Source organism: Pseudomonas sp. KH_024_B2 (assembly GCF_057839965.1).
In genome coordinates this window covers 877,242-933,371 of record NZ_CM174502.1, presented here as the reverse complement: position 1 = coordinate 933,371, position 56,130 = coordinate 877,242, and the positions used below count along the sequence as shown (strand labels likewise).

Below are 56,130 nucleotides of genomic sequence, written 5' to 3'. Positions count from 1 at the left end.
GCCAGTACATCGTCAGCCTTGGCGAAAGCCGACAGAAGGCTCGCGTCTTTACCCAGGATGGTCAGCAGTTTCTCGTTGGGAATGGTGATCAACGAGTCGACGCTTTCAGACAGCAGGCGGATGCCTTCGTCTGCGATCTGCATGCGCTTGCGACCTTCGAACGGGAACGGACGAGTCACCACCGCAACGGTGAGGATGCCCATTTCCTTGGCCACTTCGGCGATGATCGGCGCAGCACCGGTACCTGTACCGCCGCCCATGCCCGTGGTGATGAACACCATGTTGGTGCCCTGCAGCACTTCGGCAATGCGCTCACGGTCTTCCAGAGCGGCCTGACGACCCACTTCCGGATTCGCGCCGGCACCCAGGCCCTTGGTCACGCCAGTGCCCAATTGCAGGATGGTCCGTGCGCCGATGCTTTTCAGCGCTTGCGCGTCGGTGTTGGCGCAGATGAATTCCACGCCTTCGATGTTGCTTTTAACCATATGGTTGACAGCGTTGCCGCCGCCACCGCCGACACCGATAACTTTAATTACCGGGCTTTGCGGGATGTTGTCTACGAGTTCGAACATTTTCCCTCTCCTTACGTTCTCTAGTTTTTTCGCCTACTGCTGCTGCTTTGAAACTGTCTTGCTGTAAATCTTTAGAAGTTGCCCTGAACCCAGCTTCTGAGACGATCGAACAGAGGCGTCTTGGCCTCGTCGCTGCTGTAGCTGTCTCGGTTGCTGCTGATCCCGGAGAAGGACACGCCGTCGGACTGCTTTTGCAGCCCGTACATCAGCAAGCCCACACCGGTGGAATAAATCGGGTTGCGCACGACATCGTCGAGGCCTTTGACGCCATGGGGCACGCCAAGGCGGACCGGCATGTGGAAAATCTCTTCGGCCAGTTCAACCGCGCCTTCCATCTTCGACGTACCGCCAGTCAGCACGATGCCGGCCGGAATCAGGTCTTCGTAGCCGCTGCGACGCAGCTCGGCCTGGATCAGCGTGAACAGTTCGTCGTAACGCGGCTCGACCACTTCGGCCAGGGCCTGACGGGACAGCTCGCGTGGCGGACGATCGCCGACACTCGGGACCTTGATGGTTTCACCGGCACCGGCCAGTTTGGCCAGGGCGCAGGCATAGCGAATCTTGATTTCTTCGGCGTACTGGGTCGGAGTGCGCAGCGCCATGGCGATGTCGTTGGTCACTTGATCACCGGCAATCGGGATCACCGCGGTGTGACGAATCGCGCCTTCGGTGAAGATCGCGATGTCAGTGGTGCCGCCACCGATGTCCACCAGGCACACGCCCAGTTCTTTCTCGTCATCGGTCAGGACCGAATAAGCGGAGGCCAGTTGCTCGAGGATGATGTCGTCGATTTCCAGACCGCAGCGGCGCACGCATTTTTCAATGTTCTGTGCGGCATTCACGGCGCAGGTCACCACATGCACCTTGGCTTCCAGACGCACGCCGGACATGCCCAGCGGCTCACGCACGCCTTCCTGGTTATCGATCACGTAATCCTGCGGCAGGGTGTGCAAGACACGCTGGTCCGCCGGAATCGCCACGGCCTGGGCCGCGTCGAGAACCCGCTCCAGATCCGCAGAGCTGACTTCGCGATCACGAATCGCCACGATGCCGTGGGAATTCAGGCTGCGAATGTGATTGCCCGCCACGCCGACGAACGCCGAGTGAATGCGGCAACCGGCCATCAGTTGCGCTTCTTCGATAGCGCGCTGGATCGACTGCACGGTGGATTCGATATTCACCACCACGCCCTTTTTCAGGCCGCGGGACGGATGGGTGCCGATACCGACGATTTCCAGCGTGCCATCGGCCGCGACCTCGCCCACCAGCGCCACCACCTTGGAGGTGCCGATATCCAGACCGACGATCATTTTGCCGCTTTGCACGTTTGCCATGGTCCTGCCTCTTCTCAATTCTTCGCGACGGCGGGTTGGGCCGCCTCGGGCGCTACAGGTTCCCGCCAGCCGACGGCGAGGCCGTTGGCATAGCGCAGATCGATGCGCGCAATGTTCGTAATCTGTTCTTTCAGCGTCTTGTCATAGATGGCAATGAAGCGGCGCATCTTTTCCACCAGGTAACCGCGTCCCAGCAACAGCTCGATCCCCGGGCCGGCGCTGCCTGCACCCGTAGTCAGAAACCAGCTCCCACGTTCACGCAACTCCAGCCGCGCAATCGAAAAACCCATGGGCCTGAGCATCTGACTCAACACCTGATACTGCTGCATCACTCGTTGCTGGGCCCGCTGTGGGCCGAACAACTGAGGCAAATGTTCGTAGTTCGCCAGCTCTCGCGGGGTGAACGCTTCACCCTGGTTGTTCAACAGTGCTTCGTCGCCCCAGCGGGCCACGGGCAGTTGCTCTTCCAGGCGAATCACCACTTGATCAGGCCAGACGCGACGCACTTCGGCATGGGCGATCCATGGCATCGTTTCAAGCTCGGTACGCATGCTTGCCAGGTCGACGGTGAAGAAGCTCGAGGCCACGTAAGGGGCGATTCGCTGCTGCACCGCTTGCTGGCTGATGTAACTCAAATCGCCCTGCACGTTGACGTTGCTGATCGGCCGGTCTGCATAAGGCAGCAAACGCTGCGCGCCTTCGTAGGTGCCGAAGCCCAATGCGACCAGCAGAACCGGCCAGAACACGGCCTTGAGGAAACCAAAATTGGCTTTCGGCAGGCGCGCCGACATCGGCTCTTTAGCCACCATACGACTGGCACCACGCGGCACCGGCTTGCGGCCGGGAGCGGGTTGCGGATGGCGTAGCTGGGCGCCTTGCATGGTCTTAACCTCGCGGCTCTTTGTTACCGGCAGCATTACTGGCAACACTTGCAGCCAGAATCGCCAACACCAACTGCTGGAAATCCAGGCCGGCAGCACGGGCTGCCATTGGGACCAGACTGTGATCGGTCATACCCGGTGTGGTGTTGACTTCCAGAAACCAGAACTGCCCGTCGGCGTCCTGCATCACGTCAGCCCGTCCCCAACCGGCAATACCCAGCGCCTCACAGGCTTTTGCCGTGAGGTCCATGAGCTCTTGTTCTTTGGTGCTATCGAGGCCACACGGGATCCGGTACTGGGTATCGGAAGCCAGATACTTGGCGTCGTAGTCGTAGAAAGTGTGTGGAGTGCCCAGCGCGATCGGTGGCAACACCTGGTCACGCAGGGTGGCGATGGTGAACTCCGGACCTTGAATCCATTGCTCGACCAACACTTGCGAATCGTAGGTACTGGCCGCTTTCCATGCCTCGATCAACTCAGGAGCGGAAGTCACTTTGGCCATACCGATACTTGAACCTTCATGGGCCGGTTTGACGATCAAAGGCATGCCCAGTTCCATCGCCGCAGAAATACAATCGGCTTCGCTGCTCAGCACGGCATGACGCGGCGTTGGAATCCCCAGACTGTGCCAGACCTGTTTGGTCCGCAGCTTGTCCATGGCCAGCGCCGAGGCGAGGATGCCGCTGCCGGTGTAAGGAATGCCCATGCATTCGAGCAGGCCCTGCATGCTGCCGTCTTCACCGCCACGACCGTGGAGAATGATGAAGGCGCGATCGATCTTTTCGTTCAGCAGACGCTGCAGGAAGTCATCGCCGACATCAATGCCGAAGGCGTTCACACCGGCGCTTTGCAGGGCTTCAAGTACGGCGTTGCCGGATTTCAGCGAAACCTCACGCTCGGCGCTTTTGCCACCGAACAGCACGGCGACGCGGCCGAAGTCTTTCGGATCGATAGTCGAGAACAGGTTGGCGTAGGCAGCAGTCATTTCGATTTCTCCTGACCGGCAGCAACGGCACCAGCGAACAACGGACTATTCAATAGTTTTGGCGCAAGACCGCCGATATCACCGGCGCCCTGACACAGCAGGATGTCGCCGGCACGCAGCAGTGGTTTGACCAGCGGCGCCAGTTCAACGCCACGCTCGATGTAGATCGGGTCGAGCTGGCCGCGCTGACGGATGCTGTGGCACAGCTGACGGCTGTCCGCGCCCGGGATCGGCTCTTCGCCGGCCGGGTAGACTTCCATCAACAGCAATACGTTGGCGTCGGCCAGCACCTGGACGAAATCGTCGTACAGGTCACGGGTGCGACTGAAACGGTGCGGCTGGTAGACCATCACCAGACGGCGATCCGGCCAGCCACCGCGCACGGCTTTGATAACGGCTGCAACTTCGGTCGGATGGTGACCGTAGTCATCGACCAGCATCACGCTGCCACCGTCGACCGGCAATTCGCCGTAGACCTGGAAACGTCGACCCACGCCCTCGAAACCCGACAGCCCCTGAACGATGGCTTCATCGCTGACGCCCTCGTCGGTGGCGATGGCGATGGTCGCCAGCGAGTTCAGTACGTTGTGGTTGCCCGGCATGTTTACCGAGACATCCAGCGGTTCGCGGTCACGACGCAGCACGGTGAAGAACGTCTGCATGCCCTGCTGGCGAACGTTGATCGCGCGTACGTCGGCTTCTTCGCCGAAGCCGTAGGTGACCGTCGGGCGTTTCACCTGCGGGAGGATTTCACGCACCACCGGATCGTCCAGGCAGACCACCGCCAAACCGTAGAACGGCAGGTTGTGCAGGAACTCGACGAAGGTTTTCTTCAGTTTGTTGAAGTCACCGTCGTAGGTCGCCATGTGGTCGGCGTCGATGTTGGTGACGACCGCTACCAGCGGCTGCAAGTGCAGGAAGCTGGCATCGCTTTCGTCAGCTTCGGCGATCAGGTAACGACTGGTGCCCAGCTGTGCGTTGGTGCCCGCTGCATTCAGCCGGCCACCGATGACGAAGGTAGGATCCAGGCCACCGGCCGCGAACACCGAGGCGATCAGGCTGGTGGTGGTGGTCTTGCCGTGGGTACCGGCCACGGCGATACCGTGGCGATAGCGCATCAGCTCGGCGAGCATTTCGGCACGCGGCACCACCGGAATCCGGCGCTCCAGCGCGGTGGCGACTTCCGGGTTGGAGGTGTTCACGGCGCTGGAAACCACCAGCACATCGGCAGTCATCGCGTTCTCGGCGCGGTGGCCGATAAAGATCTGTGCGCCAAAGGACTCGAGACGCTCGGTCACCGGCGACGCTTTCAGGTCGGAACCGGAGACGTCATAGCCCAGGTTCAACAACACTTCGGCAATCCCGCACATTCCAACACCGCCGATGCCGACGAAATGGATACGACGGATGCGGCGCATTTCCGGTTGCGGCATGGCTTTCTTATTCTCAACCATGAGCCACCTCCAGGCAGATATCGACCACGTTACGCGTGGCATCGGGTTTGGCCAGGCGGCGAGCCGCAGTGGCCATGTCGTTCAGTCGTTCCGGTTGCATCAAGACCTCTGTCAGGCGTGCAGCGAGATCCGCTGCGCCAGTCGTTCTTTGCGGCATCAGGAAAGCAGCGCCTTCACGAGCCAAATAATCGGCATTGCGGGTCTGGTGATCGTCGATTGCATGGGGCAAAGGCACCAGCAACGAGGGCAGACCGGCAGCAGCCAGTTCACTGACGGTCAGCGCGCCTGCGCGACAAACCACCAGGTCGGCCCAGCCATAGGCCTGGGCCATGTCTTTGATGAAGGGTTGCACCTGCGCCTCGACGCCAACGGCGCGATAGCGCTCGGCAGTCACTTCATCGTGTTTTTTGCCAGCCTGATGGAACACTTCCGGACGCAGTTCGACAGGAACCTGCGACAGGGCTTCAGGCAGCAATTTGTTCAACGGTTCTGCGCCCAGGCTTCCGCCGAGGATCAGCAAACGAGCTTTGCGTCCGGCCAGGGCCTGACGCGGTGTTTCGAGGAACAGCTCGGTACGCACCGGGTTACCGGTGGTCCGGCGGCTGTTCGATGCCCCGAAGGTATCCGGGAAAGCTTCGCAGACTCGGGCGGCCAACGGCACCAGCAGCCGATTGGCGGTACCGGCCACGGCGTTCTGTTCGTGAACGATCACCGGCACGCCGGCCAGTCTGGCCGCAACACCACCGGGACCGGTCACATAACCGCCAAAGCCCAGGGCGCAGACCGGTTGCAGCTGACGAATGATCTTGCGCGCCTGCCAGATAGCCTTGAGCAGCACGAACGGCGCCTTGAGCAGAGACAATTTGCTCTTGCCGCGCAGCCCGCTGACCTGGATCAGATGCAGTGGCAGGCCGGCATTCGGCACCAGTTCATTCTCGATTCCGCGTGGCGTCCCCAGCCAATGCACGGTATAGCCGCGCGCCTGGAACTCACGGGCACAGGCCAGCGCCGGGAACACGTGCCCGCCGGTACCGCCAGCCATGATCAGCACGTTAGCGCCCATGGGTCGGCTCCTCGGCGAAGTCGCTCTCTTTGAACTCCATCTCCTCACTGCCCAAGTGGGTTCGACTCTCCCATTCGATACGCAGCAACAAGCCGAGACAGGCGCAGCAGATGACCAGGGAACTGCCGCCATAACTGAGGAACGGCAAGGTCAGACCTTTGGTCGGCAGCAGCCCGACGTTCACGCCGATATTGATCAGGAACTGGCCGATCCACAGGAACGCCAACCCATAAGCCACATAGGCGGCAAAGAATTGCTTGGCCTTCTCGGCCCACAAACCGATGTACATCGCCCGCACGCAAACGAAGGCGAACAGCCCGAGGGTGAGCAATGAACCGAGCATGCCGAGCTCTTCAGCCAATACCGAGAACACGAAGTCAGTGTGGGCTTCCGGCAGGTAGAACTGCTTCTGCACACTGTTGCCCAAGCCAACGCCCAGCCACTCGCCGCGCCCGAAGGCGATCAGTGCCTGGGTCAACTGGTAACCAGAGCCGAACTGGTCGGCCCATGGGTCGGTAAAGGTAATCAGACGCGCCATACGGTAGGGCTGGGCCTGAACCAGAACGGTCACCGCGCCAACCGCCAGCGCCACCATCAAGGTGAAGCGGAACAGCCCGACACCGCCGAGGAACAGCATCGCCGCGGCGGCGCCCATCATCACGACAGTGGCCCCGAAGTCCGGCTCCATCAGCAACAGACCGGCCATCGGCAGCAACACGATGAACGGCTTGAAGAAGCCCATCCAGCTTTCGCGGACTTCCTTCTGACGGCGCACCAGATACCCGGCGAGGTAGATCACCACGAATACCTTGGCAATCTCGGAAGGCTGGACGTTGAAGAAGCTGAAACCAATCCAGCGCATCGAGCCGTTAACTTCACGACCGATCCCCGGCAGCAACACCATCACCAGCAAACCGAAGGCGCCGATCAGCATCAGCCAGCCCAGACGCTGCCAGGTGGCGATCGGGATCATCATGGTGACGATGCAGGCAGCGAGGCCGATGAGCAGGTAAATAAGGTGCCGAATCATGTGGTAGAGCGTGTTGCCGGACTGCACTGCAGCGACTTCCGACGACGCCGAGGTAATCATGACCAGGCCAAGACCGAGCAAGGCCAGGCAACCGGCAAGCATCGGGAAGTCGAGGTCGATACCGCGACCGGTGATGAGCGGTGATGGATACGGCTTGATGATATTTTCGAAGATCATTTCAAGCCCTCCACGGCCTGGGCGAACAACTGCCCACGCTCTTCGTAGTTCTTGAACATGTCGAAACTGGCACAGGCCGGCGACAGCAGCACCGCATCGCCTGCCTCGGCGAGTGCCTGGCTGCGCTCGACGGCCTCAATCAACGAATTGACGCGAATCAGTGGCACCGCATCGCCGATCGCCTCGGCAATCAACTGCGCATCACGCCCCATCAGCACCACGGCACGGCAGTTGGCCGCGACCGGGCCACGCAGGTCCTTGAAGTCCGCACCTTTGCCGTCGCCACCGGCGATCAGCACCAGCTTGCCGGCGATGTCTGCGCCCAGACCTTCAATGGCGGCCAGAGCGGCGCCGACGTTGGTGGCTTTGGAGTCGTTGTAGTAGCTCACGCCATTCAGCTCGCGGACCCATTGGCAGCGATGTTCGAGTCCGGCGAAAGTGCGCAGGGTGGACAGCATGGCGTCGAATGGCAGACCGACAGCATGACCGAGGGCCAGGGCCGCCAGCGCATTGGACTGATTGTGGGCACCGCGAATTTTCAGCTCGCGAACCGGCATCAGGTTCTGGAATTCAAAGGCCAGATACTTCTCGCCATTCTCTTCACGCAGACCGAAAGCCTTGAAGTCGGGCTTGCTCAAACCGAAGGTCCAGCACGGCAGGCCTTCGCCTATCAGTGGACGGCTCAAGGCATCCTGGCGATTGACGACTACCTGCCGGGCGCCACGGAAGACCCGGTGCTTGGCCAGGTGATACGCCGGCAGACCGCTGTAGCGGTCCATGTGGTCTTCGCTGACGTTCAATACGGTGGCGACTTCAGCACCGAGGTGATCGGTGGTTTCCAGCTGGAAACTCGACAGTTCCATCACGTACAGCTCGACATCGTCGCTGAGCAGGTCCAGCGCCGGTGTACCGAGGTTACCGCCGACCGCCACGCGTTTGCCGGCAGCTTCGGCCATTTCGCCGACCAGCGTGGTGACGGTGCTTTTCGCGTTGGAACCAGTGATGGCGACAATCGGTGCCTTGGCGTTACGCGCGAACAGTTCGATATCCCCGGACAATTTCACGCCACGGGCCGCTGCGGCTTGCAGTGCCGGTGTCGCCAGCGCCAGACCGGGGCTCACATAGAGCTCGTCGGCACGGCACAGGAACTCGACATCCAGCTCGCCACAACGCACTTCCACGTGCGGATAGTCACGCTTGAGCGTGGCCAGTTCCGGTGGATTTTCCCGCGTATCGGCCACGGCAAACGACACGCCGCGGTTCGCCAGGAAGCGAACCAGGGACATGCCGCTCTTGCCGAGGCCGACAACGATGCGGAAGTGGTCAGAAGCGATCAGAGACACTCGTTCTACCTCAGCTTCAGGGTGGCAAGGCCGACCAGCACCAGAATCACGGTGATGATCCAGAAACGGACGATCACGCGTGGCTCGGGCCAGCCCTTGAGTTCAAAGTGGTGGTGAATCGGTGCCATGCGGAATACGCGGCGACCGGTCAGCTTGAAAGACGCAACCTGGATGACGACCGACAGGGTTTCCATCACGAACACACCGCCCATGATGAACAGGACGATTTCCTGACGGACGATGACTGCAATGGTACCCAGCGCCGCGCCCAGCGCCAGCGCGCCGACGTCGCCCATGAAGACTTGCGCCGGGTAGGTGTTGAACCAGAGAAAGCCCAGGCCGGCACCAATCAACGCGCCGCAGAACACAATCAGTTCACCCGCGCCCGGTACATAAGGGATCAGCAGGTATTCGGCAAACTTCACGTTACCGGACAGGTAGCAGAAGATCCCCAATGCGCCGCCGACCATGACGGTGGGCATGATCGCCAGACCATCGAGGCCATCGGTCAGGTTGACCGCGTTGCTCGAACCGACAATCACGAAATAGGTCAGGACGATGAAACCCGCGCCCAGCGCAATGCTGTAGTCCTTGAGCATCGGCAGGATCAGGGTGGTTTCCACCGCGCTTGGCGCAGTCATATAAAGGAAGATCGCCGCGCCCAGGCCAAACACCGATTGCCAGAAATACTTCCAGCGGCTTGGCAGGCCACGGGAATTCTTCTCGATCACCTTGCGGTAGTCATCGACCCAGCCGATCGCGCCGAACAGCAGGGTTACCAGCAAGACGACCCAGACGTAGCGGTTGGTCAGATCTGCCCACAGCAGCGTGCTGATGCCGATGGCCGACAGAATCAGCGCGCCGCCCATGGTCGGTGTACCGGATTTGGACAAATGCGATTGCGGCCCGTCGTTACGTACCGACTGACCGATCTGCCGGTGCTGCAAGGTGCGGATCATCCACGGCCCCAGGCACAGCGACAACGACAGCGCGGTCAGTACACCAAGGATCCCGCGCAGGGTCAGGTACTGGAAGACCGCGAAGCCTTTGTAGAACTGTTGCAGATACTCCGCTAGCAGCAGCAGCATTAATGTTTCTCCCCGCTGGAACCGCACAAAGCCGCGACGATGTTTTCCATCGCAGCGCTTCGCGATCCCTTGATCAAAATAGTGGTGTTTGTGTCTTGTTCAGCGCCAAGCGCCGCGATCAGATCAGCCTGAGTCGCGAAGTGACGTGCGTGTTCGCCGAAGGCCGCGACGGCATGCGCCATCATCGGACCGACCGCATAGAGCGCGCAAACCTTGCCGGCAGCATAAGCACCCACATCACGGTGCCCCTGCTCCGCCCACTCGCCCAACTCGCCGATATCCCCGAGCACCAGAACGGTGCGTCCGGAAAAGCCGGCGAGTATATCAACCGCGGCGCACATAGAGGTGGGGTTTGCGTTGTACGTATCATCAATCACGCGCATGCCGTTTTTCGCCAGTTGCGCGACGGTACGACCCTTGACCGGCTGCACCGCATTGAGCCCGGAGACGATATGGGACAACGACACGCCCAAGGCATGAGCGGCAGCTGCGGCAGCTAGCGCATTCGTAACATTGTGACCGCCGAGCAGGTTCAACTGAATCCGCGCAATGCCTTGCGGCGTATGCAGTTCAAATGCCGGGCATCCGCGAGCATCGGTAACGATGAAGCTGGCATAAAAATCTGCGCCGGCATCCAGTTGAGAGAAGCTCAACACCTGACGACCGGCGGCGCGGGTTTTCCAGATGGTGAATGCCTTGTCGTCGAGATTGAGCACGGCGATGCCGTCGGCATCCAGCCCTTCAAGAATCTCGCCCTTGGCTTCGACAATTTTCTCGGGCCCGCCGAACTCACCGACATGGGCGGTCCCGGCGTTGTTGATCAGCGCCACATGGGGTTTGGTCATGCCAACGGTGTAGGCAATCTCGCCGATCCGCGAAGCACCGAGTTCGATCACCGCCGCCGTGTGTTCCGGGGCCAGTTCGAGCAAGGTCAGCGGGACGCCGAGATCGTTATTCAGGTTGCCGCGGGTCGCCAGAACCGGCCCGCGCGTGCGCAGAATGCTCGCGAGCATTTCCTTGACGGTGGTTTTGCCGCTGGAACCGGTGATGGCCGCGACCGGGTAGGTGTAGGCCGCACGATTCAGTGCGCCCAGTTCACCCAACGCGTGACGGGTGTCTTTGACCAGCAGTTGCGGCAGCGCGGTGTTTGGCACTTCGCGCTCGACCAGTGCGCCGACTGCGCCTTTGGCGGCCACGTCATTCAAATAGTCATGACCATCGAAACGCGGACCGGCCAAGGCGACAAAGAGTTGCCCCGGCTTGATCGCACGACTGTCGATGCTGACGCCATCGAAGCTGCAATCGCCAGCCACCAGGCGACCGTTCAAAGCGCTGGCCAACTCGCTCAGTTTAAGGGTTTCAAGCATGAGCCACCTCCCATGCGGTCAAAGCCCTGTCGGCCTCGACCAGATCGGAGAAGTCGTGGCGCTCGCCGTTGATTTCCTGATAGTCCTCATGACCTTTGCCGGCCAGAACGATCACATCGTCAGCGCAAGCACTGGCAATCAGCTGGGCAATCGCCTGGCCGCGACCGGCCACGAAGCTGACCTTATCCGCAGCGCTGAAACCGGCGCGGACATCCTCGAAAATCTGCGAAGGCGCTTCGGTACGAGGGTTGTCGTCGGTGACCAATACACCGTCCGCCAGACGCTCGACCACTTCAGCCATCAGCGGACGCTTGCCGCGATCGCGATCGCCACCACAACCGAACAGGCACAACAGCCGGCCCTTGGCGTGGGGACGCAGCGCCGTCAGCACTTTTTCCAGCGCATCCGGGGTGTGTGCGTAATCGACCACAATCAATGGCTGAGTACCGCCGCCCAGGCGCTGCATACGACCGGCAGGGCCTTCGAGCTTGGGCAGTACTTGCAGGATTTCGTCCAGCGCATAGTCCAGACCGAGCAAGGCGCCGATAGCCGCCAGCACGTTGCTCAGGTTGAAACGGCCAAGCAAGGTGCTGCGCACATGGTGTTCGCCCTGAGGCGTGACCAGTGTGGCGCGCACGCCCTCGTCATCGAATTGCGCTTCACGGCAATACAGGTACGCGCTGGAATCTTCCAGGCTGTAACTGATCAGGCGTGATTCATGCTTTTCGGCGGCCAGTTGCCGACCAAAGTCGTCGTCGAGGTTGATCACCCGGCAGCTCAGATCAGCCCAGCCGAATAGCCTGGCCTTGGCGTCGGCGTAAGCCTGCATGGTCCCGTGATAATCCAGATGATCCCGGGACAGGTTGGTCATTACCGCCACATCGAAGGCCAGCGCAGTGACGCGACCTTGATCCAGGCCATGGGAAGAAACTTCCATTGCGACGGCTTTCGCACCGGCCTTTTTCAGGTCAGCCAGGGTCGCTTGCACGGCAATCGGATTGGGCGTGGTGTGCAGGCCGCTTTGCAGCGCGCCGTAGAAACCGGTGCCCAGCGTGCCGACGATGCCGCAATGCTGACCGAGCAAGTCCAATGCCTGCGCAACCAATTGGGTCACGCTGGTTTTACCGTTGGTACCGGTCACACCTATCAGATTCAGGTTACGGCTCGGCTCGCCATAGAAGCGCCCGGCGATATCCGACAGCTGCGCCGCCAGGCCCTTGACCGGAATCAACGGGACATCGGTGATGGGCAAAATGGTAGCGCCTTCGACTTCGTAGGCCACCGCCGCCGCGCCGCGCTGCAAAGCATCGGCAATGTGAGTACGGCCATCCACCTTGCCGCCAGGGACCGCGAGAAACAGGTCGCCCGCACGGACATTGCGGCTGTCCAGGGTCAGCTCGCGAATCAACAGATCACGACCGGCGTGGGCAAAAATCTTGTTCAGGCTAAGAGACATCAGCCGCGCCCTCCATTAGCTTTGACTACATTGCCGGGTGTGGCATTCGCTTGTTGCACAGGTGGCAGGTTATCCGGCGAGATATTCATCAGGCGCAGGGTGCCGGACATCACTTTGCTGAACACCGGTGCCGAGACCAGGCCACCGTAGTAACCCGCCTTGCTTGGCTCGTCGATGACCACCACGATCGCGTAACGCGGATCGCTCATCGGACCGAAACCGGCGAACAGCGAACGGTATGAGTTCTCGGCATACCCCTTGGTGCCCACCGACGTCTTGCGTGCGGTACCACTCTTGCCAGCCACGTGATAAGCCGGCACTTGTGCGCGGAACACGCCACGTGGCGCTTCGATCACTTGCTGCAACATGACTTGCATGGTTTTGGCGACGCTCTCGGTAACCACCTGAGTGGTCTCTGGCGCCTTGTCGGTCTTGATCAGGGTCAGCGGCGCGATACGGCCGTTGTTGGCCAGCGCCGAGAAGGCGTGGACCAATTGAATCGCGGTCACGGAGAGGCCGTAGCCGTAGGACAGCGTGGCCGTCTCGGCCTTGCGCCATTCACGATAATTCGGCAGGTTGCCGACACGTTCGCCGGGGAAACCCAGACCGGTGTCCTGGCCGAGGCCGACTCTCTGCATAAGGTGATAAATGTTCTCGCCGCCGACATCGAAGGCGATCTTGCTCATACCGACGTTACTGGAGTTGATCAGAATGCCGGTCAGATCGAGTACCGGCCCTTCGCTCTTGGAAACGTCGCGAATGGTGTATTTGCCAATCTGCAACGTGCCAGGGTAGACCTCGACCGTATCGCTGGGTTTCCAGCGCCCGGTTTCCAGGGCGGCGCTCATGGAGATCGCCTTCATGGTCGAACCCGGCTCGAACACGTCGATCATGGCGCGGTTACGCATCATCGCCGGCTGCAGGTTGCGACGGTTGTTCGGGTTGTAGGTCGGCTGGTTGACCATGGCGAGGATCTCGCCGGTCTTCACGTCCATGATCACCAGACTGCCAGCCTTGGCACCGTTCTCGACGATAGCATTGCGCAATTCGCGGTTGGCCAGGTATTGCAGGCGCAGGTCAATAGACAACGCCAAGGGCTTTCCGGCCTTGGCGTTTTTGGTGACCTGGACATCCTTGATCAGTCTGCCGCGCCGATCCTTGATGACCTGGCGCTTGCCCGCGACCCCTGCCAGCCATTCGTCATAGGCCAGTTCGACACCTTCGCGGCCGTGATCATCGATGTCGGTAAAGCCGACCATGTGCGCGGTGACTTCACCGGCCGGGTAGAAACGCCGAAACTCTTCGATGCCGTAGACGCCGGGCACTTTCAGATCAAGTACGGCCTGCCCCTGCTCGGGGGTCAAACCCCGCACCAGATAGATGAATTCTTTATTGGCCTGCGCCTCGAGGCGTTCGGCCAGCGCTTTGGGATCTTGTCCCAGCGCAGCCGCCAATGTTGGCCACTTGTCTTTGGCCAGCTGCATTTCCTTGGCATTGCCCCACAAGGTCGTCACTGGCGTACTGACGGCCAACGGCTCGCCGTTGCGGTCGGTAATCAAGCCGCGGTGCGCAGGGATAGGGATATGACGAACACTGCGAGCATCACCCTGGCCTTTGAGAAAGGCACGATCGACAACCTGCAGGTCGATGATGCGCCAGGCGATGGCGCCCACCATCAGTGCCAGCAAACCCAGCACCAGGCGAAAACGCCACGGATAAAGGGCGCCTTCGAGTTTCATCATGGCGCCACCATCTGCACTTCTGCCGCGCCAGGAATTCGCATCTTCAGCTGTTCGGTAGCCAGCACTTCGATCCGGCTGTGGGCGGTCCAGGTGCTCTGCTCAAGGATCAACCGGCCCCACTCGGCTTGCGCCTTGTCGCGTACGCTCAATTCGCCGTAGAGAGTGTTGAGCAGCTGACGGTTCCAGTGGGCGCTGTAAGACACCGCAATCGCGGAAACCAGCACACCTATAAACAGCAGCAGCATGAAAAAGCTTCCGCCTGGAAGTGGCTTGGCGAAAAGCTTGCTCACCGCAACTTCTCCGCGACACGCATGACAGCGCTACGGGCACGTGGGTTGGCCTTGAGTTCGGCTTCGGAAGCGAACTGCGCTTTGCCATGGACTTTGATTTTCGGCACGAAGGCTTCGAAACGCACCGGCAGGTTGCGCGGCAGGTTATCGGTTTCGCCCTTCACCAGACGACGCATGAACAGTTTGACGATGCGGTCTTCCAGCGAGTGGAAGCTGATGACGACCAGGCGACCGCCCACCTCAAGGGCCTCCAGCGCGGCTTCGAGGCCGGTTTCGAGATCGCCCAATTCGTTGTTGACGTGAATGCGCAAACCCTGGAAAGCCCGGGTAGCCGGGTGCTTGCCCTTTTCCCAGGCCGGGTTGGCGACTTTCAGGACTTCGGCCAGATCGCCGGTACGCTCGAACGGCTTGATGACACGGCGCTCGACGACTGCACGAGCCATGCGCCCGGAGAAACGTTCTTCGCCGTATTCCTTGAACACCCGGGCGATTTCTTCCGCAGGAGCCGTGGCGATGAACTCGGCGGCGCTGACACCGCGGCTCGGGTCCATGCGCATGTCCAGCGGGCCATCATTCATGAAACTGAAGCCGCGCTCCGGATCATCGAGTTGTGGCGAGGACACGCCCAGGTCGAGCAGAACGCCGTTGACCTTGCCGGCCAGACCGCGTTCGGCGACTTCCGAGCCCAGCTCGGCAAAGCTGCGCTGCACAATGACAAAGCGGCCGTCTTCGGCCGCTAGCGTTTGCCCGGTGGCAATCGCTTGAGGATCTTTGTCGAACCCCAGCAGACGACCGTCAGGACCGAGCTGGCTGAGTATCAGGCGACTATGCCCGCCGCGTCCGAACGTGCCGTCCAGATAGCAGCCATCAGGGCGTACGGCGAGAGCCTCGACGGCTTCGTCAAGCAGTACGGTGATGTGGTTAAAGCCGCTATCAATAGTCACAGGATTAAATCACGCAGTTCATCAGGCATGGCGCCCGGTTGTTGAATAGCAGCCAGGTCCGCAGCAGAAACTGCATCCCAGGCATCCTCGTCCCACAATTGGAACTTGTTCAGTTGGCCCACCAGCATTGCGCGCTTATCGAGCTTTGCGTACTCGCGCAAACGAGGCGGAACCAGAAAACGACCGCTGCCATCGAGCTCGAGGTCGACGGCATTACCAATCAGTAGACGTTGCAAACGACGGTTTTCTTCACGTAGCGAAGGCAGTGCGCGCAGTTTGGTTTCGATAATTTCCCACTCATCGAGGGGATAAACACACAAACACGGATCAACGGCATCGATCGTGACGATTAACTGCCCGGAACTTCGCGAAACCAGCTCGTCACGATACCGGCTCGGCATGGCGAGACGGCCTTTTGCATCGAGACTGATAGCGTTAGCTCCGCGAAACACGTCTGCGTCCCCCCCAAATATTAGCGTTTTGCGCTCAAAAAACCCACTTCATGCCACTTTTCGCCACTTGTGCACACTATAGGAATGCGCCTACCGCACCGTCAAGGCGCGGTTTCACGGAAAAGCCTTACAGATCGGAGATTTAGGAGACTTAAAGGAGAGGTAGCAAGAATCTGGCGGATGTTTTGACTCGTTAACCTCAATCAGCTCAAGAGCCTACGATCAGAAGTTAAAGTAATTTATTAAGAGTAAGATTTTTTCGGTATTACAAAAGCGCTTCTGCTATTGATTAAGCAGGGAGGGAAAAAGGTGGAGAGTCGATCTGTAAGCCGGGTTCTGTCGAGGACAGTCATTCGTCTACGATGGCCATCACTGGACATCTTTAGCAACCTACCCGGTTCCAGCGCGGGCCACGCCTTGGAACCCTATTTGGTCTTGCTCCGAGTGGGGTTTACCTAGCCACGAACTGTTGCCAGTCGTGCGGTGCGCTCTTACCGCACCTTTTCACCCTTACCGGCACCGAAGTGCTTAGGCGGTTATTTTCTGTGGCACTTTCCGTAGGCTCACGCCTCCCAGGCGTTACCTGGCACTCCGCCCTATGGAGCCCGGACTTTCCTCCCCCCTCTAATTTTCATAGAAGGCAGCGACTGTCCAATCGACTCTCCGCCGCGAAGGTTAACGGCAGAGAGGCCGAAGAACAAGCGTTAAAAGCCTTTTGCCACTCTACAACCTGCGCCCTACTCGGCTTTCTGCTTATCCAGAGCGACCTGATACAGGACATTTTTGCGCTCGCCGGTAATTTCCGCCGCCAGTGCCGCGGCTCGTTTGAGCGGCATTTCCTTGAGCAACAAGTCGAGAATGCGCATCGCCTCGCTACTGACCGCCTCATCGCTGACGGGTGCGGACCATCCCGCCACCAGCACGACGCACTCGCCGCGCTGCTGATTGCTGTCGCCTTCGACAAAAGCCCGCAGGTCCGCCAGCGGCAACCCCTTGAGTGTTTCGAAGGTTTTGGTCAACTCACGGGCAAGCAAAGCGGGCCGCTCAGCGCCGAATACCAATTCCAGATCCTGCAGGCATTCAAGAATCCGGTGTGGCGCTTCGTAAAAAATCAGCGTGCGCGGCTCTTCCTTTAACAGCTCCAGGCGAGCACGACGCCCCACCGCCTTGGCCGGCAGAAAACCTTCGAAGATAAAGCGATCGGACGGCAAGCCTGCCGCGGACAAAGCGGCGATCAGCGCACAGGCACCTGGCACCGGCACGACATTGATACCCGCCGCACGAGCCTGACGAACCAGGTGGTAGCCAGGATCGGAAATCAATGGCGTGCCGGCGTCGGAAATCAGCGCGACATTGTCACCGGCCAGCAATCGAGTGATGAAACGGCTGCCTTCATCGCGCTCATTGTGCTCATGGCACGCCGCCAGCGGCGTGGAAATACCGAAGTGCTGCATCAGCCGCAGGGAATGACGCGTGTCTTCGGCGGCGATCAACGCCACCTCGCGCAATATTTTCAGCGCCCGCGCACTGATGTCGTCCAGGTTGCCGATGGGCGTCGCCACCACATAAAGCGAGCCAGCAGCGGAATTCAAAGCACCTGGAGCAGTCAAAGCGCACACCTCATGATCGGTAAAAGCGCCATTGTAGCCTGTAGAGACCTTCGTAATGCGCCCTACAGATACCTTGAGGCGCTGCGCTTTTCAGTCTTTTCCAACGCCCGGCAACATTTGCACCACCTAAATTGACGGTTTAACGCCAGTAACATCGCGCCCCGGCCAGTGCTTGGGTACAATTCCCCGCTAATTTGATCGAGTATCAGGAACATTACATGATCGCTTGCCTGCGGCTGTTCTCTGCCCTCTGCCTTGCTGCCCTGTTGGCGGCTTGCACCAGCACGCCCTCGTCCAGCCTTGGCGAACTTCCACGGACTCCGGATGCCAGTATCGAGCAGCTGCTCGAACAGGCCGCTACCAGCAAAACGCCCGAAAAAGCAGCATTGCTGCGCTTGAGCGCGGCGGATCTGGCCTACCACCAGAACAAGGCCGGCCAGGCCGCGCAGATTCTTGCGCTAGTCCCGCTGGAACAACTCAAGCCCGGTCAACAGGTCTTCGCCAGCACTCTGGCGGCGGAACTGGCCATGGCCCGCAACCAGCCCAAAGCGGCGCTGACTGCTTTGAGCCACCCAAGCCTGCAGCGTCTTGGCGAATTGCCGGTAGAGCAACAGATCCGCACGGGCAGCGTACACGCCCTCGCACTTGAGGCAGATGGCCAGACCCTGGCCGCCGCACGGGAACGCATTTTCATTGCCCCGCTGCTCAGCGGCGATGCCGCCAGCAAAAACCACGAAGCGATCTGGGCTCTGATTTCCGCCCTGCCTGTCGATCAATTGCGCCCCACCAGTACCGACGATCTCGGTGGCTGGCTGAACCTGGCCCTGGCAGTGAAAACCGCCGGCACCCTGGAGCAGCAACAGACCGCCATCGATAACTGGCGCGCGCAAAACCCCAAACATCCGGCAGCCGCTCAACTGCCGCTGCCGTTGATCAAACTCAAGGAACTGGCCAGCCAACCGCTGACCAGGATCGCTTTGCTGCTGCCACAGGACGGCCCGCTGGCCTCGGTCGGCAAAGCCCTGCGCGAAGGTTTCATGGCGGCTCACTACCAGGCTCAACAAGCCGGGCAGAAGCCACCCAGCATCGAATTTTATGACAGCTCACGCCTGACCTCGCTGGACGATTTCTATCGCAAAGCCCAGGCGTCCGGCGTGCAACTGGTGATCGGCCCGCTGGAAAAACCACTGGTCAAACAACTCAGCGCGCGTGCGCAATTGCCTGTCACCACGTTGGCGCTGAACTACAGCGAAGGCGAACAAGGGCCCCCGCAGCTGTTCCAGTTCGGCCTGGCCGCCGAAGACGAAGCCCGCGAAGTGTCTCGCCGCGCCCGCGCCGATGGCCTGCATCGCGCTGCCATCATGGTGCCGAAAGGCGAATGGGGCGATCGTGTACTCAGGGCGTTCAGCCAGGATTGGCAAGCCAACGGTGGCAGCATCGTTGCCATGGAACGCGTCGACCAGCCGGTGCAACTGGCCCAGCAGATTGCCGACATGTTCCAGCTGCGCCAGAGCGAAGGCCGCGCCAAGAGCCTGCAAAGCACCGTTGGCGCGCAGGTAGCTGCCCAGCCTTCGCGCCGTCAGGACATCGAGTTCATCTTCCTCGCTGCCACGCCACAGCAAGCCCAGCAGATCAAGCCAACGCTGAACTTTCAATACGCAGGCGATGTGCCGGTTTACGCCACTTCCCACGTATTCAGCGCCAGCGGCGATCAAAACCAGTACAACGACATGAGCGGTGTACGCTTCTGCGAAACGCCGTGGCTGCTGGATGCCAATGATCCGCTGCGCAAGCAAGTGACTGCACAATGGCCACAAGCTGGCGGCAGCCTGGGTCGCCTGTACGCAATGGGCGTCGATGCCTATCGCCTGGCACCACGTCTGGGTCAACTCAAGACACTGCCAGACAGCCGCATCGAAGGGCTGTCGGGAAGCTTGAGCATGAGCCAGACGCAACGCGTTCAGCGCCAGCTGCCTTGGGCCGAGTTCGTCAGCGGCCAGGTTCAACGCCTGCCGGATACCCCGCGCTGATGCCTGACAGGTCACGCCAACAAAGCGGAAAGGATGCCGAAAGCCAGGCGCTCAAGCATCTCCAGCAACAAGGTCTGCGCCTGCTGGCGCAGAACTGGTTGTGTAAACGCGGCGAGCTTGATCTGGTCATGCTTGATGGCGATACAGTAGTATTCGTTGAAGTCCGCTACAGACAACACACGCAATGGGGTGGCGCACTCGGCAGCATCGATGCACGCAAACGCCAGAAGCTGATACTCGCCGCGCAGTATTTTCTGCAGCGCGAGTCACGCTGGGCCAACCACCCCTGCCGTTTCGATGTGGTCGCCATAGACGGCGCCACTGGCACAGCACCTCTTTTGAACTGGCTACGGAATGCCTTTGACAGCTGATCGAAGCGCTCCAGCCGAGCCGGACATTTTCACTTAACAATTTTGCTCTTTGCTTTGCGGGCTGCACATTCATGTGCCGGAAAGCCGCGCTACTTAAGGTCACACAGATGGACATGCAATCCCGAATTCGCCAGCTTTTTCAGGCCAGTATCGATACCAAGCAACAGGCGATGGACGTACTTGCACCGCACATCGAGCAAGCCAGCCAGGTGATGGTCAACGCCCTGCTCAACGAGGGCAAAATGCTTTCCTGCGGCAACGGCGGCTCTGCGGGTGACGCGCAGCATTTCTCGTCCGAGCTGCTCAACCGCTTCGAGCGCGAGCGTCCGAGCCTGCCAGCCATCGCACTGACCACCGACAGCTCGACGATCACCTCGATTGCCAACGACTACAGTTACAACGAAATCTTCTCAAAACAGATCCGCGCCCTCGGCCAACCTGGCGATGTTTTGCTGGCGATTTCCACCAGCGGCAACTCGGCGAACATTATTCAAGCGATCCAGGCCGCACATGATCGCGAAATGATTGTCGTAGCATTGACGGGACGCGATGGCGGCGGCATGGCTTCGCTGCTTTTGCCGGAAGACGTCGAGATTCGCGTACCGGCCAATGTCACTGCACGTATTCAGGAAGTCCACCTGCTGGCGATCCACTGCCTTTGCGACTTGATCGACAGCCAATTGTTCGGGAGTGAAGAATGACCCCTAATCGCCTAGGCCTACTGGCCTTGACCCTGTGTCTCGGCATCAGCGGCTGCACCTCGGTAGTTAACGCCAGCCGTGAAGCGCCCATCGATGATGACCGCGGCACTCGCACCTTCGGCAGCAAGATCGACGACTCCCTGATCGAAACCAAGGCCGGCGTGAACATCGCCAAGGCCAATCCGGACCTCGACCACAGCTCGCACATCGTCGTCACCAGCTTCAACGGCGTCGTATTGCTGGCCGGACAGACTCCGCGCGCCGACCTCAAGGCTCAGGCCGGACAAGTCGCCGGCGCTGTCCAGCGCGTGAAGACAGTGCACAACGAGCTGCAAGTTTTGCAGCCCTCCTCGCTGCTGGCGCGCCAGAACGACACCTGGCTGACCGCCAAGATCAAGACCCAGATGCTCACCGACCCCAGCATCCCCGGCTCACGCATCAAAGTCGTGACCGAGAATGGCATCGTCTACCTGCTGGGCTTGTTGACCAAACAGGAAGCCGCCCGGGCCACCAGCCTGGTGCAGGGTGTTTCCGGCGTGCAGAAGATCGTGAAGCTGTTCGAATACATCGACTGACGCAGCAAGACTGGCAATAAAAAAGCATCCCGCGGGGTGCTTTTTTTATGGGCATGTGCCTCTCGCGGATGTACCCAGATCCACTGTGGGAGCGAGCTTGCTCCGGGCGGCGTTCCGACGATAGCGGACTATCAGGCGGCATCAATGTTGAATGTGAGGCCCTCATCGCGAGCAAGCTCGCTCCCACAGGGGGTTATGGTTTGCAGGGAGATCGAGTTCAAAGCTCAAATCCCGCCCACAAAAAAGGCGATCCATCTGGATCGCCTTTTTTATTACTTGACCACTTTCAGACTAGGCCGGCCGCTTGGACGCGGTGGCTCGGTATCAGGTGGCGGACCGTCTTCATCCGGCTCAACCTCGTCATCGTCCTCCATAGACGATTCCAGATCGAAGACCATGCCCTGACCGTTCTCCCGGGCATAAATACCCAGGATGGCAGCTACAGGCACGTACAGCGTATGCGGCACACCGCCGAAACGCCCTTCGAAGCTGACCGCATCGTTATCCATGTGCAAATGCCGCACGGCACTTGGCGATACGTTCAGGACGATCTGTCCGTCACTGGCAAAGCCTTGGGGCACCTGCACCGACGGGTACTCGGAATTGACCAGCATGTGCGGGGTGCAATCGTTGTCCACAATCCACTCATAGAGCGCGCGGACCAGATAAGGTCGACTGGAGTTCATAGCGGCTCCTTAAGCCTTAGCGCATATCGCGTTCGACACCAGACAGACTCGCCTGGAAAGCCTCACGCGCAAACTGACGCTCCATATAATCAAGCAGCGGCTTCGCCGGCCGCGGCAACTCAATACCCAGAATCGGCAAACGCCAGAGTATTGGCAATAGGCAGCAATCGACCAGACTTTGTTCCTCACTGAGGAAAAATGGCTTGTCGGCGAACAGCGGCGAAACGCCGGTGAGGCTTTCACGCAGTTCTTTACGAGCCTGCACGCGAGCGGCTTCCTTGCTGCGCGGATCCAGAATCAGATCCACCAGCCCACACCAGTCACGCTGAATGCGGTGAATCAGCAGACGGCTATTGGCACGCGCCACCGGATAAACCGGCAGCAAAGGCGGATGCGGGTAACGCTCATCCAGATATTCCATCACCACGGTCGACTCCCACAACGCCAGGTCACGATCGACCAGGGTGGGCAAGCTGCCGTAAGGGTTCACTTCGATCAGTTTGGGTGGATGACGGCCCACCTCCACAGTAATGATCTCGGCGCTGACACCCTTCTCTGCGAGCACGATGCGTACTCGGTGGGAATAGTGGTCGGCGGGGTCGGAGTAACAGGCCAACCGATTGGTCACGCCCATGGCGGTCCTCCTCGCTTGTAAAAATTATCGGGAGCAGAAAACGAGCGCGCCCAGAGGGCGCCTCCCGTAACGCCTGGATGATCCAGACTCGTTACACCTTCAGAGACGCCCTTGGGCGCGCACGATTAACAGCAATTACTTACAACTCTATCAATGAACGTCCTTCCAGTATTCGCGCTTGAGCAGATAAGCGAATACGAAGAAGAAGGCCAGGTACAGCAACACGTAGGTACCGATGCGCTGATGCTGCAGCTTCACCGGGTTGGCCGAGTATGCCAGGAAAGTCACCAGATTCTTGACCTTCTCGTCGAACTGCTCTTCGTTCAGCGTGCCGGTTTTCGGCAATACCGTCAGCTGATCGCACGCTTCATGAGTCAAAGCGGTGCCGGTCAGCGGGTCGTATTGCTTCTTGCCGTGTTCGACGACTTGAACTTGTTTGCAGCCTACCACCTGACGGCCTTGCAGACCCACCAGAACGTTAGGCATACCGACATTCGGGAATACCTTGTTGTTCACACCATAAGGACGAGACGGATCTTCGTAGAAAGACCGCAGGTAGCCGTACAGCCAGTCAGTACCACGAACACGCGCCACCAGGGTCAGGTCGGGTGGAGCCGCACCGAACCAGTTCTTGGCGTCGGCCGATTGCATGCCGATGTTCATGTGGTCGCCGATCTTGGCGCCGGTGAACACCAGGTTCTTGAGCATCAGATCATGGGGAATGCCCAGATCGTCGGCGACGCGCTCATAGCGCTGGAACTTGGCGCTGTGGCAGCCCATGCAGTAGTTGGCGAATGTCCGCGCGCCGTCTTGCATGGCCGCTTTGTCGGAAACGTCGATATCGACCTTTTCCAACTCAGGAGCGCCAGCTGTCGACGCGAACGAGAACGCAGGCATAGCAGCAAGAATCAGTACAGCAAATAGCTTTTTCATCAGCCAGTCACCCTTTCCGGAACCGGTTTGGTCTTCTCGAGCCGGGTATAGAACGGCATCAGAATGAAGTAGGCGAAATACAGGAAGGTACATACCTGCGACAGCAACGTACGCCCAGGGGTTGGAGCCAGAACACCCAGCACACCCAGAATCACGAACGAGATGCAGAACACCCAGAGCCAGATCTTGCTCAACCAGCCCTTGTAGCGCATGGATTTGACCGGACTACGGTCAAGCCACGGCAGGACGAACAGCACAGCGATCGCGGCACCCATGGCGATAACACCCAGGAGCTTGTCGGGAATCGCACGCAGGATCGCGTAGAACGGCGTGAAGTACCAAACCGGTGCAATGTGTTCCGGGGTCTTGAAGGCGTTCGCCACTTCAAAGTTCGGCTTCTCGAGGAAATAACCGCCCATTTCCGGGAAGAAGAACACGATCGAGCAGAAGATGAACAGGAACACCACCACGCCGACGATATCTTTCACGGTGTAGTACGGGTGGAAGGCAATGCCGTCCAGCGGTACGCCGTTTTCGTCTTTGTATTTCTTGATGTCCACGCCGTCGGGGTTGTTCGAACCGACTTCATGCAGCGCCAGAACGTGCAGCACCACCAGACCGAGAATCACGATCGGCAAGGCCACGACGTGCAGGGCGAAGAAGCGGTTCAGGGTAATCCCCGAAATCAGGTAGTCGCCACGAATCCACTGGGTCAGGTCGTTGCCGATGACCGGGATCGCACCGAACAGCGAGATGATCACCTGAGCGCCCCAGTACGACATCTGGCCCCATGGCAGCAGGTAGCCCATGAAGGCCTCAGCCATCAGTGCCAGGTAGATCAGCATGCCGAACACCCACACCAGTTCACGCGGCTTCTGGTACGAACCGTAGAGCAAACCACGGAACATGTGCAGATAGACCACGATGAAGAACGCCGAAGCGCCGGTGGAGTGCAGCAGACGCAGGATCGAGCCGTACTCGACGTCGCGCATGATGTATTCGACGGAAGCGAATGCCTCTTCTGCCGACGGGGTGTAGCTCATGGTCAGCCAGACACCGGTAACGATCTGGTTAACCAGCACCAGCAGTGCCAGGGAGCCAAAGAAATAGAAGAAGTTGAAGTTCTTCGGGGCGTAGTACTTGCTGAGATGGTCTTCCCACATTTTGGTTGCGGGAAAGCGTGCATCAACCCAATCCATGAACTTGCTCATCACGCTTTCTCCGTATCGACGCCAATGACAATGACGCTGTCCGACTCATAGGAATGCGGTGGCACTGGCAGATTCAGCGGCGCAGGTTGCGACTTGTAGACGCGGCCGGCCAGATCGTAGTGAGAACCGTGGCAAGGGCAGAAATAGCCACCAACCCAATCCTTGCCCAGATCGGCAGGTGCCACTTCCGGGCGGAAGGTCGGCGAGCAGCCCAAGTGGGTGCAAATGCCGATCAGCAGCAGAACTTCTGGCTTGATCGACCGCGTTAGCGGGTCGACATAGGTCGGTTGTGTCGAGTTCTTGGAGGTCGGGTCAGCCAGCTGGCCCTCGATCTTCTTCAGATTCCCCAGGATTTCCTCAGTACGGCGGACGATGAATACCGGCTGACCGCGCCACTCAGCAATCATCTGCTGACCTGGATCGATCTTGCTGATATTCACTTTCACCGGTGCACCTGCGGCTTTCGCCTTGGCACTGGGAAACCATGACCCCACGAACGGGACCGCAGCCCCCACCGCTCCTGCAGCACCCACCACGGACGTGGCTGCTACCAAGAAGCGACGCCGGCCTGCATTCACGCCGTCATTGCTCATTCAGTCCTCTCCCATCAGCTTTGTGGCCTGTTAAATCAGGCATCTACTAAGTAAAAATCTGAACTTATAAAAATTTTGCCGAATGGTAATGAAAAGCCCCTACTCTGACAAGGTAATTACCATCCTGCCCCAGCGGCAAGCCTTGTAGTATAGGGGCTCTGCGGATGTGGCAAGTTGTCACAGCAAAAAAACATCGCCCATAAAAAACGCCCAGCTCCGTGAGGAAACTGGGCGCTTTTGAACGTAAAAGCGAATTAACGCTTCGAGTACTGCGGACGCTTACGCGCTTTACGCAGACCCACTTTCTTACGTTCAACTTCACGTGCATCACGAGTAACGAAGCCAGCTTTGCGCAGTGCACCGCGCAGAGTTTCGTCGTACTGCATCAGTGCGCGAGTGATACCGTGGCGGATTGCGCCAGCTTGACCACTTACACCACCACCGATCACGGTGACGTAGATGTCGAACTTCTCGACAGTCTCAGTCAATTCCAGCGGCTGACGAACTACCATGCGGGCAGTTTCGCGACCGAAGAAATTATCCAGGGAGCGGTTGTTGATGGAGATGTTACCAGTGCCCGGACGCAGGAAAACGCGTGCGGTTGCAGTCTTGCGACGGCCAGTGCCGTAATTTTGAGTCGCCGACATAATGAACTATTCCGTTAAAACTTCAGTTCTTGGGGCTGCTGAGCAGTATGAGGGTGTACAGCGCCCGCATAGACTTTCAGCTTACGGTACATGTCGCGACCCAGCGGGTTCTTAGGCAGCATGCCTTTTACCGCGGTCTCGATCACGCGTTCAGGAGCTTTGGCGATCAGCTTTTCGAAGTTGATCGACTTAATCCCGCCCGGGAAACCGGAGTGAGAGTAGTACATTTTGTCAGTGAACTTGGCGCCAGTGACACGTACTTGCTCAGCGTTGATCACGACGATGTAGTCACCGGTGTCAACGTGCGGAGTGTACTCAGGCTTGTGCTTGCCACGCAGGCGGCTCGCGATTTCGGTGGCCAGACGACCCAGGGTCTGACCAGCAGCGTCGACGATGAACCAGTCGCGCTTTACTGTTTCCGGTTTAGCAGTAAAAGTTTTCATTCTTTATAGCCTCAGGGGCCGCCCTGATAAATTAGACGGCGGATCTTACTGAATAGTGCGTACTTTGACAAGTCAAAGGCAGCCGGATACAGACGCTATCGGGGGCTCGGGTCAGCGCGTCCGTTCAACGGCAAGATTCTTCGGCAGGCGGCGCATCACTTCCACTGCAGAAAGAGGTGCGCAATTATGCAGATTGCGAAAAAATTTTCAACCTGCTTTTATGATTGTTTTGCCCAAGGAGCTCTTGATGGATTACCGCAAGCTAGGCCGAACCGACCTGAACGTGAGCGCCCTTTGCCTCGGGACCATGACCTGGGGCGAGCAAAACAGCGAGCCAGAGGCCTTGGCCCAGATCGAGCGAGCCAAGAACGCCGGGGTCAATTTCATCGACACCGCCGAAATGTATCCGGTGCCGCCAAAAGCCGAAACCTATGCCAGCACCGAGCGCTATATCGGCAACTACTTCAAAAGTCGCGGTGATCGCGCCGACTGGGTGCTCGCCAGCAAGATCGCCGGCCCCGGCAACGGCATCGACTATGTGCGTGACGGCCAGCTCAAGCACAACCGCAAGCACATCGTCGAAGCGCTGGACGCCAGCCTCAAGCGCCTGCAGACCGACTGGATCGACCTCTACCAGCTGCACTGGCCTGAGCGCAGCACCAATTTCTTTGGACAACTGGGCTACAAGCACAAGGCCGATGAAGACTTCACCCCGCTGGAAGAAACCCTCGAAGCGCTGGATGAACAGGTCAAGGCCGGCAAGATCCGCCATATCGGCCTGTCCAACGAAACCCCGTGGGGCACCATGCGTTTCCTCGCTCTCGCCGAAGCCCGTGGCTGGCCCCGCGCGGTGTCGATCCAGAACCCGTACAACCTGCTCAACCGCAGTTTCGAAGTCGGCCTGGCGGAAATCGCCATCCGCGAACAGTGCGGGCTGCTGGCTTATTCGCCGCTGGCGTTCGGTTTTCTGTCAGGCAAGTACGAAGGTGGGGCACGCCCGGCCAAAGGCCGCCTGAGCCTGTACAGCCGCTTCAGCCGCTATTTCAACCCGCAGTCGGAAGCGGCGTGCAGCCGTTACGTCGCCCTGGCCCGCGAACACGGCCTGGACGCGGCGCAAATGGCTCTGGCCTACGTGACCCGGCAACCGTTCGTGACCAGCAACATCATTGGTGCCACCACCCTCGAACAGCTGGACAGCAACCTCGCCAGCGTCGATTTGCAGCTGACCGATGAAGTGCTGGCGGGGATCGAGGCGATTCACCAGGATCACCCGAACCCGGCACCTTGATTGATCCATTGACCCATTCGCGGGCAAGCCCGCTCCCACAGGGTACTTGTGCTTGACCACACTTTGTGATCGACATAGACCCCCTGTGGGAGCGAGCTTGCTCGCGAAAGCGATCTCGAGTTCACCTCATCATCAAAGCGACCGCGCAATAATCTCCTTCATGATCTCGTTAGTCCCCGCATAGATCCGCTGCACCCGCGCATCCGCCCAGGCGCGGGCGATCGGGTATTCCCACATGAAGCCGTAGCCGCCATGCAACTGCACGCATTCGTCGAGCACCTTGCATTGCAGGTCAGTGCCCCAGTACTTGGCCATCGCCGCCGTCGGCACATCCAGCTTGCCTTGCAGATGCAACTCCAGGCAGCGGTCGACGAAGACCCGGCCGATCTGTATTTCAGTGGCCATTTCAGCCAGCTTGAAGCGGGTGTTCTGGAAATCGGCGATAGCCTTGCCAAACGCCTTGCGCTCGCGGGTGTACTCCAGCGTCCACTGCAACGCCGCCTCGGCCGACGCCAGGCCACCTATCGCGACCGTCAGGCGCTCTTGCGGCAACTCCTGCATCAGATAGGCGAAGCCCATTCCGGCTTGCCCCAGCAGGTTCTCCTTGGGCACACGGACGTCCTGAAAGAACAGCTCCGAGGTGTCCTGGGCCTTCATGCCGACCTTTTCCAGCCGTTTGCCCTTGGCAAAGCCCGGCGTGTCCGCCTCCACCAGAAACAGACTGGTGCCCTTCGCACCCGCTTTGGGATCGGTCTTGGCCACGACTATCACCAGATCGGCCAGGAAACCGTTGGTGATAAACGTTTTCGAACCATTGATCACGTACTCGTCACCGTCCAGCACCGCGGTGGTTTTCACCCCTTGCAGGTCGGAACCGGCACCCGGCTCGGTCATGGCAATGGCCGTGACCATCTCGCCGGAGATCAGTTTCGGCAGGTATTTGTGCTTCAGGGCTTCACTGCCGTAATGCAGGATGTAGGGCGCGACGATGTCCGAGTGCAGCGAAAAACCGATACCGGTCAATCCGAGACGGCCAACCTCTTCGATCACCACCGCGCTGTAGAGAAAGTCCGCCCCCAGCCCGCCGTACTCTTCTGGCAAATGCGAGCAGAGCATCCCCGCCTCCCCCGCCTTGTTCCACAGCTTGCGGTCGATGTATCCCTGCTTTTCCCATTCCCCATGAAACGGCACGGCCTCTTTTTCGAGAAAGGTACGCACGCTGTCGCGAAAGAGTTCGTGCTCGGAACTGAACAAGGTTCTGGGGATCATGGGCACACCTGTAATTGTTGTCAGCCGGGATTGGCCCATAGAGCCTATGCCCACCGTTCGCCACAGGACACTGGACACATCCGACAAAAAATAAGACGATCCAGCCGTCTGGTGACCACTTTCCCCTATAAGAATAAAGTTGAATTATGTCTAACCAAGTCTCCACGCCCTTGCGGCGCGTCAGCATCCTGGCTATCGACCGGGTTTTTGCTTCAACCCTCATGCAAGCCAAGGATTTCTTCCATCTGGCCAGCCTGCGTTATGGCAAACAGCTCGGCCACGGCCTGACCCCGGCATTCGAAACCCGTCTGGTCAGCCCCGACGGACAGTCGGTATGCAGCTTCAGCGATGTGATCCTGCCAGTAGACGGCGGCCTGGAAGATACCGATGTGATCATCCTCCCGGCCTTCTGGGACGACTTCGAAACGCTCTGCCAACGTTATCCGCAAGTGCTGCCATGGCTGCGCGCACAACACGCCCGCGGCGCCGTGCTCTGCGGCGAAGCCACCGGAGTGTTCTGGCTCGCCGAAGCCGGCCTGCTCGACGGCAAGGAAGCGACCACCTACTGGCGCTTCTTCAATGCCTTCAGCGAACGCTTCCCCAAGGTGCAACTCAATCAGGACAAGCACCTGACCGACGCCGACAACCTCTATTGCGCCGGCGGCACCACCTCGGCCTGCGACCTTTATATCTACCTGATCGAGCGGTTCTGCGGCGCCAACGTCGCCCAGGCCGTGGCCCGCGATATTCTCTACGAAGTGCAACGCAGCTACGCCCCCGGCCGAATCGGTTTCGGCGGGCAGAAACTGCACCAGGACGTGATCATCCTGCAGATCCAGCACTGGCTCGAAGAACACTTTGCCGACAAATTCCGCTTCGAGGACGTTGCCCGCGAACACGGCATGAGCATCCGCAACTTCATGCGCCGCTTCCAGACCGCCACCGGCGACAAGCCGCTGCATTATCTGCAGCGCCTGCGCATCGAAACTGCCAAGGGCCTGCTTTCCGCCAGCCGCAAAAGCATCAAAACCATCAGCTATGAAGTCGGTTATGACGATGCCAGCTTCTTCGCACGACTGTTCCGCCAGCACACGGAGTTGTCACCGAATCAGTATCGGCAGCAGTTTCAGCAAGCGGCTTAAGGGCTAGACACAAATCCAATGTGGGAGCGAGCCTGCTCGCGATTGCGGCGGCACATCCAATATTGATGTGACTGACACACCGCCATCATCGCGAGCAGGCTCGCTCCCACAGGGGTTCTGCAAGACATACAAAAAAGGGCCTGCATTTGCAGACCCTTTTTTATTTTCCGAAATATCCTACGGCTTGTGCGCCCGCGACAGGAATTCGTGGGACTGCAGTTCCAGCAAACGGCTGAGGGTGCTCTGGAACTCGAAGTTCAGGCGACCACCGACTATCGGGCATTTCACCCCAGATCGCGTGAATCGAACTGCCTCCAATAAAACTTAGGGATAAAAACTACAACCTAAAAGGAAACGACTGACTTACGCCCTCAGCCGGTTCGACTCTTATAAAAAAGACAACCACACAGGTTGCAAAACAATAAAAAGAGGTCATCCGAAATGAGCGAGCCAACAAGCCCTGTTCGTGTAGCAGTCGTGCAATTCGACCCACAAGTCGGCATGGAGAATCATGAGCGCAATCTGCGTTATGGCCTGGAGCTGGCCCTGGAGGCGGTAAACGGAGGTGCAAACCTCATCGTTCTGCCTGAGCTTTCAAATACCGGTTATTTCTTCAGCAATCGCCAGGATGCGTTTGAACATTCGGAAACGATTCCCAGTGGGCCGAGCGTGCAAATCTGGATGGATTTCGCCTGCAAACACAAGGTCTACCTGGTGGCCGGCTTGACCGAACGCGACGGCATGCGACTCTTCAACACCGGCGTTCTTGTAGGGCCTGACGGTTTTATTGGCAAGTATCGAAAAGCCCATTTGTGGAACCTGGAAAAATTATGGTTCACACCGGGTGATCTCGGCTTCCCTGTTTTTGATACGCCAATAGGCCGCATCGGGTTGTTGATCTGCTGGGATATCTGGTTCCCGGAAGTGCCGCGAATCCTGAGTCAGCAAGGCGCGGACATCATTTGCAGCTTGAATAACTGGGTCTGGACGCCTCCGCCCCTGTTCGATGACGCCGGCAAATGCATGGCTTCGTATCTGACGATGACGGCAGCTCACGTCAACAATGTGTTTATTGCGGCCGCCAGCCGGATCGGCGAAGAGCGAGGTGCTCGCTACCTGGGCTGCTCGCTGATTGCCGGAACCAATGGCTGGCCGATCGGCGCAGTGGCTTCTGCGGATCAGCAGGAAATTCTGTTTGCCGATATTGACCTGACCAGCTCCCGAAGTGCGCCCATCTGGAACAATTTGAACGATCTGCATCGCGATCGTCGAGCCGATCTCTACGATCAGATGCTCGGTTATACCCAACACCCTTGCCTCCCGCGCTGATAACAGGGGCATGACGCATGGAAACCACAACCGAAAAACACCGGTCGAACCGACTTGCCAGTAGATCGCCGCTCGATACCGCGATCATCCTGCTGGTGATCGGCACGACACTGCTGATTATCTGGCTTTCATTCACCAACCGCTCTTCCTGGTCAGCACATTGGCCAAGCTACAGTGACATGGTGTCGAACCTTTCCGAGCCGAGTGCCTGGCTGCGTTGGGTGCTGGGAGACATCAGCGAGGTTGCCTTCTACAAACACGAGTTCGCCTCTATCGGGCTGCTGGCTGGGGCCTATCTGGCCTACTGGGCGAATCGAACGGGGAAGTCCTGGCAAGGTTTTGCCATTTCCTACGGCACTGGATTATGGCCGTGGCTGGTTACCAGCTCGTTGCTTGGGCTGTTGCTGAGTAACCTGCTGTGGGGCTGGACGGTCACGGCCACAAGTTGGCAACCCACGTTTGCGGCATTTGTTTCATTGCCGGCGGCGATGGTGCTGATGTTTGGAGGTGGCTGGAAGGTCACGATCAACGGAGCAATCATGGGCGCCGTGCTCGTCACCCCGATGTGTTTGCTGATCGTCAACTACGTATGCAATCCACTAGGCTTGCCTGCCGTGATCGGCAATGTCTCGGGCATGGCTGTCGCCAGCGTCATTGCCTTTCTGCTCTGTCGTTACCTGCCGAGCCTGGTGAAGCCCGACCTATCCGACCTATCCGAGAAGCCATCCGACTCTTCGGCCGCAGCTGCCGTAACAAAGACACCTGACTACGGAGTTTTCTGGAGCCTGCGCCGAGTTTTGGCAGACTTTTCGGAAGCGCCGTTCTTTGGCAATGAACTGGCCAGCCTTGGCCTGTTACTGGGGGCGGTGTTGGCCTACACCTTGAACCCCATGAGTCCGGTATACGGCTCGGGTTTGCTGCCACAACTGATCGGCGCACAGGCTTTGACCTCAGCTTTAGGGGTGGTGATCTGGCGTCGACAATGGATGTTGCGCGGCTGGTATCCCACCTACATTCCGCTCGTGTCAGTCGTGCCAGCAGCGATTCTGACGTATGGCGGCAGTTGGCAGGTCATAGGCTCAAGCGCACTGCTAGGCGCACTTATGGCGCCACCCTTGGCGTGTGCGATTGCCAAAAGGTTGCCGGCCGACATGCATTCCTACATCGGGAATGTCCTGTCCATGGCCATCAGCACCTTGCTGATTGTTCCGCTTATCGGACTCCTGATAACCAACTGATTCATAAGCCGCACTTCTCCCATTCGGCTGTATCAAGGTCCCGCCACCGAAGACCGGGTACAGCCACTTTTTTATCGCAATGAATCGAGCGAGGTATGACATGAACCTGCCCAAACTGGCCATCGCGGCTCTCGGCGGCACCGTGAGCATGCAAGCCAGGAATGCCGGTGAAGGCGTTATCCCGACAGTCAGCGGCGAAACCCTGCTGGCCTCGGTACCGGAACTGACGACACTGGCCCGTGTGACCGTTGAAACACTCGGGCTACTCCCAAGTGCCTCACTGGATTTCGAGTTTTTGTTGAGTGTCCTTTCCTGGGCGAAATATCAGGTTGAGCAAGGCGCTATTGGTGTTGTCATCACCCAGGGCACCGACACCCTCGAAGAAACAGCAATATTTTTCGATTACTTGTGGAACCACGACGAACCTCTGGTCCTGACCGGCGCTATGCGTTCGGCAGCTGAAGTGGGGGCCGATGGCCCGGCGAATCTGCTGGATGCCTGCCGAGTCGCTCTGTCTGAAAACAGCTGTCAGCGAGGCGTTCAGGTGGTAATGAACCGCCAGATTCACCCCGCGTGCAGCGTCCGTAAAACCGACTCATTGGCGTTGCAGGCGTTTTCCTCCCCGGTTTTTGGTCCCGCGGGCCTGCTCGTGGAAGGAACCGTCCGCTATCTACGCCAGCCGGCCCACCGAATGCTTTTACCCTTACCACACCAGACAACCCAGAAGATTGCCCTGCTGGAAGCGTCTCTTTCTGCGGACACCTTGTTATTGGAGAACATCCTCAAGCTGGGATACGACGGACTGGTGATCGCTGGTTTCGGCGCAGGACACGTATCAGAAAGCTGGGCTGACGCTGTCGAAAAAATCGCAGGAAAAATCCCGGTCATCATTGCGACCCGGACCGGTTCAGGCTCCACCGCTCAGTCCTCCTATGGTTTTATTGGCAGCGAGATGGATCTGATCCGCAAAGGTGCATCGATGGCGGGATTTCTCTGTCCGCGCAAAGCCAGAATCCTGCTCTGGATGCTCATCGGCTGCCAGCGACAAAATGAGCTAGCGTGCTATCTCAAAGATGACAGCAGGTATCGAAATTGACATACAAAAAAGGGCCTGCATTTGCAGACCCTTTTTTATTTTCCGAAATATCCTACGGCTTGTGCGCCCGCGACAGGAATTCGTGGGACTGCATTTCCAGCAAACGGCTGAGGGTGCGCTGGAACTCGAAGTTCAGGCGACCGCCGGTGTAGAGGTCTTTGAGTTCGACTTCAGCGGAAATGATCAGCTTGACGTTACGGTCGTAGAACTCGTCGACCATGTTGATGAAACGGCGGGCAATGTCGTCGGTGGTGACGGTCATTTGCTCGACGTCGCTGAGCAACACGGCGTGGAAGATCTTGCCCAGCTCGATGTAATCGTTCTGGCTGCGTGGGCCGTCGCAGAGTTCGCGGAAGTCGAACCAGGCCACGTCTTCGCAGGTGCGCAAGGCACGGATTTCGCGGTTTTCGATCATCAGCACATCGTTTTCGACAGCCAGAGTGCAGTCCGGTGTCAGCGCCTGGAAGCTCTTGCGCAGGCTTTCGTTGGCCGCGGCGTCCAGTGGGAAGTGGAACAGTTCGGCCTGCTCGAGGTGCCGCAGACGATAATCGACGCCGCTGTCGACGTTGACGATGTCGGTGTTCTGCTTGATCAGGGCGATCGCCGGCAGGAAGCGCGCACGTTGCAGACCGTCTTTGTACAGGCCGTCTGGAACGATGTTCGAGGTCGCGACCAGAGTCACGCCATTCTTGAACAGTTCTTCCATCAGCGTGCCGAGGATCATCGCGTCGGTGATGTCGGAAACGAAGAATTCATCGAAACAGATCACCCGCGCTTCGTCGGAGAAGCGTTTGGCGATGATGGTCAGCGGGTTTTTCTCGCCGGGCAGGGTCTTCATCTCTTCGTGCACACGCTTCATGAAGCGGTGGAAGTGAGTCCGGACCTTTTCCTTGAACGGCAGCGCTTCGAAGAAGGTATCGACCAGATAGGTCTTGCCGCGGCCAACGCCACCCCAGAAGTACAGGCCCTTGACCGGCGCCTGATCTTTCTGGCCAAACAGTTTGCCGAACAGGCCCGGCTTGCTGCGAGAGGCCGCGACCAGATCGTCGTACAGGCGCTGCAAATGACGCACCGCAGTTTCCTGGGCGGCGTCATGAAAGAATTCCGGGCGTTTCAGATCAGCTTGATATCGTTCTAGGGGCGTCATAATTCGTTAGCAAGGCAACAAAAACGGGCCGTCACTGTAGCGACGGCCCTTGGGAATGGCAATCAACCCTTGGTCGGGGCAGATGCGCGATTAGTCCTGCGCAGGTGTCAGAGCAACCCGCAAGGCGTCGATGGCGGCATCACGCGCAGCGCTGTCAGCGAAGGCCGGACTGTCTGCCACGCACTCGCCTTCCAGCCAGACACTGAAGCTCAGGTCCTCGCTGCGCAGGTCCAGTTCCTGACCCGCTTGCAGTTGCTTGGTCACCGCGCCAGCGGTTTTACCGTCGGCAAAGTTGCGCGACAGCAGCAATTGCTCGCCGTCAGCCGCCAGCAGACGGAAGCGGAAGCTGCCGTCGTCTTCACGGAAGCTGACGAAACGTGCAGCTTTCGCAGCTTTCTTCTTGATGCTCGTAGCGACTTGCGTCTGACTGACGAAAGACCGCAGGCCGACCGCTTCACGCAACTCGTGGAGGAAGGGTGATGCGATGGCGCGGGCTTTTTTCGCACCGATCTGGAGGATGTCTTCCAGATCCGCCGGACGTTCAATCAGCTGGTAATAACGCTCGCGGGATTCGCCAAGCTCGTTGTCCAGCAGCTGGAACAGACGATTTTTGGCTTCACCCCAACCCAGGCCCTGCAACAACTCGCTACGGAATTCGTCGGCCTGAGCCGGTGTGGCGAAGGCCTGGAACAGGGTGAACAGGTGCGAGTTGTCCGGGTCTTTGGCTTCGCCGGGGGCGCGGGAATCGGTGACGATCCGCGAGATGGCGTCTTTCATTTCCTTGGCGCTGCTGAACAACGGGATGGTGTTGTCGTAGCTTTTGGACATCTTCCGGCCGTCGAGACCTGGCAGCGTGGCCACGCCCTCTTCAATCACTGCTTCGGGCATGGTGAAGAATTCTTTGCCCTGGCCGAACAGGTGGTTGAAGCGCTGGCCGATGTCGCGGGCCATTTCCACGTGCTGGATCTGATCGCGACCCACCGGCACCTTGTGGGCGTTGAACATCAGAATGTCCGCGGCCATCAGCACCGGGTAGCTGTACAAGCCCATGGTGATGCCGGCATCCGGGTCTTCGCCGGTTTCGACGTTCTTGTCCACCGAGGCCTTGTAGGCGTGGGCGCGGTTGAGCAAGCCCTTGGCCGCAACGCAGGTCAGCAGCCAGGTCAGCTCAGGGATTTCCGGGATGTCGGACTGACGATAGAAGGTCACCCGATCCACATCCAGACCACCGGCCAGCCAGGTCGCGGCGATTTCCAGACGCGAGCGCTGAATGCGCAGCGGGTCATCGCATTTGATCAGGGCGTGGTAGTCGGCCAGGAAATAGAACGAATCGGCATTGCTGTCACGGCTGGCGACGATCGCCGGACGGATGGCCCCGGCATAGTTGCCCAGGTGCGGCGTGCCGGTGGTGGTGATGCCGGTAAGGATACGCGTACGAGTAGTCATGGGTAATCGCTTGTCAGACTGCAATCAATTCGAAAGGCGCGGCAGTATCAGATCTTTGAGGTCCGTCAGCTTGCCATGAAAAAAGTGTCCGCATTCTGCCACTTTCAGCAGCTCATGGGGGCGATCGAGGGCGTCGGACCAATCGTAAACGAGCTGCGGATCGATGACTTCGTCGGTTTCCGGCTGGATCAGGGTCAATGTGCCTTGTTGCGGCAGTTGATCCTGATCGCCCAAGCGCATGACGGCAGGCGCGACCATGAACAGATGCTTGAGCTGTTCGCCCTGGGCCTCCAGACGTCCGCCGAGACTTGCTGCAACAAAACCGCCGAAGGAGAAACCGAACAGGGTCAAAGGTATTTCAGGATGTTTGGCCCGCAGCCACTCGGCCACCGCCTGGGCATCGTCGACTTCGCCGGTGCCCATGTCGTGCGTGCCTTCACTGGCGCCGACGCCACGGTAGTTGAAACGCAAGGTAATAAAACCGGCATCCCGCGCGGTGCGCTGCAAGGTCGAGACGACCTTGTTGAGCATGGTGCCGCCCTGCACCGGGTTCGGATGGCAGATCAGCGCCAGGCCGCGGGGCTGGTCGTTGTCCAGCCCCTTGTTATCCAGATACAGGGCTTCCAGTTGACCAACCGGGCCATCAATCACTACAGGGGTTTCGCGCATAAGCAAGGAAGGAACTCCGTGACCTCGAATCGGGTCGACTCGTCTAGCCAATTGTCTGTGCCAATCTATTGCGAGTGAATCGCGGTATACAGCGCAGGTTCGAGCCGTTAACGTAAAGCAAAGCCGTTTATAGAGGAAGGACTCGTGGAACACTCGCTCTTAGTTTGGTTGTTGCCGACTCTTGCCCTGGTTGCCGGTGTCGCTATTGGATTCCTGGTCGCTCGCCTGCTGCCGAATGCCGCGCCTAACCGCACGCAACGTCAGCTGGATGATATTCAGGAACGTTTTGACAGTTATCAGAACGAAGTGGTCACCCACTTCAACAGCACCGCAGCTTTGGTACAGAAACTCACTCAGAGCTATCAGGATGTGCAAGATCATCTCGCCGAGGGCGCCAATCGTCTGGCCCTGGACGAACTGACTCGCCAACGCCTGCTGGCCGCTCTGCACGCCGACTCGGCACAAGCACCACGGGAACGCCTGACGCCACCGCGCAGTCAGGAAGCGCCGAAAGATTACGCACCAAAAATGCCGAATGCTCCCGGCATGCTCGATGAGCATTACGGCCTGAAGAAATAATCAGGATTCAAGCGTAAAAAAGCCCGCCCGATCTGCTGAAGATCGGGCGGGCTTTTTTGTACCTGGCCGGGCTTATTGCTGGTATTGCTGGCCTTGCTCCTGATACTGCTGACCAGGAATCGGCTTGAGGTTGACCTCTACCCGCCGGTTCTGCGCGCGGCCGTTAACGTCGGCGTTGCTGGCGATCGGATTATCCGGGCCGGCACCGCGAGCCGACAGGTTGGCACCGCTGACGCCCTGGGAGGTCAGGTAGGTCGCTACGCTTTGGGCGCGACGCTGGGACAGGTCCATGTTGTGCTGACGGCCGCCGGTGCTGTCGGTGTAGCCGACGATTTCAATCTGGTTCTGGTTGAACTCCTTGAGGGAGCCCGCCAGGTTGTTCAGCGGTTGATAGAAGCCCGGAGCGATATTCGCCGAATCCGTTGCGAAGGTGATGTTACCCGGCATGATCAGTTTGATCTGATCGCCCTGGCGCTGCACTTCGACTCCGGTATTGGCCATGCTCGCACGCAGTTTCTTTTCCTGCTGATCTGCGTAGTAACCATAACCGGCGGCAGAAGCACCGACCACTGCGGCGCCTATCAGCGCGCCCTTGCCACGGTTGTCGTGGCTGATGGCAGCACCGGCCAGCGCACCGGCCAGGGCCCCCAGACCACCATATTTAGCGGTCTTGCTCATGCCCGTGGAGCCCGTGGAGCTGTCGGCCTGCCCCTGGTTGTCATACGGGCTGGGCGAAGCACAGCCGGACAACATAGCCACAGCAGTAGCGACAATAATCAAACGACGCGAGGTGAACATGGAGAGCTCCTGGTTTTTTGCATTCTGTGGTGCAGCGGACGTTGGCAATAGACCTTTGCTGGCGTTTGAACACGACAAACGGCAAAAATTCCGTGAGTCCGTCTACGCCAGAAAATCAGGCTCGCACAAAAGGGTTTTCACGCATCTCATCGCCCAGCCGGGTATCGGGACCATGCCCGGTGACCACGGTTGCATCTTCGTCGAGGGTATACAGACGCTGCTTGATCGAGCGCACGATGGTTGCCTGATCACCGCCCCATAAATCCGTACGCCCCACCCCGCGACGAAATAGCGTGTCACCGGCTATCAGCAGCTTAGCCTCAGAAAACCAAAAGCTCATGGAGCCTGGTGTGTGACCGGGTGTGTGCAGCGCAACGCCGCAACCACAGGCCAGCTCTTCATCATCCGCCAACCAGCGATCCGGCGACGGAACAGGCGTGTAAGGCACGCCGAACATGCTGCATTGCATCTCCAGATTGTCCCAGAGGAATTGATCCTCTTTATGCAGATGCAGCGTTGCGCCGGTTTTTTCCTTCAATTGGCCGGACGCGAGAAAGTGATCGAGATGAGCATGGGTGTGGATGATGCTCACCACCTTCAAACCCAACGCCTCGAGCCGCGCCAGGATCAACTCATGATTGCCACCCGGATCGACGACGATGGCCTTTTTAGTGATCGGATCGCCGATGATCGTGCAGTTGCACTGCAAAGGGCCGACAGGGAAGGTTTCGCGGATAAGGGCGGGGTGCTGGGACATCGGGAGCGTGCTCGGAAATCAGTGATGGGGCGATTCTGGCACAAAAGCTGAGTTGTCTGATCCAGAGTCTTCGCGGGCAAGGTTATGTGCCCCACCGCAAAACCGTGGGAGCGTGGCTTGCCCGCGAAGACGGCCGAGCAGTCAGCGTGCGAGTTCCAACCTGCCATCGTCTTCCAATGTCAGCAGGTATTTTTTGGCTTCAAGCCCACCTGCAAATCCTGTGAGAGCACCCGATGCACCGATGACACGATGGCAAGGCGCGATAATCGAGATCGGGTTCTTTCCATTGGCAGCGCCAACTGCTCGAACGGCCTTTGGGTTGCCGATTTGCACCGCAATATCGCTGTAACTGCGGGTTTCTCCGAACGGGATAGTCAGCAGCGCCGCCCAGACTTTTCGTTGAAACCCGGTCCCGACAAAGTCGAGTTCAAGTTCGAAACCGTTTCTTTCTCCCGCGAAGTACTCATTCAGTTGCCGTTCTGTTTCGACCAGAACAGGACAATTGTTTTCCTCCTGCATCGGGCCAAGCCGTACTCGATCGGGTTTATCGTTCTCCCACAAAATGGCGGTGAGCCTTGATGCCTTGGCGACAAGGGTTAATTTACCGACCGGTGAGTTCATCATTTTGTATGCATATGGCATGTGCTGACTCCTTGATCCGCCAGGGCTTTAGACGTCGCTTGGTTAGGGGCGCCTGCACTGTAGATCCGAATTCAAACGCAAAAACCACGTTTCTTGCGTTTGAATTTTTGATGGTTATCAGACACCGGCGAGGGGCTTGAAATCAGTGATGGGGCGATTTCAGCCCAGCACCCCCAACTCCTTCGCCCGCGCCACCGCCTGGGTCCGGCGCTCGACGCCGAGTTTGCTGTTGATATGGCTGGCGTGGGTTTTTACGGTGTGCAGGGAGATGAACAGCTGATCGCTGATTTCCTGGTTCGAGCAGCCTTGAGCGATCAATTGCAGGACCGCCAATTCGCGGGCGCTGAGGTTTTCGGTGTGATGCTGCGGTTCGACCGACTCCCGGACCGGGGCTACGGCTGCTGGTAAACGCTCAAGCAGGCTCTGGCGCAGCTCGGGCTGCGAACAGGACTGAAGTTGCTCTCGCAGCCAGTCGGGATGGTTGCCAAGCATCCACTCGAAAGGTTGCAGTACGCCTCCCCCTGCCGCTTCAAACGCTTGGGCCAAGGCTTGTCGCGCCTCAGGTTCGCGCCCGTTACCAAGTAGCAAGGCGACCTTCTGATTCAACGCCATCACGCAGAGCATCTGCCGACCGGTTTGCTGCCCATGCTCGATCAGTTTATTCAACCGTTGCTCGGCAACCGCGGGCTGCCCCTGGATCACGTCCAGCAACGCCTGCTGCAGTTCGATATGCAACGGCAGTTGCGGATGGAACTCCGGAGGTGCTGCCGCCTGTTTGCCGTTATAGGTCTGTCCTAACCGCGCCAGCCAGGCTTCAGCCAGATCGGTACGGCCCTGAGCCAGCCACAGTTCGCATTTGACCAGCGTAATCATCGCCAGGTAGTAGATCGGCGGTACGTCCCAGATATGCATCAGCCGCTCGGCCTCGGCCAGTTCGGCAAAGGCTTTGGCAAATTGGCCGCCGTCCCCCTCAAGCCTCGCGATCGAGCAATGGCCGATCAGCACACTGATATCCCGACAGGCGCGCGCTTCGCCCAATCCCGCCTGCAATCGAGCGAGCCCGGCTTCGGGCTGCAGGCGCAGCGTCAGTAAAAAACCTTCATATAGGGTCAAGCGCGCGCGAATCGCGTACAGCCGCAGGACAGACAAACCCTGCAAACGTTGCAGCCCCTGGCGCACCTCATCGAGCGCGCGGAGGATTTCTCCCCGGGCTTGCAGCACCCGCGCCCGATCGTAATGGGCCAAAGCTTCGAACAATGGGTTGCCGACCCGCTGCGCCAGCTCCAGCGACTCACGATTCAAGCCTCGGGCGCGCCACAGGTCCGCATCGGCAATCGCCAGATTGGAGAGGGTCGACAGACACATCAAGCGTTGCCCGTAACGCTTGTGCGGCAGGCTCTCCAAGGCTTCGGTGCAATACAACCGGGTCAACTCGCGATTGCCACGACCACGGGCAATGATCCCGCTCAATGCCAGCCATTGCGCCAGCATGGATTTCTGCGCGGTCGCCGAGGGTGCTGGCAGGAAGCGACTCAAATGACTGGCCAGCTCTTCGGCCGCATCCAGCTGACAAGCCAGCCCCAGCGCCCAGCTGTAGAGCACGATCAACCGCGGCGTGCTGATCAGCAGGCTGTCGGGCAGGTCCATTTTCCAGCGCAGCAGCATGCCGACGTTTTGTTCGGCCAGCAGTTGCTCTTCAGAAAGGTTCTGTACCAGATTCGCCGCAACATCCAGGTGTCCGGCACGCAATGCCTGCTCCACCGCTTCATCGAGCAAACCCTGAGCGTTGAACCAGCGGCAGGCCCGCAGGTGCAGGCTGGCCGCCGGCAACACCGCATTGGCCGTAGGGCGGGTGCGTAGCAGGTCGGAAAACAGGTGGTGATAACGATACCAATGACCCTGTTCATCCAGGGGCACGAGAAAAACCTGATGGGCCTGCAAATACCGGAGAATTTCAGCGCTGTCATGGGCTTCGCGCACGGCGTCGCACAACTCGCTGCAAAAGCGCTCCTGGGGCGCGGTGTCATACAGGAATGACTGCACCTCGGCGGGCAGGCAATCGATGACTTCTTCGAGCAGGTAGTCGCGAATCAATCCTTCGCCGCCATGCAACGCCTGAGGCAGTGCACCGTCATGGCCCGCTTCGCAAGTCGCAAGCAGCCAGAAACGCAGCCCGGCGACCCAGCCTTCACTGCGCTGGATCAGGCTTTCCAAGGCTTCACCGCGCAACGAACTGCTGTGCCGGTCGAGCAAGGCCAGCGATTCGTCATGGGTCAGGCGCAGGTCCTGCTCATTCAATTCAAGCAATTGTCGGGACAGCCGCAAACGCGCCAGGTGCCAGTCGGGACGCTGACGACTGGTGACCAGCACCAGCAAGCCATCGGGCAGGTGATTGAGGAAAAATTGCAGGCAGCGATCGAGCACCGGCCCCTGGGCCAGATGGTAGTCATCCAGCACCAGCAATAACGGATTGCCTGGTGAAAGGTGGTCGGCCAGCTCATCCAGCAAACCATCCAGCCATTCTTCGAAAGCGAACGGTTGATGCCGCTGACGCATTTTCAACAAGCCGAGGGCCTGCCGGCCAATTTTCGGGAAATATTGTTGTAGACCATCGAGCAGGCGCTCGAGGAAGCGACCGGGGTCATTATCGCGAGGACTCAAGCCCAACCAGAGGCTGTGCCAGTGAGCAGGCAGACTCTGACAAAACTCCACCGCCAAAGAGCTTTTACCGAAACCTGCCGGAGCGCTGACCAACAGCAAGCGCCCGCTCAAGCCGGCACTCAAGCGCTCGCACAAGCGAGGCCGCAGCACATAGCCGTCGGGCAAGGGTGGACGATAAAAACGCCCTTCCAGTGCTGGAACAGCAACGTCGGAAGGCCCTTGTGTACGGGACAGGTCAGTCATAGCCAACTCTTGTTGAAGTGCTGTTGTCGGCATTGCAGATGTCCGCAGACTAGCGGTAAAAGGCCTTGTGTTGAAGGTTATTACTACAATTCGATACAAAAAGAATACAACCAGAATTGTCAGCGTCGGTTTGACGTCTCCTGCCTTTCTCTGCCCAAAAGAAAACGCCCCGAACCAGTCGGGGCGTTCAGAGGGTGCGGCCTCTGTTTTACAACTTTTTAGCGAACACCTTCCTGACGCAGTGCAGCAGGGGTGAAATCACTGGTGGTCGAGGTGAAGCCGAAGTCATACGCCTGTTTCTCTTCGTTCTTCATGCCCAGTGCCAGGTAGCGGCCGGACTGCAGGTCGTAGAGGGTTTCCAGGGTGTACCACGGCACCTGAACGTTGTAGTAGTTCTGGGCGTGAGCTTCAGCCACACGCCAGAGTTGATTGCGACCGTCGTAGTGATCGATCACCGCTGCTTGCCAGGTGTCTTCGTCGATGTAGAAGTCACGCTTGGCGTAGATGTGACGCTGACCTTCCTTCAAGGTAGCCACCACATGCCAGACCCGACGCAACTCGTAACGAGCCAGGTCCTGGTTGATGTGACCGGCCTTGATGATGTCGGCGTACTTGAGCTGCGGCGAGTCGAGCTTGTAGCTGTCGGAGGCGATGTACATCTCCTTCTTGCCTTCAAGTTTCCAGTCGTAACGATCCGGAGCGCCGTTGTACATGTCGAGGTTGTCGGAGGTGCGCAGGCCGTCAGCCGCAGTACCCGGACCGTCATAAGAGACTTGCGGAGCCCGACGAACGCGACGCTGACCGGCGTTGTAGACCCACGCCGAACGCGGTTCCTTCACCTGATCGAGGGTTTCGTGCACCAGTAGCACACCACCGGCCAGACGTGCCGGCGCGGTCACTTTCTGCTTGAAGTAGAACAGGATGTTGCCCGGGTTCGCCGGATCGTAGTCCTTCATCTTGTCGCGGAACACGAACTGATCCTGGAAGTACACCAGGCTGTACGAGCCGTTTGGCTGTGGCGTGGCCTGGGTCACCAGACGGGTCACGCTGCCGCCGCGATAGCGGGTGATGTGGTTCCAGATAACCTCGACGCCGGTTTTTGGAATCGGGAAAGGCACTGCAGTCTCGAAGTTTTCCAGACCGTTGCCGCCGGAGACCAGATTGGTAGTGGTGGCGTTCTTCTTGATGGAGGTGAACACCGCATCCGGCACGGTGGCACCGCGATGGGACGGGTAAACCGGCATCTTGAAGGTTTCCGGGTAGCGCTTGAACATCGCGTACTGCCCTGGAGCCAGCTTCTCCTTGTACTGATCGACGTTCTGCGCCGTGATGGTGAACAGCGGTTTTTCACTGGCATAAGGGTCGGACAGGAAGCCTTTGCCGTCGACGTTGCCGGCATTCGTGGCCACTGGTTTCCAGGCCGGAATCGAGCCGTCGGCATTGCCTGCCATTTCTGCGCCCATAGGCGTCAGGCTTTTGCCCAGCTTGTCCGCTTCAGCCGCAGGAACTGCTGCCATGACGCTGCTCGCCAGCATCGACAGCCCAAGGACTCCGACGTGCAACAGACTCTTGGTTATTTTCATATTCTTGTTCGTCCTGAAAATGCAGTGCTTAGAAGTTCACGCCGAAACTGAGCGCAACGAAGTCGCGGTCATCTACGGTGGTGTACTTGCCGTCAAAGAAGTTGGTGTAAGCCAGGCTTGTGGTATAGGTGTTCTGGTATTCGGCATCGACACCCAGGCTCACCGCTTTGCGACCTTCTTCGAAGTTGCCGCCAGGACCAGGGGAATAACCACTGACGTCATGGGACCAGGCCACGTTCGGCTTCAGATTCACACCGGCGAATACGTCGTTGTATTCCCAGATCGCACGACCGCGATAACCCCAAGAGGCCGAGGTGGTGAAACCGTCATCGTTGCAATTGCGGCTGCGGTTGTTGGTGGCTGTACCCGCCCCGGCACCGTTGATGGTGCTGGTGTTGAGGATCTGCGAGCAAGTATTGAGGGTGCCTGTGGCGGGCAACTCGCCCGGACCGTAGACCGGATCACGGCCATAACGCACGTCGGAAGTGCTTTCCAGGCCACCGACATAGGTCAGACCTACTTCGCCTACCAGGGTCAGACGGCTGGCGCCCATGACCTGGTCGAAGAAGTGCGTGAAGGTGGTCTGCAGTTGGGTGATTTCCTTGCGACGATAGCCATGCAGGTCCTGCCCTGGTACGCCAGTGAGTAGCGAAGCGTTGGTCAAGGCCCCGCCCAGTGGGCGCACACCGGAAAACAGGATATCGGTGGAGTTGAGCTGAACCGGCGCATTCGGACGATAGCTGATCTCGCCTTGCCACGCGGTACCGGTAGGCAAGGTGGTGGAGAAGCTCAGACCATAGAGACGAATGTCTTCCGGATACTCGACAAAGTACTCGGAGCTACCTGCGACAATCAATGGTGCCAGGGAACGGAGCGCAGCCGGCAGCCTGGCCGCTCGGGCATAAGCCGATGCTGGCGCACCTGTGGCACTGAAGATCGGCGCACGGCTGTGGTAATTCATGAAATACGCGCCGAACTCGGTGTCCAGCGGTTCATAGTTGTATTTGAAAGACACGCCCCACTGCCCGCTATCACGCGCATCCCGATCAGGGCCACGGCGTACCAGGACACCTTCGTTATTGATGTCTACACCGTTAGCCGCCAGTGCTGGCAATGCCGCCGCAGGAATGGTGGAACGCTTGTTCAGTACCCGCAGGTTGTCGGTGCAACCATCGGCAATGATGTCCGGCTGAGAGAAGAAGGTGCCGCAGTTATCGACGACCGTCTGGTCCCATTCCAACTGGTAGAAGGCTTCGGTCGACAGGTTCTCGGTCAGGCTTTGCGAGACGTAGAACATGTTGACCGGAATCAGGCCCTCCTTGACCTCGGCGCCTGGACGACGGAATGCGGAAGCGTCGATCGGGTTGATCGAGTTGATGCCGCCGCCGATGAAAGTACTTTCACCCCAGCTCACTACCTGCTTGCCCAGACGGACCGAGCCCGGCTCATCGCCAATCGAGTAGTTGTGGTAGACGAACGCATCGAGAATCTGCCCGCCGGAGGACTTGGCGCCCTCTTTGCGGTTTTCGTCACTGATGTCCTTGAATAGACGATGTTCGTCTTTGAGTTCGAAGTCGTACCAGTACTTGCCCCGGACGAAGACACCGGTATCGCCGTATTTCAATTCAAGGTCATGGATGCCCTTGAAGATCTTCGAAAAGGTTTCGCCGCTTTTGAAGTTCGCGTGGCCATCGTCGGAGGTCTGGGACAGGCCGTGGCCGCCGTTGTTGACACCGATCAGGTTCTTGTTGGGGCTCTGAGTAGACCAACTGGCACCCACCGACAGGGACGAGTCGAACTGACCTTCGATTTCACCGATGTTGAAACTGACGCCGAATGCGGGCCCGGCGAGCGTAGAGGCGAGACTGACCGCCAGGGGCAGTTTCGCCCGGCGCCAGAACTGGTTTACTGATGTCATCGACGCTACTCCATGTGCTTTATTGTTATGGCAGTGAGCACTTCTAAAAACGCTCTGAGTGACAGGGAGCCAGGTTGTCCCAAGGCCAGTCAGAGTTGCATCGCCGTGTTCTATGCGTTTGCCCCGTTCTTAAAAATCCTTGAGCGGACTATAGCCAGCAGGTAGTACTGCTTGATCCCTCTAAAGTGTGATTTGCAACCCCGACCACTCTGGAACAGTCCTTTCGCCAGATCGGCAGATGCCGGCACGGCAAGGATGGCTGAAAATTTCGATTTGACAAGCCAAGCGCTTGCTTGGTGGGCTTGCCGTGCCCTTTCGGACACGGCAAAGGACGCTTAAAGCGTCGAAAGGAAGGTGCTGTTGTTGGCCTGCCATTCGGTGACGTCGACGCGGATGCGTTTCTTGTCGAGCTTGCCGACACTGGTCTTGGGAATTTCAGTAACAAGCGCGATCTGACTGGGGATCGCCCACTTGCTCAGGTGCCCCAGTTCAACGAATGGCTTGAGATGCTCCTTGAGCTCCCTGGCCCCGATCACCTGCCCTTCGCGCACTACCAACAGCGCAAACGGCCGCTCGCCCCATTGCGGATCCGGGATACCGACCACTGCTACTTCGCGTACCGCCGGATGGCGGCTGATCAGATCTTCCAGCGCCAGCGACGAAATCCATTCACCACCGGTCTTGATCACGTCCTTGATCCGGTCACGGATATCGATCACGCCCATGCTGTCCAGGGTGGCCACGTCACCGGTGTGCAACCAGCCGCCGGCCCAGAGCTCCGCGCCCTTCTGCGGCTCACGGAAATACCCCTCGGTCAGCCACGGCGCACGCAATACCAACTCGCCCTGAGACTCGCCGTCAGCCGGCAGGAAGTTGCCGTTATCGTCGACAATCGCCGCCTCTACCAATGGCCCGGGCACACCGGCCTTGATTCGATAAGTGGTGCGTTCGTCTTCAGTACCGGCCATCAGCTCATCATTGAGGTGAGCGCAGGAGACCAGCGGGCCGGTCTCCGACATGCCGTAAGCGGCGGTCAGTTGAATGCCTTTGGCCTTGGACGCTTCGTACAGCGTGCGGTTGAGGGCGCTGCCACCGATGACTATTTTCCAGCCGCCGAAGTCCGTGCTCTGAGCCGCTTTGGAATTGAGCAGCATCTGCAGGATGGTCGGCACGCAGTGGGAGAAGGTGACCTTCTCCTTGCGCCACAACTCCACCAGATACTCCGGGTCGTAGCGACCGGGATAGACCTGCTTGAGCCCGAGCATGGTCGCTACATACGGCAAGCCCCAGGCATGCACGTGGAACATCGGCGTGATCGGCATGTACACATCGCTGGTGCCCAACAGCCGCACACTGTCGATGCTGCCCATGATCGTCGACACGCCCATGGTGTGCAGCACCAGTTGCCGATGGGTGAAATACACCCCTTTTGGATTACCCGTGGTGCCGGTGGTATAGAAGGTGGTCGCGACCGAGTTCTCGTCGAAGTCTTCGAAGTCGTACTGCGGGCTGGCAGCGGCCAGCAGTTGCTCATACTCGCCAACCAGGTTCGGCAGATCAGCGGTTTTTTCCGCCGCGTCGGTCAGCAGCAGGGTTTTCTCGACCGTGGTCAGGTTCCCGGCAATCGCCTGGTAGAGCCCGACGAACTCACTGTTGACCAGCACGAAGCGGTCCTCGGCGTGGTTCATGGTGTAGAGAATCTGCTCAGGCGACAAACGCACGTTGATGGTGTGGACCACCGCGCCGATCATTGGAATGGCGAACATGCACTCCAGGTAGCGATGGCTGTCCCAGTCCATCACCGCCACGGTGTCACCGGCCTTGACCCCGGCTGCCGTCAGTACGTTGGCCAGCCGCGCGACACGCTCGATGAGGGTCGGGTAGCTATAGCGCAGTTGATCGCGATAGACGATCTCACGGGTTTTCTCGTAACGGCTACCAGACATCAGCAGCCGCTTGATCAGCAGCGGGTATTGATAAGCGCCTTCGGCTGGCGGGATAACACGAGTCTGCAACATAAGAGTCCCTTTTCTGACTGCACGGTCATGGCGTTGAAAATATGCACTCTAGAACTCCTTGATGACAGCTTAATCAGCCAAAGGGATGATTTGCAGTGCCATATAAATGCTGGCTTTACGCCAGCACTCGGAACAACCTCAGATGTACGGGGCTTCATGGAGTCGCCGCTGGAGGTATGCGCGCAAAGACTTCTCTACTTCAGAGTTGCCGGGCTTGGGTAAACTGGTCGGCCACTTACCGCGCGCCAAAGCCTTTATGTCAGGTCGAGCGGTCAACCCTCTACGCTGGATCTGGCGCAGGCCCTGCTCCCACCAGACCTGTCGACAGGCTTTGACGTATGCGGTATCGACTGTACTGGCGCCATATAAAAGATCGCGCCCGACCTTTTGCAGATCCTTGTCCTGGCGACCCAAGTACAACTTGATTCGCAACCGTTGCAGCAGTGATGGAATGGGTTTACGTCTCGGAACTTCACGCTGCAGCGTCAGCAGCTCGGGCCGGTAGGACTCACCATGGCGTTCGAAAAACACTGCCTGCATGGCATGGAAGAAGTCTTTGTCGGAGAAGTAGTGATAGATGCTGCGCCTGGTCTCGGCGACTTTGCTGTCCCGCAGTGCAAATGACAGAGCAATCTGCTCGAGCGTATGCAGATCCGAAATATGTGCCGTCCACTCATCGATCAGCGCAATGGACGCCTTCATCAAAGCCCCGTCGCACGCCATCAGACCGCACACCCCACTATTGAACAGATGTTGGTCGCCGGGCACCGATTGCCCGGTGGAGCGCAGATAAGTGTCGAGCTTGACGAACTCCGGACGTGATCGCACATCAGACCAGAGGAACTCGATTTCATCGACCAGATAATGGTGCGGTGAGACACGCTCGAACAATCGCTGAGGGTCCGATTCGAACAAGGTGTCGGTATCGACAAACAGCGTCTTCTCGGCCAATTCGAGTCCTGCGGCAATGGCGCAAGCCTTGCGGCGATGGTAATAGCCGTTATCCCCTTGCCATTGGGTGAGCGTCGCCTCGCTGAGCGGCAGCACCTCGACCGGCCAACCGTCAAAATCCTCAGGTTTGTCGGTGAATACCCGAATGATCAGATCATCAGGATTCTTGCAGCGAGCGCGCGCGGTCAAAATGCTGAATTTTGCTTCTCGACGGTAAACGTCCTTGCCGCCATAAACCAGATAGAGCAGCTGCGCAGGTACTTTCTTAATCGTCATCCACTGTCCACGTTTGAGCCAATGCCTGGATACTTTTGGCGCTCAACCAGGTTGGATGAGTCACATGAGTCGGCAATTGTACGATTAAACCTCCCGTACCGGCAGCAGCTCCTTGCCAACCGCAAGCTCGGCAGCATCAATGCATTTCAGTGAACGCCAGCTTCACGCCAATGGCGATCAGCACCGCGCCCATGGTCCGGTCGAACCAGTGGCCCATCCTTGCAAAACCGGCGCGCACCCGCTGCTGACTGAACAACATGGCCACCAGGCAGAACCAAAAACCGGTCGCCGCTGCCAGATAAACTCCGTAACCCGCCTGAATCGCCAGCGGCGTGTGCGGGTTGATTACCACGGTGAACAACGACAGGAAGAACAACGTCGCCTTGGGGTTCAGGCCATTGGTCACGAAACCGGAAGTGAAGGCGCCGCGCGCCGTGCGATCGCCGGCTTCCTTGTGCAGGTCTTCTGTGGCCGGTTTCGCTGGCCGGGCGCGCAGGGCCTTGAAGCCGATGTACAGCAGATAGGCGGCCGCCAGCCATTTCAAGGCGTTGAACAGCACGATCGACTGCGACACTATCAGGCCGATACCCAGCAACGAATAACCCACGTGCAGGAAGATTGCCGTGCCGACACCCAAGGCCGTCCAGGTACCCGCGCGGCGACCGTGAGTCACGCTTTCGCGCACCACGACGGCAAAGTCCGGGCCCGGGCTGGCAACAGCGAGCAGGTGAATAAGGGCAACGGTCAAGAACTCTGTCCAGTACATGGGGGCTCCTTTGGGGTTTTGGGCTGGGAGTATCGAGCTGTTAGGCTCGCCACATTACGCCTTCAGTTAACCGCACAAAAGGTACAGTTGATGAGTAACAATCGCCGCGCCGTGTTCCTTGACCACACTTCCCTGGACCTGGGTGACCTTGACCTCAGTGCGCTGCGAAACAGCTTCAGCGATTTGCAGCTATGCGCACAAACCACCCCGGATCAGGTCATCGAACACCTGCAAGGCGCAAGCGTCGCCATCAGCAACAAGATCATGCTCAATGCCGAGACGTTGGCGGCCTGCCCCGAACTCAAGCTGATCCTGATTGCCGCCACCGGCACCAATAACGTCGACCTCGACGCCGCCCGCGCCCATGGCATTACCGTCAGCAATTGCCAGGGTTACGGCACGCCTTCCGTCGCCCAGCACACGATCATGCTGCTGCTCGCTCTGGCCACACGCCTGAGCGACTACCAGAAAGCGGTCGGTGAAGGCCGCTGGCAGCAGGCCAAACAGTTTTGCCTGCTGGATTTCCCCATCGTTGAACTGGAAGGCAAGACCCTCGGATTGCTCGGTCACGGCGAACTGGGCGGTGCCGTAGCGCGACTGGCCGAAGCCTTCGGCATGCGCGTGCTGCTCGGTCAACTGCCGGGGCGCCCTGCCCGCGCCGATCGCTTGCCGCTGGATGAGCTGCTGCCACAAATCGACGCGCTGACCCTGCACTGCCCGCTCAACGAACACACCCGCAACTTCATCGGCACCCGCGAACTGGCGCTGATGAAACCCGGCGCCTTTGTGGTCAACACCGCACGCGGCGGTTTGATCGATGAACAGGCGCTGGCCGACGCTCTGCGCAATGGTCACCTTGGTGGCGCGGCCACCGATGTGCTGAGCGTCGAGCCGCCGACTGCCGGCAATCCTCTGCTGGCTGGCGACATTCCTCGGTTGATCGTCACCCCACACAACGCCTGGGGCAGTCGCGAGGCACGGCAACGGATCGTCGGTCAGTTGACGGAAAACGCCCAGGGCTTCTTCAACGGTGCAGCGCTACGAGTTGTCAGTTGATAAACTGCGCGCCATTTTTTCAGGGAGCAGACCATGGATCCGCGCAGTGAAGTACTGCTTCGTCAGGCCGAGTTATTCCAGGGCTCGCTGCTGCTGGCCGGTTTGCCCGCCGACGACTTGCTGGGCAAATTGCCCAACGCCCATGGCTGGTGCTGGCATGCCGGCGATCAGGCCGCGCTGGATGCACGCTTTGCCGAGCGCAGCCATTTTGGCGTGAATGCACCGGCTCAAGACTTCGAGACGGCGGTGCTATTCCTGCCCAAATCCAAAGACCTGACCGACTACGTGCTGAACGCCCTGGCCTCGCGCCTGGCCGGTCGCGAGTTGTACCTGGTCGGTGAGAAACGCAGCGGTATCGAAGGCGCGGCCAAGCAACTGAACCCCTTCGGCAAACCACGCAAGCTCGACAGCGCACGGCACTGCCAGCTCTGGCAAGTCACCGTGGCCAATGCGCCGCAAGCCGTGACGCTGGAAAGCCTCGCGCAAGAGTACGAATTGCCGCTGGCCGAGGGGCCGCTGAAAGTCATCAGCCTGCCCGGTGTGTTCAGCCATGGTCGTCTGGATCGCGGCAGCGCTCTGCTGCTCGAACATCTGGACAAACTGCCCAGCGGTCACTTGCTGGACTTCGGCTGCGGCGCGGGCGTGTTGGGGGCGGTGGTCAAACGTCGTTATCCGCACAACACCGTCACGCTGCTGGACGTCGATGCGTTTGCGGCTGCCAGCAGTCGCCTGACCCTGGCCGCCAATGGTCTGGAAGCCGAGGTTCTGACCGGCGATGGCATCGACGCAGCGCCCATGGGTTTAAGCGCGATTCTGAGTAACCCGCCGTTCCATGTCGGGGTTCATACCGATTATCACGCGACGGAAAACTTGCTGCGAAAAGCAGCCAAACATCTGAAAAACGGTGGCGAACTGCGCTTGGTAGCCAACAGCTTCCTGAAGTATCAACCGCTGATCGAAGAGCACCTTGGGGCCTGTGCGATCAAGGCTGAGGGGCAAGGTTTCAGAATCTACCGGGCCAAGCGCGGGTAAACCGCTTTAACAAAAGAGGGCTTGCCCAATCGGATTTGCCTAGGCAGAATCCGCTCCGTCCTAGGGGAGTAGTCTCCCACGAGCGCCATGCTCGTCCGGCATACGTCAACATACTTGGTCCTCAGACCATGGCGTATGCGACCCAAAGTCCGCACAGACGGACCGCAGGGTTTGACAAGACCTATGACACGAACACCTTACCCGGGGCGGGAAGGCTGTACGTGTCATAGCCGTGTCGACCCGCCCCTTGGAAAAATACCTGATGCTGGATTCCCTACTCGTTCCTACCGCGATCGTTGCCTTGGCCGAAATCGGCGACAAGACGCAGCTGCTTGCCCTGATTCTCGCCGCGCGCTTTCGCAAACCCTGGCCGATCATCGCCGGGATCGTTGCTGCAACCCTGGCCAACCATGCGGCTGCAGGTGCGGTCGGCGCCTGGTTCGGCAGCTTCTTCTCGGACGCCACCCTGCACTGGATCCTCGCCGCGAGCTTTGCCGCGACGGCGCTGTGGACTTTAGTGCCAGACAAAATGGATGACGACGAAGCCAGTACCGCGCGCAAATTCGGACCGTTCCTGACCACGCTGATTGCGTTCTTCCTCGCGGAAATCGGCGACAAGACGCAAATCGCCACCGTGATGCTGGCCGCGCAATACCCTGAACTGTGGCTGGTGATCATCGGCACCACGCTCGGCATGTTGATTGCCAACGTACCGGTGGTGCTGGCGGGTAACTTCGCAGCAGACAAACTACCCCTGACCCTGATCCGTCGCCTGGCGGCGTCGGCGTTCTTCATCCTCGCTGTTGTTGCGGTGTACAAGGCGATGCAGATGAGTGGGTGGGTGTAAGCAAGAGGGCAAGTCGGCCACTAACGATGTGATTGACTCACCCCCTGTGGGAGCCGGGCTTGCCCGCGAAGAACGATGACATGGTGTACCTGAAAAACCGCAGTGCGCCCTTCGCAGGCAAGCCAGCTCCCACATTAGCGCGAGTCGACCGCCCACCCAATGATCGACTCAAAATCTGTAGGAGCATGGCTTGCCCGCGATGGCGTCCTTACGGGCAATGCACAACCATCAGGGCTTTTTGGCCTGCTGATAAAGCGGCATCACCTTCGGAATCGCCGCTTGCAACGAGGCGATCCGGCTGCCGGATGACGGGTGGGTACTCATGAATTCAGGCGGCGAGCCTTGCGACGCCTTGCTCATCTTGTTCCACAGGGTGATCGCAGCATTCGGATCAAAACCGGCGCGGGCGGCCAATTCCAGGCCAATCAGGTCCGCTTCGTTTTCATTGCCGCGGCTATTAGGCAAGGTCATGCCGTAATTGGCCACGGTGTCAGCCAAGGCCAGGGTATCTTGCCCCAGACCCAACAGCGCCCCGGCGCCCTGCTTCGCCATTTCAATACCATAGGCCTTGGACATCGCTTCACGACCGTGCTCGCGCAGCGCGTGGGCAATTTCATGACCAATGATCGCAGCGATTTCAGCGTCGGTGAGTTTCAGCTTGTCGATCAACCCGGAGTAGAAAAAGATCTTGCCGCCAGGACCGCAACTGGCGTTGAGCTCGTCACTCTTGATCAGGTTGACTTCCCACTGCCATCGGGCCGAATCCGGACGAAAAATCGGCGCCTGGGCGATCAACCGATTGGCAATCGCCTCGACCCGTCGGGCGTCGGCACTGCTCTTGTCCAGCACACCTTTACTGCTCGCCTCCCCCACTTTCTGCTGGTAGGACTGCGCATACATCTGGTTGACCTGATCGGTCGACAGCATGCTGAACATGTACTGCTGGCGCTCCACACCCACCGCGCCGCCGCTGGTGGTGTTGACGGACTCGCAACCGCTGAGCAGCAAACCTGCGCTCAGTGCACACAAAACCAATGACTTATTCATCAACACACTCCCTGAAAACATGGCGCGTATCCTAGGCGGTGATTTGTACCGGCGCCAGATACAACGGACGTGTAGCACGGACATTTCAAATTCACCACGAGCGCGGCCCTCGCGAGCAAGCTCGCTCCCACAAGAACTCCGCAATCCCCTGTGGGAGCGGGCTTGCCCGCGAAGGCGTCGGAACAGACACTGCAAAGATCGTGATCCATTTCAACCCGGGGTAAGACACTCCGGCGCATTGAGCTTCGGATCATTCACCAGATTGGCCAATACCCGCTCGCGCAACGCCGTCGGCTCGCTGGCCAACAGCGCCTGCAAGGTGTGCAGTGGAGTTTCGGGGTTCAGCCAGGCTTCTTGCCCGGCGGCATCGAGAATCAACGGGCGGCGCTGACTCGAAGCGGCTTGAGTGATCACCGCGGTGCTCAACCAGACCTGTTCCTGCACCGGATACGCTTCCCAGATTGCTGCAAAGAACAGCGCCGAGCCCTCCCCCGGCGTCAGCCAGTACGGACGCTTGCGGGTGGTCCCACGCCATTCGTAGAAACCATTGGCCGGCAACAGACAGCGGCGTAAACGAAAAGCTTCGCGAAACATCGGCTGCTCGGCCAGGGTTTCCGCCCGGGCATGGGCCGGCGTTCGCGACATATCGGTCAACCATGGCGGCGTCAGGCCCCAACGGGCACGGGCCAATTCGCGCTGGCCATCACTGCCGGCACGCAGCATCAACACCGAATCATTGGGGGAAATGTTCCACTGGGCCTGCTGATCGGCGGGGAAGCCAGGCAGGGCCGCGAAGGCGGGGTTCCAGCGAAACAGGGCATAACGTCCACACATGGGGCAACACGACTCTGGATAAAACGAACGTCAGCCTAACAGACCAGCGTGCCGGGAAAGCTGTCCGGTTCATCGCAGGGCAGCGGCAGCGCGGCATTGTACGCGGCGATCAGCTCTCGTGCGTATTGCGCCTGGTCGTTATCCACCGCCAGGCCGAGCAGCCCGGACACCGGCAACTCACCGGCAGCGCCCAGCAGATCGCGCCCCACCAGATGCGCTTCCACGCCTTCACTGGCCAGCATGCTCTGAAGCAACTCACCTTCCATCAGGTTTTCCGGTTCGTAGACTCGCTGCATAAAAGCGCCCCCGTCACTCGTTTTCGCTGCGAACGTCGAGCATCCATTCATGGCCGTCGGTTTGCAGCGTGAACACAATCGGCCGGCAGCACACCGGACAATCCTCAATGTACTGCTGATCGCCCCCGGAAAGGTCGAGTACGGCCTCAACCGTTTCTCCGCAATAAGGGCAGTCGTAGTGTGCAGTTTCCAGCATCGCGGTCTCCCAAGTGACTTGTGCGTATAATCGCCGGTCTATTTGCGGGGCTATTTTTGTTTGAGCTAACTTTTCAGACCGTGCCCGGTTACTTTTTGATCCAAACCTTTACTTACCCTAGCCGTTTCCAACAAGAGAGCATGATGGGCGAATTCGATGCCATCCGACCTTACGACGACAGCGAAGTCCCAGCGGTACTGGCACGGCTGCTTGGCGACAAGGCGTTTCTAGATATCCTCACCCACTTCCGCTTCCCGCGCTATGCCGGCGCCCTCGGCTGGATGCTCAAACCACTTATAGCTCATCGGCTGCGCCGTGAGTTCGCCGGCATCACTTCGGTGGCCACCTTGCAGGACAAGGTCGAGTTTTACGTCGACCACACAATCGAGCGTGC

General features: G+C 59.0%; 54 protein-coding genes, 1 other RNA gene, 1 pseudogene and 1 riboswitch (2 of these 57 running past the window's edge). Of the genes and pseudogenes, 14 read left to right on the top strand and 42 right to left on the bottom strand.

The features are described 5' to 3' along the window. The 17 genes from ftsZ to rsmI all read right to left on the bottom strand — a co-directional run. A protein-coding gene (ftsZ, locus tag AC3I0A_RS04360) for a cell division protein FtsZ (RefSeq protein ID WP_489376407.1) crosses the window boundary here: on the bottom strand, window positions 1-572 show its 5' end (the start). It extends 616 nt beyond the left edge of the window; the window shows 572 of its 1,188 coding nt (coding positions 1-572); it begins with the start codon at window positions 570-572; its stop codon lies off the left edge, out of view. Window positions 573-643: 71 nt separating this feature from the next. Then, complete coding sequence (gene ftsA / locus AC3I0A_RS04355) at window positions 644-1,906, bottom strand: cell division protein FtsA (protein ID WP_489376406.1); 1,263 nt, start codon at window positions 1,904-1,906, stop codon at window positions 644-646. A gap of 14 nt (window positions 1,907-1,920) precedes the next feature. Then, window positions 1,921-2,787, bottom strand: a complete 867-nt coding sequence (locus AC3I0A_RS04350) for a cell division protein FtsQ/DivIB (protein WP_489376405.1) — start codon at window positions 2,785-2,787, stop codon at window positions 1,921-1,923. 4 nt (window positions 2,788-2,791) lie between these two features. Further along, the gene (locus AC3I0A_RS04345; RefSeq protein ID WP_489376404.1) at window positions 2,792-3,772 is read right to left on the bottom strand and encodes a D-alanine--D-alanine ligase; all 981 of its coding nucleotides are present in this window, start codon (window positions 3,770-3,772) and stop codon (window positions 2,792-2,794) included. Then, complete coding sequence (gene murC, locus AC3I0A_RS04340) at window positions 3,769-5,226, bottom strand: UDP-N-acetylmuramate--L-alanine ligase (protein WP_489376403.1); 1,458 nt, start codon at window positions 5,224-5,226, stop codon at window positions 3,769-3,771. Before murC ends, AC3I0A_RS04345 begins: the two co-directional genes overlap by 4 nt. Continuing rightward, the gene (murG, locus tag AC3I0A_RS04335; RefSeq protein ID WP_489376402.1) at window positions 5,219-6,289 is read right to left on the bottom strand and encodes an undecaprenyldiphospho-muramoylpentapeptide beta-N-acetylglucosaminyltransferase; all 1,071 of its coding nucleotides are present in this window, start codon (window positions 6,287-6,289) and stop codon (window positions 5,219-5,221) included. Before murG ends, murC begins: the two co-directional genes overlap by 8 nt. Beyond that, a complete protein-coding gene (gene ftsW, locus AC3I0A_RS04330; protein ID WP_489376401.1) occupies window positions 6,279-7,496 on the bottom strand; it encodes a putative lipid II flippase FtsW in 1,218 nt (405 codons plus the stop codon). The genes murG and ftsW overlap by 11 nt, the downstream gene beginning before the upstream one ends. Then, window positions 7,493-8,839: a UDP-N-acetylmuramoyl-L-alanine--D-glutamate ligase gene (murD, locus tag AC3I0A_RS04325; protein WP_489376400.1), complete on the bottom strand. Its 1,347-nt coding sequence runs from the start codon at window positions 8,837-8,839 to the stop codon at window positions 7,493-7,495. Before murD ends, ftsW begins: the two co-directional genes overlap by 4 nt. Window positions 8,840-8,844: 5 nt before the next feature. After that, window positions 8,845-9,927, bottom strand: coding sequence for a phospho-N-acetylmuramoyl-pentapeptide-transferase (gene mraY / locus AC3I0A_RS04320; protein WP_489376399.1), 1,083 nt, complete (start codon window positions 9,925-9,927; stop codon window positions 8,845-8,847). Further along, the gene (locus tag AC3I0A_RS04315) at window positions 9,927-11,294 is read right to left on the bottom strand and encodes a UDP-N-acetylmuramoyl-tripeptide--D-alanyl-D-alanine ligase (RefSeq protein WP_489376398.1); all 1,368 of its coding nucleotides are present in this window, start codon (window positions 11,292-11,294) and stop codon (window positions 9,927-9,929) included. Before AC3I0A_RS04315 ends, mraY begins: the two co-directional genes overlap by 1 nt. Next, window positions 11,287-12,750, bottom strand: coding sequence for a UDP-N-acetylmuramoyl-L-alanyl-D-glutamate--2,6-diaminopimelate ligase (locus AC3I0A_RS04310; RefSeq protein ID WP_489376397.1), 1,464 nt, complete (start codon window positions 12,748-12,750; stop codon window positions 11,287-11,289). Before AC3I0A_RS04310 ends, AC3I0A_RS04315 begins: the two co-directional genes overlap by 8 nt. Beyond that, window positions 12,750-14,489 carry a peptidoglycan D,D-transpeptidase FtsI family protein gene (locus tag AC3I0A_RS04305; protein WP_489378406.1) on the bottom strand — a complete coding sequence of 580 codons (1,740 nt, stop codon included), beginning with the start codon at window positions 14,487-14,489 and terminating at the stop codon, window positions 12,750-12,752. Before AC3I0A_RS04305 ends, AC3I0A_RS04310 begins: the two co-directional genes overlap by 1 nt. Next, window positions 14,489-14,782 carry a cell division protein FtsL gene (gene ftsL / locus AC3I0A_RS04300; protein ID WP_009050721.1) on the bottom strand — a complete coding sequence of 98 codons (294 nt, stop codon included), beginning with the start codon at window positions 14,780-14,782 and terminating at the stop codon, window positions 14,489-14,491. The genes AC3I0A_RS04305 and ftsL overlap by 1 nt, the downstream gene beginning before the upstream one ends. Beyond that, window positions 14,779-15,726 (bottom strand): 16S rRNA (cytosine(1402)-N(4))-methyltransferase RsmH, encoded by a 948-nt coding sequence (gene rsmH / locus AC3I0A_RS04295; protein WP_489376396.1) that lies wholly within the window; start codon window positions 15,724-15,726, stop codon window positions 14,779-14,781. Before rsmH ends, ftsL begins: the two co-directional genes overlap by 4 nt. Further along, window positions 15,723-16,178, bottom strand: coding sequence for a division/cell wall cluster transcriptional repressor MraZ (gene mraZ, locus AC3I0A_RS04290; RefSeq protein ID WP_008147486.1), 456 nt, complete (start codon window positions 16,176-16,178; stop codon window positions 15,723-15,725). Before mraZ ends, rsmH begins: the two co-directional genes overlap by 4 nt. Window positions 16,179-16,487: 309 nt before the next feature. Continuing rightward, window positions 16,488-16,841, bottom strand: an RNA gene (rnpB, locus tag AC3I0A_RS04285) — RNase P RNA component class A. Between the two features lie 74 nt (window positions 16,842-16,915). Then, window positions 16,916-17,788: a 16S rRNA (cytidine(1402)-2'-O)-methyltransferase gene (gene rsmI, locus AC3I0A_RS04280; protein WP_489376395.1), complete on the bottom strand. Its 873-nt coding sequence runs from the start codon at window positions 17,786-17,788 to the stop codon at window positions 16,916-16,918. Window positions 17,789-18,006: 218 nt separating this feature from the next. Between rsmI and AC3I0A_RS04275 the strand changes: the two genes are divergently transcribed. The 4 genes from AC3I0A_RS04275 to AC3I0A_RS04260 all read left to right on the top strand — a co-directional run bounded on the left by AC3I0A_RS04275 (window position 18,007) and on the right by AC3I0A_RS04260 (window position 21,465). Continuing rightward, window positions 18,007-19,818 carry a penicillin-binding protein activator gene (locus AC3I0A_RS04275; RefSeq protein WP_489376394.1) on the top strand — a complete coding sequence of 604 codons (1,812 nt, stop codon included), beginning with the start codon at window positions 18,007-18,009 and terminating at the stop codon, window positions 19,816-19,818. Next, the gene (locus AC3I0A_RS04270; protein WP_489376393.1) at window positions 19,818-20,189 is read left to right on the top strand and encodes a YraN family protein; all 372 of its coding nucleotides are present in this window, start codon (window positions 19,818-19,820) and stop codon (window positions 20,187-20,189) included. The genes AC3I0A_RS04275 and AC3I0A_RS04270 overlap by 1 nt, the downstream gene beginning before the upstream one ends. A gap of 107 nt (window positions 20,190-20,296) precedes the next feature. Then, a complete protein-coding gene (locus AC3I0A_RS04265; protein ID WP_007904374.1) occupies window positions 20,297-20,890 on the top strand; it encodes a phosphoheptose isomerase in 594 nt (197 codons plus the stop codon). Further along, window positions 20,887-21,465, top strand: coding sequence for a BON domain-containing protein (locus tag AC3I0A_RS04260; protein WP_489376392.1), 579 nt, complete (start codon window positions 20,887-20,889; stop codon window positions 21,463-21,465). The genes AC3I0A_RS04265 and AC3I0A_RS04260 overlap by 4 nt, the downstream gene beginning before the upstream one ends. 272 nt (window positions 21,466-21,737) lie before the next feature. Here the strand turns inward: AC3I0A_RS04260 and AC3I0A_RS04255 are convergent, their stop codons facing one another. From AC3I0A_RS04255 to rplM, 7 genes are all read right to left on the bottom strand, one after another. After that, window positions 21,738-22,151, bottom strand: coding sequence for a ClpXP protease specificity-enhancing factor (locus AC3I0A_RS04255; protein ID WP_489376391.1), 414 nt, complete (start codon window positions 22,149-22,151; stop codon window positions 21,738-21,740). 16 nt (window positions 22,152-22,167) lie between these two features. After that, the gene (locus AC3I0A_RS04250; protein WP_489376390.1) at window positions 22,168-22,785 is read right to left on the bottom strand and encodes a glutathione S-transferase N-terminal domain-containing protein; all 618 of its coding nucleotides are present in this window, start codon (window positions 22,783-22,785) and stop codon (window positions 22,168-22,170) included. 150 nt (window positions 22,786-22,935) lie between these two features. Continuing rightward, complete coding sequence (locus tag AC3I0A_RS04245) at window positions 22,936-23,718, bottom strand: cytochrome c1 (RefSeq protein ID WP_489376389.1); 783 nt, start codon at window positions 23,716-23,718, stop codon at window positions 22,936-22,938. Continuing rightward, complete coding sequence (locus AC3I0A_RS04240; RefSeq protein WP_489376388.1) at window positions 23,718-24,929, bottom strand: cytochrome b; 1,212 nt, start codon at window positions 24,927-24,929, stop codon at window positions 23,718-23,720. Before AC3I0A_RS04240 ends, AC3I0A_RS04245 begins: the two co-directional genes overlap by 1 nt. Continuing rightward, window positions 24,929-25,522: a ubiquinol-cytochrome c reductase iron-sulfur subunit gene (petA, locus tag AC3I0A_RS04235; protein WP_489376387.1), complete on the bottom strand. Its 594-nt coding sequence runs from the start codon at window positions 25,520-25,522 to the stop codon at window positions 24,929-24,931. Before petA ends, AC3I0A_RS04240 begins: the two co-directional genes overlap by 1 nt. A gap of 254 nt (window positions 25,523-25,776) precedes the next feature. Then, a complete protein-coding gene (gene rpsI, locus AC3I0A_RS04230; RefSeq protein WP_002555064.1) occupies window positions 25,777-26,169 on the bottom strand; it encodes a 30S ribosomal protein S9 in 393 nt (130 codons plus the stop codon). 14 nt (window positions 26,170-26,183) lie between these two features. After that, window positions 26,184-26,612 carry a 50S ribosomal protein L13 gene (gene rplM / locus AC3I0A_RS04225; protein ID WP_150641864.1) on the bottom strand — a complete coding sequence of 143 codons (429 nt, stop codon included), beginning with the start codon at window positions 26,610-26,612 and terminating at the stop codon, window positions 26,184-26,186. Between the two features lie 247 nt (window positions 26,613-26,859). On the opposite strand from rplM, the gene AC3I0A_RS04220 reads away from it, so the two are divergent. Then, window positions 26,860-27,900 (top strand): NADP(H)-dependent aldo-keto reductase, encoded by a 1,041-nt coding sequence (locus AC3I0A_RS04220; protein ID WP_489376386.1) that lies wholly within the window; start codon window positions 26,860-26,862, stop codon window positions 27,898-27,900. Between the two features lie 132 nt (window positions 27,901-28,032). On the opposite strand, the gene AC3I0A_RS04215 is transcribed toward AC3I0A_RS04220, so the two are convergent. Continuing rightward, window positions 28,033-29,169, bottom strand: a complete 1,137-nt coding sequence (locus tag AC3I0A_RS04215; RefSeq protein ID WP_489376385.1) for an acyl-CoA dehydrogenase family protein — start codon at window positions 29,167-29,169, stop codon at window positions 28,033-28,035. Between the two features lie 245 nt (window positions 29,170-29,414). Between AC3I0A_RS04215 and AC3I0A_RS04210 the strand changes: the two genes are divergently transcribed. Continuing rightward, entirely contained in the window at window positions 29,415-30,311 is an 897-nt protein-coding gene (locus AC3I0A_RS04210; protein WP_489378405.1) for a GlxA family transcriptional regulator, read from the top strand. Window positions 30,312-30,488: 177 nt separating this feature from the next. Here AC3I0A_RS04210 and AC3I0A_RS04205 read toward each other — a convergent pair. Beyond that, window positions 30,489-30,581: pseudogene (locus AC3I0A_RS04205) on the bottom strand (hypothetical protein); the annotation flags it as partial. A 171-nt stretch (window positions 30,582-30,752) separates the two neighbouring features. Here AC3I0A_RS04205 and AC3I0A_RS04200 point away from each other — a divergent pair. The 3 genes from AC3I0A_RS04200 to AC3I0A_RS04190 all read left to right on the top strand — a co-directional run bounded on the left by AC3I0A_RS04200 (window position 30,753) and on the right by AC3I0A_RS04190 (window position 33,974). After that, on the top strand, window positions 30,753-31,640 hold the full coding sequence (locus AC3I0A_RS04200; protein ID WP_489376384.1) for a nitrilase family protein: 888 nt from the start codon (window positions 30,753-30,755) through the stop codon (window positions 31,638-31,640). A 17-nt stretch (window positions 31,641-31,657) separates the two neighbouring features. After that, window positions 31,658-32,878, top strand: a complete 1,221-nt coding sequence (locus tag AC3I0A_RS04195) for a hypothetical protein (RefSeq protein WP_489376383.1) — start codon at window positions 31,658-31,660, stop codon at window positions 32,876-32,878. A gap of 100 nt (window positions 32,879-32,978) precedes the next feature. Then, complete coding sequence (locus AC3I0A_RS04190; protein WP_489376382.1) at window positions 32,979-33,974, top strand: asparaginase; 996 nt, start codon at window positions 32,979-32,981, stop codon at window positions 33,972-33,974. Between the two features lie 52 nt (window positions 33,975-34,026). On the opposite strand, the gene zapE is transcribed toward AC3I0A_RS04190, so the two are convergent. The 3 genes from zapE to AC3I0A_RS04175 form a co-directional block, all read right to left on the bottom strand. Next, entirely contained in the window at window positions 34,027-35,121 is a 1,095-nt protein-coding gene (gene zapE, locus AC3I0A_RS04185) for a cell division protein ZapE (protein ID WP_489376381.1), read from the bottom strand. A 90-nt stretch (window positions 35,122-35,211) separates the two neighbouring features. Then, window positions 35,212-36,567: a tryptophan--tRNA ligase gene (locus AC3I0A_RS04180; RefSeq protein WP_489376380.1), complete on the bottom strand. Its 1,356-nt coding sequence runs from the start codon at window positions 36,565-36,567 to the stop codon at window positions 35,212-35,214. Between the two features lie 24 nt (window positions 36,568-36,591). Beyond that, window positions 36,592-37,236, bottom strand: a complete 645-nt coding sequence (locus AC3I0A_RS04175; RefSeq protein WP_489376379.1) for an alpha/beta hydrolase — start codon at window positions 37,234-37,236, stop codon at window positions 36,592-36,594. A gap of 144 nt (window positions 37,237-37,380) precedes the next feature. On the opposite strand from AC3I0A_RS04175, the gene AC3I0A_RS04170 reads away from it, so the two are divergent. Beyond that, a complete protein-coding gene (locus AC3I0A_RS04170; protein ID WP_489376378.1) occupies window positions 37,381-37,815 on the top strand; it encodes a Z-ring associated ZapG family protein in 435 nt (144 codons plus the stop codon). Window positions 37,816-37,887: 72 nt separating this feature from the next. Here AC3I0A_RS04170 and AC3I0A_RS04165 read toward each other — a convergent pair whose 3' ends face one another. From AC3I0A_RS04165 to AC3I0A_RS04125, 9 genes are all read right to left on the bottom strand, one after another. Beyond that, window positions 37,888-38,613: a YiaD family glycine zipper/OmpA-like lipoprotein gene (locus AC3I0A_RS04165; RefSeq protein WP_489376377.1), complete on the bottom strand. Its 726-nt coding sequence runs from the start codon at window positions 38,611-38,613 to the stop codon at window positions 37,888-37,890. A 115-nt stretch (window positions 38,614-38,728) separates the two neighbouring features. Continuing rightward, complete coding sequence (locus tag AC3I0A_RS04160) at window positions 38,729-39,370, bottom strand: MBL fold metallo-hydrolase (RefSeq protein ID WP_489376376.1); 642 nt, start codon at window positions 39,368-39,370, stop codon at window positions 38,729-38,731. A 141-nt stretch (window positions 39,371-39,511) separates the two neighbouring features. Further along, window positions 39,512-40,012, bottom strand: a complete 501-nt coding sequence (locus tag AC3I0A_RS04155) for a methylated-DNA--[protein]-cysteine S-methyltransferase (protein WP_489376375.1) — start codon at window positions 40,010-40,012, stop codon at window positions 39,512-39,514. 159 nt (window positions 40,013-40,171) lie between these two features. Continuing rightward, the gene (locus tag AC3I0A_RS04150) at window positions 40,172-42,916 is read right to left on the bottom strand and encodes a winged helix-turn-helix domain-containing protein (protein WP_489376374.1); all 2,745 of its coding nucleotides are present in this window, start codon (window positions 42,914-42,916) and stop codon (window positions 40,172-40,174) included. A gap of 218 nt (window positions 42,917-43,134) precedes the next feature. Beyond that, window positions 43,135-44,499 carry a DUF1329 domain-containing protein gene (locus tag AC3I0A_RS04145; protein ID WP_489376373.1) on the bottom strand — a complete coding sequence of 455 codons (1,365 nt, stop codon included), beginning with the start codon at window positions 44,497-44,499 and terminating at the stop codon, window positions 43,135-43,137. Window positions 44,500-44,527: 28 nt separating this feature from the next. Continuing rightward, a complete protein-coding gene (locus tag AC3I0A_RS04140) occupies window positions 44,528-46,417 on the bottom strand; it encodes a DUF1302 domain-containing protein (RefSeq protein ID WP_489376372.1) in 1,890 nt (629 codons plus the stop codon). A gap of 335 nt (window positions 46,418-46,752) precedes the next feature. Next, window positions 46,753-48,435, bottom strand: coding sequence for a fatty acid--CoA ligase (locus AC3I0A_RS04135; RefSeq protein ID WP_489376371.1), 1,683 nt, complete (start codon window positions 48,433-48,435; stop codon window positions 46,753-46,755). 138 nt (window positions 48,436-48,573) lie between these two features. Beyond that, the gene (locus tag AC3I0A_RS04130) at window positions 48,574-49,662 is read right to left on the bottom strand and encodes a hypothetical protein (RefSeq protein WP_489376370.1); all 1,089 of its coding nucleotides are present in this window, start codon (window positions 49,660-49,662) and stop codon (window positions 48,574-48,576) included. Window positions 49,663-49,798: 136 nt separating this feature from the next. Beyond that, a complete protein-coding gene (locus AC3I0A_RS04125) occupies window positions 49,799-50,428 on the bottom strand; it encodes a LysE family translocator (RefSeq protein WP_489376369.1) in 630 nt (209 codons plus the stop codon). Window positions 50,429-50,518: 90 nt separating this feature from the next. Between AC3I0A_RS04125 and AC3I0A_RS04120 the strand changes: the two genes are divergently transcribed. The 3 genes from AC3I0A_RS04120 (at window position 50,519) to AC3I0A_RS04110 (ending at window position 53,363) form a co-directional block, all read left to right on the top strand. Further along, complete coding sequence (locus AC3I0A_RS04120; protein WP_489376368.1) at window positions 50,519-51,484, top strand: 2-hydroxyacid dehydrogenase; 966 nt, start codon at window positions 50,519-50,521, stop codon at window positions 51,482-51,484. 33 nt (window positions 51,485-51,517) lie between these two features. Next, window positions 51,518-52,516: a methyltransferase gene (locus AC3I0A_RS04115; RefSeq protein WP_489376367.1), complete on the top strand. Its 999-nt coding sequence runs from the start codon at window positions 51,518-51,520 to the stop codon at window positions 52,514-52,516. A gap of 50 nt (window positions 52,517-52,566) precedes the next feature. Beyond that, window positions 52,567-52,689: riboswitch (yybP-ykoY riboswitch) on the top strand. An 89-nt stretch (window positions 52,690-52,778) separates the two neighbouring features. Then, complete coding sequence (locus tag AC3I0A_RS04110; RefSeq protein WP_489376366.1) at window positions 52,779-53,363, top strand: TMEM165/GDT1 family protein; 585 nt, start codon at window positions 52,779-52,781, stop codon at window positions 53,361-53,363. Between the two features lie 228 nt (window positions 53,364-53,591). Here the strand turns inward: AC3I0A_RS04110 and AC3I0A_RS04105 are convergent, their stop codons facing one another. The 4 genes from AC3I0A_RS04105 to AC3I0A_RS04090 all read right to left on the bottom strand — a co-directional run bounded on the left by AC3I0A_RS04105 (window position 53,592) and on the right by AC3I0A_RS04090 (window position 55,736). Beyond that, window positions 53,592-54,410, bottom strand: coding sequence for a M48 family metallopeptidase (locus AC3I0A_RS04105; RefSeq protein WP_489376365.1), 819 nt, complete (start codon window positions 54,408-54,410; stop codon window positions 53,592-53,594). 210 nt (window positions 54,411-54,620) lie between these two features. Then, window positions 54,621-55,244, bottom strand: coding sequence for an SOS response-associated peptidase (locus AC3I0A_RS04100; RefSeq protein ID WP_489376364.1), 624 nt, complete (start codon window positions 55,242-55,244; stop codon window positions 54,621-54,623). Between the two features lie 35 nt (window positions 55,245-55,279). Next, a complete protein-coding gene (locus tag AC3I0A_RS04095) occupies window positions 55,280-55,540 on the bottom strand; it encodes a putative signal transducing protein (RefSeq protein ID WP_489376363.1) in 261 nt (86 codons plus the stop codon). Window positions 55,541-55,553: 13 nt separating this feature from the next. Continuing rightward, window positions 55,554-55,736 carry a CPXCG motif-containing cysteine-rich protein gene (locus AC3I0A_RS04090; protein ID WP_489376362.1) on the bottom strand — a complete coding sequence of 61 codons (183 nt, stop codon included), beginning with the start codon at window positions 55,734-55,736 and terminating at the stop codon, window positions 55,554-55,556. 140 nt (window positions 55,737-55,876) lie between these two features. On the opposite strand from AC3I0A_RS04090, the gene AC3I0A_RS04085 reads away from it, so the two are divergent. After that, window positions 55,877-56,130, top strand: the beginning of a protein-coding gene (locus AC3I0A_RS04085; protein WP_489376361.1) for a 1-acyl-sn-glycerol-3-phosphate acyltransferase. The gene runs 913 nt beyond the window's last position; only the first 254 of its 1,167 coding nucleotides appear in the window; its start codon is at window positions 55,877-55,879; its stop codon lies off the right edge, out of view.

What these genes read in the sequence shown, in the direction of transcription:
- ftsA (WP_489376406.1), bottom strand. Translation starts at nt 1,906, where the DNA reads ATGGCAAACGTGCAAAGCGGCAAAATGATCGTCGGTCTGGATATCGGC.
- AC3I0A_RS04350 (WP_489376405.1), bottom strand. Translation starts at nt 2,787, where the DNA reads ATGCAAGGCGCCCAGCTACGCCATCCGCAACCCGCTCCCGGCCGCAAG.
- AC3I0A_RS04345 (WP_489376404.1), bottom strand. Translation starts at nt 3,772, where the DNA reads ATGACTGCTGCCTACGCCAACCTGTTCTCGACTATCGATCCGAAAGAC.
- murC (WP_489376403.1), bottom strand. Translation starts at nt 5,226, where the DNA reads ATGGTTGAGAATAAGAAAGCCATGCCGCAACCGGAAATGCGCCGCATC.
- murG (WP_489376402.1), bottom strand. Translation starts at nt 6,289, where the DNA reads ATGGGCGCTAACGTGCTGATCATGGCTGGCGGTACCGGCGGGCACGTG.
- ftsW (WP_489376401.1), bottom strand. Translation starts at nt 7,496, where the DNA reads ATGATCTTCGAAAATATCATCAAGCCGTATCCATCACCGCTCATCACC.
- mraY (WP_489376399.1), bottom strand. Translation starts at nt 9,927, where the DNA reads ATGCTGCTGCTGCTAGCGGAGTATCTGCAACAGTTCTACAAAGGCTTC.
- AC3I0A_RS04315 (WP_489376398.1), bottom strand. Translation starts at nt 11,294, where the DNA reads ATGCTTGAAACCCTTAAACTGAGCGAGTTGGCCAGCGCTTTGAACGGT.
- AC3I0A_RS04310 (WP_489376397.1), bottom strand. Translation starts at nt 12,750, where the DNA reads ATGTCTCTTAGCCTGAACAAGATTTTTGCCCACGCCGGTCGTGATCTG.
- AC3I0A_RS04305 (WP_489378406.1), bottom strand. Translation starts at nt 14,489, where the DNA reads ATGAAACTCGAAGGCGCCCTTTATCCGTGGCGTTTTCGCCTGGTGCTG.
- AC3I0A_RS04275 (WP_489376394.1), top strand. Translation starts at nt 18,007, where the DNA reads ATGATCGCTTGCCTGCGGCTGTTCTCTGCCCTCTGCCTTGCTGCCCTG.
- AC3I0A_RS04270 (WP_489376393.1), top strand. Translation starts at nt 19,818, where the DNA reads ATGCCTGACAGGTCACGCCAACAAAGCGGAAAGGATGCCGAAAGCCAG.
- AC3I0A_RS04265 (WP_007904374.1), top strand. Translation starts at nt 20,297, where the DNA reads ATGGACATGCAATCCCGAATTCGCCAGCTTTTTCAGGCCAGTATCGAT.
- AC3I0A_RS04260 (WP_489376392.1), top strand. Translation starts at nt 20,887, where the DNA reads ATGACCCCTAATCGCCTAGGCCTACTGGCCTTGACCCTGTGTCTCGGC.
- AC3I0A_RS04255 (WP_489376391.1), bottom strand. Translation starts at nt 22,151, where the DNA reads ATGAACTCCAGTCGACCTTATCTGGTCCGCGCGCTCTATGAGTGGATT.
- AC3I0A_RS04250 (WP_489376390.1), bottom strand. Translation starts at nt 22,785, where the DNA reads ATGGGCGTGACCAATCGGTTGGCCTGTTACTCCGACCCCGCCGACCAC.
- AC3I0A_RS04245 (WP_489376389.1), bottom strand. Translation starts at nt 23,718, where the DNA reads ATGAAAAAGCTATTTGCTGTACTGATTCTTGCTGCTATGCCTGCGTTC.
- AC3I0A_RS04240 (WP_489376388.1), bottom strand. Translation starts at nt 24,929, where the DNA reads ATGAGCAAGTTCATGGATTGGGTTGATGCACGCTTTCCCGCAACCAAA.
- petA (WP_489376387.1), bottom strand. Translation starts at nt 25,522, where the DNA reads ATGAGCAATGACGGCGTGAATGCAGGCCGGCGTCGCTTCTTGGTAGCA.
- rpsI (WP_002555064.1), bottom strand. Translation starts at nt 26,169, where the DNA reads ATGTCGGCGACTCAAAATTACGGCACTGGCCGTCGCAAGACTGCAACC.
- rplM (WP_150641864.1), bottom strand. Translation starts at nt 26,612, where the DNA reads ATGAAAACTTTTACTGCTAAACCGGAAACAGTAAAGCGCGACTGGTTC.
- AC3I0A_RS04220 (WP_489376386.1), top strand. Translation starts at nt 26,860, where the DNA reads ATGGATTACCGCAAGCTAGGCCGAACCGACCTGAACGTGAGCGCCCTT.
- AC3I0A_RS04215 (WP_489376385.1), bottom strand. Translation starts at nt 29,169, where the DNA reads ATGATCCCCAGAACCTTGTTCAGTTCCGAGCACGAACTCTTTCGCGAC.
- AC3I0A_RS04200 (WP_489376384.1), top strand. Translation starts at nt 30,753, where the DNA reads ATGAGCGAGCCAACAAGCCCTGTTCGTGTAGCAGTCGTGCAATTCGAC.
- AC3I0A_RS04195 (WP_489376383.1), top strand. Translation starts at nt 31,658, where the DNA reads ATGGAAACCACAACCGAAAAACACCGGTCGAACCGACTTGCCAGTAGA.
- AC3I0A_RS04190 (WP_489376382.1), top strand. Translation starts at nt 32,979, where the DNA reads ATGAACCTGCCCAAACTGGCCATCGCGGCTCTCGGCGGCACCGTGAGC.
- zapE (WP_489376381.1), bottom strand. Translation starts at nt 35,121, where the DNA reads ATGACGCCCCTAGAACGATATCAAGCTGATCTGAAACGCCCGGAATTC.
- AC3I0A_RS04180 (WP_489376380.1), bottom strand. Translation starts at nt 36,567, where the DNA reads ATGACTACTCGTACGCGTATCCTTACCGGCATCACCACCACCGGCACG.
- AC3I0A_RS04175 (WP_489376379.1), bottom strand. Translation starts at nt 37,236, where the DNA reads ATGCGCGAAACCCCTGTAGTGATTGATGGCCCGGTTGGTCAACTGGAA.
- AC3I0A_RS04165 (WP_489376377.1), bottom strand. Translation starts at nt 38,613, where the DNA reads ATGTTCACCTCGCGTCGTTTGATTATTGTCGCTACTGCTGTGGCTATG.
- AC3I0A_RS04160 (WP_489376376.1), bottom strand. Translation starts at nt 39,370, where the DNA reads ATGTCCCAGCACCCCGCCCTTATCCGCGAAACCTTCCCTGTCGGCCCT.
- AC3I0A_RS04155 (WP_489376375.1), bottom strand. Translation starts at nt 40,012, where the DNA reads ATGCCATATGCATACAAAATGATGAACTCACCGGTCGGTAAATTAACC.
- AC3I0A_RS04150 (WP_489376374.1), bottom strand. Translation starts at nt 42,916, where the DNA reads ATGACTGACCTGTCCCGTACACAAGGGCCTTCCGACGTTGCTGTTCCA.
- AC3I0A_RS04145 (WP_489376373.1), bottom strand. Translation starts at nt 44,499, where the DNA reads ATGAAAATAACCAAGAGTCTGTTGCACGTCGGAGTCCTTGGGCTGTCG.
- AC3I0A_RS04140 (WP_489376372.1), bottom strand. Translation starts at nt 46,417, where the DNA reads ATGACATCAGTAAACCAGTTCTGGCGCCGGGCGAAACTGCCCCTGGCG.
- AC3I0A_RS04135 (WP_489376371.1), bottom strand. Translation starts at nt 48,435, where the DNA reads ATGTTGCAGACTCGTGTTATCCCGCCAGCCGAAGGCGCTTATCAATAC.
- AC3I0A_RS04130 (WP_489376370.1), bottom strand. Translation starts at nt 49,662, where the DNA reads ATGACGATTAAGAAAGTACCTGCGCAGCTGCTCTATCTGGTTTATGGC.
- AC3I0A_RS04125 (WP_489376369.1), bottom strand. Translation starts at nt 50,428, where the DNA reads ATGTACTGGACAGAGTTCTTGACCGTTGCCCTTATTCACCTGCTCGCT.
- AC3I0A_RS04120 (WP_489376368.1), top strand. Translation starts at nt 50,519, where the DNA reads ATGAGTAACAATCGCCGCGCCGTGTTCCTTGACCACACTTCCCTGGAC.
- AC3I0A_RS04115 (WP_489376367.1), top strand. Translation starts at nt 51,518, where the DNA reads ATGGATCCGCGCAGTGAAGTACTGCTTCGTCAGGCCGAGTTATTCCAG.
- AC3I0A_RS04110 (WP_489376366.1), top strand. Translation starts at nt 52,779, where the DNA reads ATGCTGGATTCCCTACTCGTTCCTACCGCGATCGTTGCCTTGGCCGAA.
- AC3I0A_RS04105 (WP_489376365.1), bottom strand. Translation starts at nt 54,410, where the DNA reads ATGAATAAGTCATTGGTTTTGTGTGCACTGAGCGCAGGTTTGCTGCTC.
- AC3I0A_RS04100 (WP_489376364.1), bottom strand. Translation starts at nt 55,244, where the DNA reads ATGTGTGGACGTTATGCCCTGTTTCGCTGGAACCCCGCCTTCGCGGCC.
- AC3I0A_RS04095 (WP_489376363.1), bottom strand. Translation starts at nt 55,540, where the DNA reads ATGCAGCGAGTCTACGAACCGGAAAACCTGATGGAAGGTGAGTTGCTT.
- AC3I0A_RS04090 (WP_489376362.1), bottom strand. Translation starts at nt 55,736, where the DNA reads ATGCTGGAAACTGCACACTACGACTGCCCTTATTGCGGAGAAACGGTT.